This is a genomic window from Pseudomonas sp. FSL R10-1350, assembly GCF_009600525.1.
Lineage (GTDB): Bacteria > Pseudomonadota > Gammaproteobacteria > Pseudomonadales > Pseudomonadaceae > Aquipseudomonas > Aquipseudomonas helleri.
In genome coordinates this window covers 114,320-165,451 of the sequence record NZ_WIVR01000005.1, presented here as the reverse complement: position 1 = coordinate 165,451, position 51,132 = coordinate 114,320, and the positions used below count along the sequence as shown (strand labels likewise).

The window sequence follows — 51,132 nt, the reverse complement described above, 5'->3', positions numbered from 1 at the left end:
AGCATGTGGTGCTGTGGACGCCCGGCGGCATCGCCCGGCCTTATTCGTTGGCCAGCCTGCCTGATGGGGACCGCTTTCTGGAGTTCCATGTCGATTGCGCGCACCCCGGCGAATTTGCCGATGCGGCCCGGCAGTTCAAGGTGGGCGATCCCGTGCGTTTGGGCGAGTTGCGTGGCGGGGCGTTGCGCTACGACCCGGACTGGCAAGAGCAGCCGCTGTGGCTAATGGCGGCGGGTACCGGGCTGGCGCCTCTGTTTGGCGTGCTGCGCGAGGCGCTGCGCCAAGACCATCAAGGGCCGATCCGGCTGGTGCACGTGGCCCGCGATGACAGCGAGTTTTATCTCAGGGTGCAGTTGCAAGCATTGGCGGCCGAACATGCCAACCTGACGCTTGAGTGGGTGCTGCGCAGCGAGTTGGCAGACTATCTGTTGCAGTTGCGTGTGGTTGCGCGGCAGACCCACGCGCTGGTCTGCGGCCATCCGGACACGGTTGAAGCGTTTGCCAAACGGCTGTTTTTGGCCGGGCTTTCGCGCAATCAGCTGTTGGCCGATGCATTTTTGACCCGCAGTTGATGTAGGCGCTGTCGAGGCACGAAGGCTGCGATCTTTTAAGGTCAAAAGATCGCGAGGCAAGCTCGCTCCTACACAGGAACGGTGCGGGTTGTTATAAAAAAGCCCCGCCGGATTGCTCGGGCGGGGCTTTGGGTGTGGGCCGGTTAGGGCTTACACCATTTTGTCGCCGACATGCAGGATCTTCATGCCGTTGGTGCCACCGATGGTGTGGTAGCTGTCGCCCTTGGTCAGGATGACCCAGTCACCTTTCTCTACGACGCCGCGCTTGAGCAGTTCGTCGATAGCGGCCTGGCTGACTTGTTCTGGCGGCAACGAAGCCGGGTCGAACGGTACGGTGTAGACGCCACGGAACATGGCCGCACGGGCCTGGGTTTCGCGGTGCGGGGAGAACGCGTAGATCGGCACCGAGGAACGGATGCGCGACATGATCAACGGCGTGTAACCGCTTTCAGTCAGGGCGATGATCGCTTTAACGCCAGGGAAGTGGTTGGCGGTGTACATGGCCGCCAGCGCGATGCTCTGGTCGCAGCTTTCGAAGGTCTTGCCGATGCGGTGGCTGGAGGTTTTGCTGGTCGGGTGCTTTTCAGCGCCGACGCAAATACGCGCCATGGCCTGCACGGCTTCCAGTGGGTAAGCACCGGCAGCACTTTCGGCCGACAACATCACGGCGTCGGTGTAGTCGAGAACTGCGTTGGCAACGTCGGACACTTCGGCACGCGTTGGCATCGGGTTCTGGATCATCGACTCCATCATCTGGGTCGCAACGATCACCGCCTTGTTGTGGCGACGTGCGTGCAGAATGATTTTTTTCTGGATGCCCACCAGCTCGGCGTCGCCGATTTCAACGCCCAGGTCGCCACGGGCAACCATGACCGCGTCACTGGCTTTGATCAGTGCGTCGAGGGTTTCGTCGTCGGCTACTGCTTCAGCGCGTTCGATTTTTGCTACCAGCCAAGCGGTACCGCCGGCTTCGTCACGCAGTTGACGGGCGTATTCCATGTCAGCGGCGTCACGCGGGAACGACACGGCGAGGTAGTCGACTTCCATTTCGGCAGCCAGCTTGATGTCAGCCTTGTCTTTTTCAGTCAGCGCAGGGGCGGTCAGGCCACCACCACGGCGGTTGATGCCTTTGTGGTCCGACAGCGGGCCGCCGATCAACACCACGCAGTGCAGAGCATCGGCAGTGGCGGTTTCAACGCGCATGACCACGCGACCGTCATCGAGCAGCAGTTCGTCACCGACGCCGCAATCCTTGACCAGATCCGGGTAATCGATGCCAACAACTTCTTGGGTACCTTCGGTCAGCGGGTGGCTGGTGGAGAAGGTGAAACGATCACCGATTTTCAGTTCGATGCGTTTGTTGGCGAATTTGGCGATACGGATTTTCGGGCCTTGCAGGTCACCCAGCAACGCGACGAAACGGCCGTGCTTGGCGGCGATGTCACGCACCAGCTTGGCGCGAGCCTTGTGCTCATCGGGAGTGCCGTGGGAAAAGTTCAGACGGGCGACGTCCAGGCCAGCGAGGATCAGCTGTTCAAGCATCTCCGGGGAATTGCTGGCAGGGCCAAGTGTGGCAACGATTTTAGTTCGACGAACGGACATGCAAAGACTCCTGAGTTCAAGCGCTGCCAAAGGCTACTATGGTCTTTGGCTGTAGTCATTGTTCCTCTGCACTACTTTCGACTTAAGTTGTGGTGCACAGGCTATGAAGAATTTGCCGGCGGGGTCGATACACTGTTGAGAACAGGAGATGCCCATGCGCTTTTTGCTAATTTTAGTGGTGGTCAGCAGTGTTGCTGGCTGTACCCGCTGGTCAATGAACCATCATTTGAACAATGCCTACCGGGCGTATGACCGTGGTAATTGTGAAGCGGTGATGCTGGAGCTGTCAGAGGTAGACCGTGACAGCCGCAGCCGTCCTTATATCTGGCCGCAAACGGCAATGTTGCGCGGGCTGTGTCTTGAGCGTACAAAGTTTTACCTGGATGCCGCCCAGACCTATCAATACATCATCAACGAGTTCCCGAAGAGCGAGTACGCCTATCGGGCCAAGGCTCGGATCGAAACGCTGCGTATCCTCAAGTTCATTCCTGGCCCCAGTCAGGCTCAAGCCCTGCCGGCGAAGATTTGAGGCGTGTTGAGTGTTGAGTGCGCGCCACGGGGCCATAACCCCTGCGTGGCGGGATCTTGGCGGTAATTGATGGCGCATAGCCATCACCCGGTTATTTATTGACTACGCTTTACCTGAATCGGTACGCAACACCGTAAGACTCAGTGCCTGGTCGGCAGCCCTTTGGCGTGCGGCCTTCCGGGCAGTTACCCCGGGCCTTTACAAGTGAATTCAATATGGTTACTGAGCGCCGCATCCAGCGTCACGAATTGACATCTTTTCTCAAAGTCTTCAATCGCTTCGCGGACAAGCCCATGGGGTATTTGGGCAATGCCTCCGAGGGCGGTCTGGTGTTGATCAGCCACTTGCCTCTGCTGGTCGAGGCCGACTTTCAGCTACGCTTCAAGCTCCCCGGCAGTGATGGTCAGGTGCACTTGATCGACCTTGTCGCCCGGTGCCTGTGGTGCCGTGAAGATGTTACGCCCAACGTCTATGACTCCGGTTTTATCCTCTATCAGCCGCCTGAGGAATACCTCGCGCTGATCGACGACCTGCACCACTATTTCAGCTTTTACCCCAGACAAGCCTCTGCCTGACGGGCTGGCGCAGACGAGACCAGCAGCTTGCCCTTAAGGCTTCGGGCTGGTCTTGCCTGGCGTTGAACGCCTAGACTGAGTGGGAATACTGCTCAGGAACACCCCGTGACTTCCATTTTCTGGTACGACTACGAAACCACCGGCATCAATCCGCGCAACGATCGTGCGGTGCAGGTTGCCGGGATCCGCACCGACTTTGCGCTCAACGAGATAGACCAGCCGCTCAATCTGTACTGCCAGCCCAGCGACGATATCCTGCCGCACCCCATGGCTTGCCTGGTTACCGGCATTACCCCGGGCGTTCTGGAAGACAAAGGCCTGGGCGAAGCCGAGTTCATGACCCGCACCCATGCGCAATTGGCGCAGCCGGGCACCTGCGGGGCGGGCTATAACACCTTGCGTTTCGATGACGAAGTCACGCGCTATAGTCTGTACCGCAACTTCTTCGATCCTTACGCGCGCGAATGGCAAGGCGGTAACAGTCGTTGGGATTTGATTGATGTTGTGCGTGCGGCGTATGCGCTACGCCCTGAAGGCATTGTGTGGCCCGAAGAAGACGGGCGGGTGACGCTCAAGCTTGAGCGTTTGACGGCCGCCAACGGCATTGACCATGGTCAGGCACACGATGCGCTGTCTGATGTGCGTGCAACCATTGCATTGGCGCGTCTGATCCGTGAAAAACAACCAAAACTGTATGACTGGTTATTTCAATTGCGAACTAAACAGCGGGTGCTGGATCAAGTTCGATTGTTGCAACCCATGGTGCATATCTCGGGGCGTTTTTCGGCGGCGCGGCATTATATCGGTGTGGTTTTACCCTTGGCCTGGCATCCCAAAAACCGTAATGCATTGATTGTCTATGACCTGCATTTTGATCCGCAGCCTTTAATGGACATGGAGGCTGAATCGCTTCGTGCGCTGCTTTATACGCGGCGCGAAGAATTAGCCGAAGGTCAATTACCCATTGGACTTAAGCTGATTCACGTTAATCGTTGTCCGGTCGTCGCCCCGTTAACTGTTGTGCGTGCGCAGGATCAGCAGCGTTTGCAGTTGGACATGGCGGATTATCAAGCGCGTGTCCAGGTGCTGATAGCGGCCCAGGAAGTTTGGCAGCAAAAGTTAAATGTTATTTATGCCCGCGAAGACTTCACTCCCAGTGAGGACCCGGAGCAGCAACTGTATGACGGTTTTCTTGGTGACCGCGACCGGCGGTTGTGTGAACAAGTACGCTTAAGTGATCCGGAACAGTTGGGTAAAGATACGTGGCCTTTTGATGACGAACGGTTGCCTGAATTATTATTCCGTTACCGCGCGCGAAACTTTCCAGCGACCTTGAGTGAGCAAGAACACGAGCGTTGGCAGCAGTTTTGCCAACAGCGTTTGACCGACCCGGCCTTTGGTGCGCCGTTGACCCTGAGCCAGTTCAACGAGGCTGTAGAAGGCCTGGCGCGCAGCGCAACGCCTGCGCAGTTGAAGCTCTTGGAGCAATGGCAGCGTTACGCTCAGGACGTGAGCCGGCGAGTAGGGCTGGCAACTCCGGGCGCTGAAACGGACTAAATGCCGGGCAATAAAAAAACGCCAGCAAGCTGGCGTTTTTTATGGGTGTTGCTGAACACGCGAGGTGTTCGCAATCACTTAGCCGAGCAAAGTTGCCCAGCCTTCAACCACGTCGCTGCCCCACTTGGCTTTCCACTCTTTCAGAGTTTTGTGGTTGCCACCTTTGGTTTCAATCACTTCGCCGTTGTGCGGGTTTTTGTATTGTTTAACCTTACGGGCACGTTTGGTGCCGGTGGTTTTAACAACACCACGTGGTGCTTTGCTTGCTTTGGCTTCTGGGTCCAGCAGCGCGATGATGTCACGCAGCGACTTTTGGTATTCGCCCATCAGCGTACGCAGTTTGCCTTCAAATTCCAGCTCGGTTTGAAGTTTGTCGTCTTCCGACAGGTTCTTCAGGCGAGCTTGCAGTTCTTTGATGGCTTCTTCTGTTGCGCGGTATTCGTTGATCAAGGACATGAGGCTTACCTTATGCTGAAGTGGTGACAGGGAGACAGTGGCGCAATAATAGTCAGACAGTTTCAGCAAGTAAATATCCAATGTCAGATTAATTTAAATTTTTATTCATTAACTTTTGTCAGTCTGCACTATGTAGCCGGTTTAATAGGTCGATACCCGGGCTTAATCAAAGTCATTAATAAATAGTATCAACGGATCGATAAATTCAATGCAGGCCACGGCGCTGTTGGCGTCGACGCTTTTGCACCGCGACCCCGTGGCACAGGCAATAAGGCTCAACGAATACTGTAGTTTTGCTGCGCACTCGCTAGAATGGCGGCCTTAGTAAAGTTTTGGAGTTTTCCCCTCATGCGCACTTTTCGGTTGGTGATCGCCTGCCCCGACGGCGTCGGCATTGTCGCCAAGGTCAGTAATTTCCTGGCCTCCCACAATGGCTGGATCACTGAAGCGAGCCACCACTCGGACGACCAAAGCGGTTGGTTCTTTATGCGTCACGAAATTCGTGCCGACTCTTTGCCGTTTGGCATTGAGGCGTTTCGCGAGGCATTTGCCCCGATCGCTGAAGAGTTTTCGATGCAGTGGCGTATTACCGATACAGCGCAGAAAAAACGCGTGGTATTGATGGCCAGCCGTGAATCTCACTGCCTGGCAGATTTGCTGCACCGCTGGCACAGCGATGAGCTGGACTGCGATATTTCGTGCGTTATCTCTAACCACAATGATCTGCGCAGCATGGTGGAGTGGCACGGTATTCCGTTCTACCACGTGCCGGTTGACCCGAAAGACAAGCAGCCTGCGTTTGCCGAAGTCTCACGTCTGGTCAAACACCACGAGGCTGAAGTTGTGGTATTGGCGCGTTACATGCAAATTCTGCCGCCCGACCTGTGCAGCGAATACGCCGGTCAAGTCATCAACATCCACCACAGCTTCTTGCCGTCTTTTGTGGGTGCCAAGCCTTATCACCAAGCGTCCATGCGCGGTGTGAAGCTGATCGGCGCGACATGCCATTACGTTACCGAAGAGCTGGACGCCGGTCCGATCATCGAGCAAGACGTGGTTCGCGTTAGTCACAGTGACAGCATTGAAGACATGGTGCGTTTCGGCCGTGACGTCGAGAAGATGGTGCTGGCCCGTGGCCTGCGTTATCACCTCGAAGACCGCGTCCTGGTGCACGGCAACAAAACTGTCGTGTTCTGATGCGAGAAGGTTTTTGTGGGAGCGGGCTTGCTCGCGATAGTGTCTGCCCGGTGCGTCTGACAAACCGAGTCGTTTGCATCGCGAGCAAGCCCGCTCCCACGGATTTTCTACAGATTGGACGCTGGAGGATTCGCCATGACTGATCCACTCGACAAGGCTACCTCCAGCGCCCCGGCCACAGTGGGTGAGGGCTGTTTGAGTCGTTACGACCCGGACGCCCTCAGCCCTGAGGATGGCACCGATTTTCCTGACGCCGCCAGGCTTTGGGAGCAACTACAGCAAGACGCTGAAGCAGATCCCAAGCCGTATGGCTATCTGTAGGAGCGAGCTTGCCTCGCGATCTTTTAAACGATCAAAAGATCGCGAGACAAGCTCGCTCCTACAGAGTGCTTAGAGACGGAAACTGCCCACCAATTGCTTGAGGCGAGCGGCCTGTTGTTCGAGGTCGGTGCAGGCGCGCAAGGTGGATTGCAGGTTTTCAATCCCTTCCTGATTCAGCGTATTGATCTCGGTAATGTCCATATTGATCGACTCAACCACCGAGGTTTGCTCTTCGGTTGCGGTCGCCACGGACTGGTTCATGCCGTCAATCTCACCAATACGCTCCGTAACGCTGACCAGCCGCTCACCGGCCAGGTTGGCGATTTCGACGCTGTCTTCGCTGTGGCGCTGGCTTTCATCCATGGTGCTGACCGAGGCGCGGGCACTGACTTGCAACTCTTCGATCATCGCCTGCACTTGTTGCGCTGACTCTTGAGTGCGGTGTGCCAGGTTGCGCACCTCATCTGCCACCACGGCAAAGCCGCGCCCGGCTTCTCCGGCGCGGGCCGCTTCAATGGCGGCGTTGAGGGCCAGCAGGTTGGTTTGCTGCGAGATGCTGGTGATCACTTCGAGGATCTGCCCAATATTCACGGTCTTGCCGTTGAGCGACTCGATATGGCCACTGGACGTGCCGAGCATTTGCGACAGTTGCTGCATGGAACTGATGCTGCGCTCAACCACTTGCTGGCCTTCGGTCGCCAGGCCGCGGGCGTCGCTGGCCTGTTGTGAGGCCTGGGCGGCGTTGCGGGCGATCTCTTGGGCGGCAGCGCCCAGTTCGTTGATGGCGGCGGCAACACTGTTGGTGCGGCTGGCCTGCTCGTCGGAGTTGAGCATTGACGAGTTGGAGGCGCTGACCACGCGCAGGGCCACTTCGTTAACCTGCGCGGTGGCAGATGACACTTCGCGCATGGAGGTGTGAATGCGCTCTACAAAGTCGTTGAACGCACTGCCCAGGGTGCCGAACTCGTCGTTGGAGGTTACGTCGAGGCGGCGGGTCAAATCACCTTCACCTTCGGCAATGTTCTGCATGGCGCGGGTCATGACGTGCAGGGGCTGCAACAGCAAGCGGATCAACAGGCCGAGAAGGGCGATGATCGAAATTACGGCAATCACCGTGGCAATCACCGCCGATGTCCGGAATGTGTTCAGTGCCGCAAAGGCCTTTTCTTTGTCCACGGACAGACCGATCGACCAGTTGACGTTCCCCAGCCCTTTGACCGGGGTAAAGGTCACGATCCGGGTTTTGCCGTTGGCCTGGATTTCGCTGAACGCGCTGCTGATGGGCGGCGTGTCCTGCGGGTAAATATCCTTCAGGTACTGTGTGACCAGGGTTTTGTCCGGGTGAACCAGGACTTTGCCGTCGCCACTGATCAGAAAGGCATAGCCCAGGCCATTAAAGTTCAAGGCATTGATGGTGTCCGTGATGGTTTGCAGGCTCAGGTCAGCACCGGCCACGCCCAGTGTCTGCCCGGATTTTTTCACGGCGCTGCCAATCGAGATGATCATCTGCCCGGTGACCGCATCAATGTACGGTTCGGTCAGGCTGGCGCTGGCGCTGTTGACGGCGTCCTTGTACCAGGGGCGGGTGCGCGGATCGAAACCGTCGGGCATTTTGCTGTCAGGGCGAATGGTGAATGCGCCCTGGTTGTCACCAAAGTAATCGGCCATGAAGGTGCTGGTCAGCGCCTTCTGCTCCAGCAAGCTGGCGGCTTGGGCGGGCTCGGGGTTGATGGCCAACGATTGTGCGAGGTTTTCGACCAGCAAAATGCGCCCGCCGAGCCATGTTTGAATGGTATTGGCGGTGACACTGCCCATCTCATGCAGGTAGTTGTCGAGGTTGTTGCGGATGGCATTGCGCTGCAAGTAATCGTTGTACAAGGCAAAGAGTGAGAACGCGGCTATGACAATCAGGGACGCAGCCAGCAGGATTTTATGACTGAAACGCAGGTTTTTATTCATGGCTAGAAGGGTCCGCTAAGTTCTATAAATGTGAGGCCTACACGCTGTAAAACGCGCACTCTACAAATCACGGCTAGAACAGAAGCGATTTGAGTATTTATAAGTGGGCTTTCCTACGCTAAATCAGGAATTTTCTGGTCTAGCATTAAGAGGGTATCGACGCGGACCCGTGAAAGATTAATCAAAGGTGGCAAAATGCCTGACTCTTCTGCTCTTGTACTCGGCGCTGACCTTGCGGGTCAGCCCATTGCTCAGTCGTTACGTTTGGCCAATCGCCATGGTTTAGTGGCGGGTGCCACGGGGACCGGTAAAACCGTCACCCTGCAACGTTTGGCTGAGCAATTCAGCGATGCGGGGGTTGCCGTGTTTGCCGCCGACATCAAGGGCGACCTGTGTGGGCTGGGCGCGGCGGGCAATCCCCAAGGCAAAATTGCGGAGCGCATTGCCAGCATGCCGTGGCTGAATTATCAGCCCAAGGCGTACCCGGTCACCCTGTGGGACATCCAGGGCAAAACGGGCCATCCGTTGCGCACAACCCTGAGCGAAATGGGGCCGTTGCTGCTGGGCAGTTTGCTTGAGCTGACCGACAGCCAGCAGTCTGCGTTGTACGCGGCGTTTAAAGTGGCTGATCGCGAAGGCTTGTTGCTGCTGGACCTCAAAGACCTCAAGGCGCTGCTCGGGCATTTGCGTGAGAACCCGGACGTGCTGGGCGAAGACGCAGCGTTGATGACGACGGGGTCCAGCCAGGCGTTATTGCGCCGTTTGGCCACGTTGGAGCAGCAGGGCGCCGAGTCTTTGTTTGGTGAGCCTGCGCTGCAACTCGAAGACCTCTTGCAGCCTGCCAGCGATGGCCGTGGGCGCATCCATTTGCTGGATGCCAGCCGCCTGGTGCACGAAGCGCCCAAAGTGTATGCGACCTTTCTGTTGTGGCTGTTGGCTGAGCTGTTTGAGCAATTGCCGGAGCGTGGCGACGCCGACAAGCCCTTGCTGGCGCTGTTTTTCGACGAGGCGCATTTGTTGTTTGCCGATACGCCCAAGGCGCTGCAAGACCGTTTGGAGCAAGTGGTCCGGTTGATTCGCTCCAAAGGCGTGGGTGTGTACTTTGTCACGCAATCACCGGCGGACTTGCCTGACACGGTGCTGGCGCAATTGGGCTTGCGTATCCAGCATGGATTGCGTGCGTTCACCGCCAAAGAGCAAAAGTCGCTGAGGGCGGTGGCCGACGGGTTTCGCCCGAACCCGGCATTTAGTGCGTTGGCGGTGTTGACCGAACTGGGTACGGGCGAGGCGTTGGTGGGCATGCTCGAAGAAAAGGGCACGCCAGCGATGGTTCAGCGCGTATTGATTGCGCCACCGCAGTCGCGCATCGGGCCGCTGAGTGAGGCCGAACGGGCGGCCTTGATTGCCAGTTCGCCCTTGCAGGGGCGTTATGACAAACCCATAGACCGCGAATCGGCTTACGAAGTGCTGCAGGCGCGCAAGGGCCAGGCGCCAGAAGGGCAAGCACCGGCGGCGCCCCATGAGCCGAGCTTGCTGGATCAGGCGGGTGAGTTTTTGGGGACGAGTACCGGCAAAGCCCTGCAATCGATGGCACGCCAGGCCGCGAGCCAGATGGGCCGTCAATTGGTGCGCGGGTTATTGGGGTCGTTGCTGGGTAATGGCAAGCGTAAATGAAGCGGCGGTCCTGCGGCAGAAGCCGAGTTTTTGCGTAGGAGCCTGCCGCAGGCTGAGATCTTTTAGGCTTGTCATATAGATAGCGTGTGCAGGTTTTACGACTGCTGCGCAGTCGGACGTAGCCTCGCAAAGCTCGTCAACTGCTACAGATGGTGGGCTTATTTTGGTCGGGCGTGGCTGGCCAGGCGTTCAAGGGCTGCGCGCAGGGCCGGGTCGCTGATGCCTTCGGCGGTGGCCTGGATGGTTTGCCCGGCATCCACAGACAGGTCATGGGTGTGCCCGCCGACTTTGGCTTGCACGGTAGGCGGCTGCACTTTAAACAAAATCCGGGTCAGGCTGGCGAACTCGTCAAAGGCTTGCAGTTGACGTTGCAGGCGTTTTTGCTGGTAGCGCAAACGCGTGGCCCAATGGCCATCGGTGACGATTAACAACAAGCTGCCTTCACGCCAGGATGCCACGTGGCAATGTTCGCGGGCGGCAGGCTGGAGTTGGCTTTCAAGCAGGCGTTGCAGGTGCGCAAGGCGCTTGGCATGGCCAAAAATGGCTTTTAGGGGCTTGGCCTCGCGGAGCAGAACGGCGGGTGCACGTGCTGGGTGTGGGCGAAATGCCATGATCAAACACCTGAGAAAACTGAATGGCAATCCTAGCAGAAACCGCCATTTCCCTCGACACAGACCTGAAACGGTTAAGTTTATATGCAAAATCAATAGGTAACTTCTTCACTGCATGGGTTGAAGTTCCGCAAAAAGGCCTTATTTTAGTCAGGCCCCGTCACAACGCTGTACCAGTATCGTGGAATAACGCCACTTTCCTCACCGCCGTTTCCGGGTAGAATGCTCGCTCGCATGCGGCCATCAGGGCTGCTCGGGCGACTCTCGGGGCCGCCCTCCATCCCTATGTGTGGAAGATCCTGCCGATATGTTTGCGCCTTTGTTAAAGAAACTTTTTGGAAGCAAGAACGAGCGCGAAGTTAAACGCATGCTCAAGACGGTACAGGTCGTTAATGCCTTCGAAGAGCAAATGGTTGCTCTGAGTGATGAGCAATTGCGCGCCAAGACCGAAGAGTTCAAGGCCCGCATAGCTAAAGGTGAGACCCTCGATCAATTGTTGCCTGAAGCGTTCGCGGTCTGCCGTGAAGCCGGTAAGCGCATCATGGGCATGCGTCACTTTGACGTACAGCTGATCGGTGGCATGACCTTGCACGAAGGCAAGATCGCAGAAATGCGTACCGGTGAAGGTAAAACCCTGGTAGCTACCTTGGGCGTTTACCTCAATGCATTGTCCGGCAAGGGCGTGCACGTGGTTACCGTGAACGACTACCTGGCACGTCGAGATGCCAACTGGATGCGCCCGCTCTATGAGTTCCTGGGGCTTTCGGTCGGTGTGGTCACACCTTTCCAGCCACCACAGGAAAAGCGTGAAGCCTACGCCGCCGACATCACTTACGGGACCAACAACGAGTTTGGCTTCGATTACCTGCGCGACAACATGGCTTTCAGCATGGAAGAAAAATTCCAGCGCGAGCTTAATTTCGCTGTCATCGACGAAGTCGACTCCATCCTGATCGACGAAGCGCGTACGCCGCTGATCATCTCGGGTCAGGCCGAAGACAGCTCCAAGCTGTACACCGAAATCAACAAGCTGATCCCGCGTCTTGAACAGCACATCGAAGAAGTGGAAGGCGAGGTCACCAAGCCTGGTCACTACACCATCGATGAGAAGACCCGCCAGGTCGAGCTGAACGAATCCGGCCACCAGTTTGTAGAAGACATGCTGACCCAGATCGGTCTGCTGGCCGAAGGCGAAAGCCTGTACTCGGCGCACAACCTGGGCCTGTTGACCCACGTGTACGCTGCTCTGCGCGCTCACAAGCTGTTCCATCGCAACATCGAATACATCGTTGAAGACGGTCAGGTATTGCTGGTCGACGAACACACCGGCCGTACCATGCCGGGTCGTCGTCTGTCCGAAGGCCTGCACCAGGCGATTGAAGCGAAGGAAGGCCTGAACATTCAGGCAGAGAGCCAGACCCTGGCATCGACAACCTTCCAGAACTACTTCCGTCTGTACAACAAGCTGTCCGGCATGACCGGTACGGCAGACACCGAAGCGTTCGAATTCCACCAGATCTACGGTCTGTCGGTGATGGTTATCCCGCCGAACAAGCCGCTGGCGCGTAAAGACTACAACGACCTGGTGTTCCTGACCGCAGACGAGAAGTACGCCGCCATCGTGGCCGACATCAAGGACTGCATGGAAAAAGGCCGCCCGGTACTGGTCGGTACTGCCACCATCGAAACCTCTGAGCACATGTCCAACCTGCTGAAGCAGGAAGGCATCGAGCACAAGGTACTGAACGCCAAGTTCCACGAAAAAGAAGCTGAAATCATTGCACAGGCCGGTCGTCCGGGCGCACTGACCATCGCCACCAACATGGCCGGTCGTGGTACCGACATCCTGTTGGGCGGTAACTGGGAAGTCGAAGTGGCTTCGCTCGAGAACCCGACGCCAGAGCAAATTGCCCAGATCAAAGCCGATTGGCAAAAACGTCACCAGCAAGTGCTGGAGTCGGGTGGTCTGCATGTCATCGCTTCCGAGCGCCATGAATCGCGCCGTATCGACAACCAGTTGCGTGGTCGTGCCGGTCGTCAGGGTGATACCGGTTCCAGCCGCTTCTACCTGTCGCTGGAAGACAGCCTGATGCGTATCTTCGCTTCTGATCGAGTGAAGAACTTCATGAAGGCCCTGGGCATGCAGTCTGGCGAAGCGATTGAGCACCGCATGGTGACCAACGCAATCGAAAAGGCTCAGCGCAAGGTTGAAGGTCGCAACTTCGATATCCGTAAGCAATTGCTGGAGTTCGATGACGTTAACAACGAGCAGCGTAAAGTGATTTATCACATGCGTAACACGTTGCTGGCGGCTGAAAACATCGGCGAAACCATTGCCGACTTCCGCAAGGACGTGCTCGACAGCACGGTCAGCGCGCACATCCCGCCGCAATCGTTGCCTGAGCAGTGGGACATTGCCGGTCTGGAAGCCGCCATCGAAAGCGGCTTTGGGGTGAAACTGCCGATCCAGCAATGGCTCGACGAAGACGATCACCTGTACGAAGAAACCCTGCGCGAGAAGCTGCTGAACGAGCTGCTGGCGTCGTACAACGAGAAAGAAGAACAGGCCAGCGCGCAAGCCCTGCGCACGTTCGAGAAGCAAATTGTGCTGCGTGTTCTGGACGACCTGTGGAAAGACCACCTGTCGACCATGGACCACTTGCGTCACGGTATCCACTTGCGCGGCTATGCGCAGAAGAACCCGAAGCAAGAGTACAAGCGCGAGTCGTACAACCTGTTCTCCGAGCTGCTTGATTCGATCAAGCGTGATTCGATCCGTGTACTGTCCCATGTACAGGTTCGTCGCGAAGACCCGGTTGAAGAAGAAGCCCGTCTGCGTCAAGAAGCTGAAGAGCTGGCTTCGCGCATGCAGTTCCAGCACGCCGAAGCGCCAGGCCTTGATCAGCCTGATGCCATGGCCCAAGTGCTTGAAGGTGCAGACATCGCTGACGTCGACACGTCGTCCGAGCCGGTGCGCAATGACCAGAAGCTGGGCCGCAACGAGCTGTGCTACTGCGGCTCGGGCAAGAAATACAAGCACTGTCACGGGCAAATCAACTAAAGCCCGCTTCATTTGCTGAAACACCTGCGCCGCGACCGGCTTTAGCCGTCGCGGCGTTTTACCATTGAATTCCCGCCCATTGGCGGAACTGTCATCTCTATGTAGGAGCGCGTCATGGCTGTTGGTCTTGGTCCTTTGCCTGTTTTGCACCCGGTGGCCGGTTTTGAGCTGGGTATTTCTAGCGCCGGTATCAAGCGTCCCGGGCGTAAGGATGTCGTGGTCATGCGCTGCGCGGAAGGCTCGAACGTCGCTGGCGTGTTCACCTTGAATGCCTTTTGCGCCGCGCCGGTGATTTTGGCCAAGCAACGTGTTCAGGGGGCAGTGCGCTACCTGCTGACCAACACTGGCAATGCCAACGCCGGTACCGGCGAGCCGGGCCTGATCGCGGCCACACGCACCTGCGCCAAGCTGGCTGAACTGACGGGTGTGGATGCCAGCGCTGTGCTGCCGTACTCCACCGGTGTGATCGGCGAGCCGCTGCCGGTTGAGAAAATCGAAGGTGCTTTGCAAGCCGCGCTGGACGACCTGTCGGAAAACCATTGGGCCGAAGCGGCCACCGGCATCATGACCACAGATACCTTGCCGAAAGGGGCGAGCCGTCAGTTTGAGCATGAAGGCGTGACCATCACCGTCACCGGCATCAGCAAAGGTGCGGGCATGATTCGTCCGAACATGGCCACCATGCTGGGTTACATTGCGACCGACGCCAAAGTGTCCCGCGACGTCCTGCAAAACCTGTTGCTTGACGGTGCCAACAAGTCGTTCAACCGCATCACCATCGATGGCGACACCTCGACCAACGATTGCTGCATGCTGATTGCCACCGGCAAAGCCAACCTGCCAGAAATCACCGAAGCCAGCGGCCCGCTGTTCGCAGCCTTGAAGCAGGCGGTGTTTGAAGTGTGCATGGACGTGGCCCAGGCCATCGTGCGTGACGGCGAAGGCGCGACCAAGTTCGTGACCGTTGAAGTGAATGGCGGCGGCAACCACCAGGAATGCCTGGACGTCGGTTACACCGTGGCTCACTCGCCGTTGATCAAGACTGCGCTGTTTGCCTCTGACCCGAACTGGGGCCGTATTTTGGCGGCCGTTGGGCGTGCCGGTGTGCCGGACCTGGACGTGAGCAAAATCGACGTGTTCCTCGGCGAAGTGTGCATTGCCAGCGGCGGCGCACGTGCGGCCACTTACACCGAAGAGCAGGGCTCGGCGGTGATGGCTCGCGAAGAAATCACCATTCGCATCGAATTGGGTCGCGGCACCGCCAGCGAAACCATCTGGACCACAGACTTGTCCCACGAGTACGTGAAAATCAACGCTGAATACCGTACCTGATCACTGCTCTACGCGAGCATGCAGGCCATGCTCGCGTAGAACGTTGGTGCGGGTAGATACCAAGGTTTGGCGTTTAAAGCCTGGCAACAGGCCGGATTAGAGGAAGCACAAGGGTGAAACGAATTCATGTGGCTGCGGCCGTTATCCGTGGCGAGGGCGGCAAGGTACTGATTGCCCGTCGCGCTGATACTCAGCATCAAGGCGGGCTCTGGGAGTTCCCTGGTGGCAAGGTCGAGGCAGGGGAGTCGGTCGAGGCTGCGTTGAATCGTGAGCTGCAAGAAGAACTGGGGATTACGGTGAGCGCTGCGCGACCGTTGATCAAGGTTCAGCATGATTACCCGGACAAGCAGGTTCTGCTTGATGTTTGGGAAGTTTCGCAATTCACGGGCGAGCCTCATGGTGCAGAAGGTCAGCCATTGGCGTGGGCTTCGGCGCGAGACTTGGCCAGTTATGAGTTCCCGGCGGCGAATCAGCCGATAGTGGCGGCTGCGCGTTTGCCGGATCAATACCTGATCACCCCGGACGGGCTGGAAACGCCGGAGTTGTTGCGCGGTTTGCAGAAGGCCATTGCAGGCGGTATCAAGCTGGTTTCATTGCGTGCGCCCAATGGTTACGACCCCAAGTACCGCGATTTGGCGGTGGATGCGGCCGGGTTGTGTGCCGGCAAGGCGCAACTGATGCTTAAAGGTCCGCTGGAATGGTTGGGGGATTTTCCTTCGGCGGGTTGGCATTTAACCGCGGCGCAATTGCGCAAATACGCCGCCAAGGGCCGGCCGTTGGCAAAAGAGCGCTGGTTGGCAGCTTCGTGCCATAACGCAGAAGAACTGGCGTTGGCTGAGCAGATGGACGTGGATTTTGTGACCCTGTCGCCGGTATTGCCAACCCAGACCCACCCGGATACACAGCCTTTGGGCTGGGAGCAGGCGCAGGCGTTGATCGCCAACTTCAACAAGCCGGTGTTTTTGCTGGGCGGGTTGGGGCCGGACGATTGCCAGCAAGCATGGAACATCGGCGCACAGGGCGTTGCCGGTATACGCGCGTTCTGGCCGCAGGAATAGACCTCAGTGCGGCGTTGAAGCGACGGGGGGCGTGATCTCTGTAGTCGCTGCCGAGGTACGAAGGCTGCGATCGGGTGCGAAGCGGTCGTGAAATGATCGCAGCCTTCGTACCTCGTCAGCTCCTACTAGATAGGTGTAGAAGATCAAAAGATCGCGAGGCAAGCTCGCTCCTACAGAGGGCACGAGATCTCTGTAGCAGTTGACGAGCTTTGCGAGGCTACGTCCGGTTGCGAAGCAGCCGTAAAAAGCTCGCAGCCTTCGTACCTCGTCAGCTCCTACCAGATAGGTGTAGAAGGTCAAAAGATCGCGAGACAAGCTCGCTCCTACAGGGGGCGAGCGACTACACCATTAGGGGAATACGGTTTATTCGGCGGGCTTGGCTGCCGCCTGCCACAAGATCTCGGCTATCCCCTGGCGTTTGGCAATCAAACGCGCGGCCACGAACAGCAGGTCTGACAGCCTGTTGATGTAGGCCAGACCCACCCCCGCCAATGGTTCCAGAGCATTGAGTTGCTGGCAGCGGCGTTCGGCGCTGCGGGCCAGGCTGCGGCAGATGTGGGCTTGGGCGATCAAGGTGGAGCCGCCGGGCAAAATGAAGTTTTCCAGCGGGCCCAACTCTTCGTTCCAGCGGTCAATCGCCGCCTCTAAACGTTCGACTTCAGCGCTGTTGAGCGCCTGATACACCGGCATGGCCAGTTCGCCACCCAGGTCGAACAGTCGATGCTGACAAGGTTCAAGCACTTCAATCAACTCATTTAGCCCCGAACACTCGACGCTGTGGGCGCTGAGCCCGGCCAGCAGTAGACCCAATTGGCTGTTGAGCGTGTCGACTTCGCCGATGGCTTCTACCCGCGGGTGATCCTTGGGCACACGCCGGCCGTCGCCAAGGCCTGTTTCACCTTTGTCGCCGGTGCGGGTGTAGATCTTTGATAAGCGAAAACCCATGTTTACAGTTCCATGGTGGTTGATTCGTGAGAAGGCAGCAGGTTGCCCGCCAATGGCAGGCGCAGGGTGAAGCAGGTGCCTTGGCCTAATGTGGAGTGCACTTCCATCTGCCCTTTGTGGTTGTTGGTGACAATAAAGTACGACACAGACAGGCCAAGCCCGGTGCCTTGGCCGACTTCCTTGGTGGTGAAAAACGGCTCGAAGATGCGTTTGCGCACCTGTTCGGGCATGCCGACGCCGTTGTCTTCCACCTGGATCTCCGCCCAGGGCGGGTTGAGTTTGGTGCGCAAAATGATGCGCCCGGGCTCGGTATTGGCGGGACGCTGATGAATGGCCTGGGCTGCGTTTTTCAGCAGGTTGAGCAGCACTTGCTCCAGTTCGTTGGGGATACCGGGCACGGGGCCCAGCTCGGGGTCGAACTGGCGAACAATGTCGTGGCCCCTGAAATCAAAACCCAGGGCCAGGTCAAAGTCATTGCTGGCAATGTCTATGGCCTGATCAATCAACGCCGATAAATCGCACGGGCTCATTTGCCGGTTGCTGCGGCGGCTGAAGCTGAGCATGTGGGTGACGATTTTTGCTGCGCGAGCGCCAGCCTGCTGGATGCCGTCGAGTAACTGCGGCACTTCGCGGGCCTGCAAGTAGTGGCTGATTGCATCCAGGGTAATGCCGGTCTGCTCGGCGACTTCCAGGTTTTTCGGCAGGTCGCTGGACAGGCGTCGGCGAATGTTTTGCACGTTGTGCAGAATCGCCCCCAAGGGGTTGTTGATTTCGTGGGCCATGCCGGCCGCGAGTCCGCCCACCGAAAGCATTTTTTCCGACTGCACCATCATGTCTTCCAGTGACAGGCGCTGGGTAATGTCGTCGATACGGATCACCACGCCGCGCCCGCTGCTGCCGGTCAGCGGGTAAAAGGTCAGGGCATAGTGGCGGACTTCGTCGTTCTGGGTCCAGGTCACCCGTTCGATCTTGGCCACGCGATGGGTTTCGATGGTGTCTTTAAGCTGCGGCAAAAAGGGTTTGAGCGGTTCGAAGGCCAGGTAGATCGGCTGGTTCATGGCCTCATCGAGTTTCGTCCCGGACAGGGCGCTGGCTTCCTGGTTCCACTGGGTGACGTAGAGTTGGTCGTCCAGCGCAATCAGGGCGGAGGGCATTGAGTCGATGATGTTGTTGAGGTAGTTCTGGAACCCCGTCAGTTTTTTCTCGATTTTGCTGCGAACTTGTACTTCAAGCTCCAGCTTGCGGTTGGTGTGGCGGGTTTCTTCGGCCAGGGTCTGGGCTTGGTCGTAAGCTGCCTGCGCCTCATCACGGGCGCGTTTGAGCTCTTGTTCGCGTGCTTCGATACGCGACAGCATGGTGTTGAATGCTTCCGCCAGGCTGCCGATTTCATCGTGATTACCCGGTGCTGCGCGCAAGGCGTAGTTTTCTTCGCGGGTGACCTGGCGCGAGAGTTCTTCAAGGCGATGGATGGGGTGGGTAATCAGCCGTTTGATCTGCCGTGAAACCACCAGCCACAGCAAAATGCTGAAGATCAAAATCCCCAGGCTCGCGGTGAGTGTGCCGGTGTAAAACGCGGCGGGTAATTCGCTGCTGGCGATCAGTAGCAAGTGCCCTGAAGGTTTATCGCCGTTGTGCAAGCGCGTGATCAGGTGGCTGCGCAGCTCGGTCAGGCTCCAGGCTTCAAGCTGGCGGTAGTGCTCGGGCAGTGGCAGGTGCTCGCCATGTTGCAGTTGAGCCAGCAAATGCCCTGAGCCGTCGTAAATGGCCGCCGCGCGCAGAGGTGCGTAGCTGCCTATTTCGTCGAGCAACGCTTCAGCCTGTGACGCAGAGTCCAGCGACTCAACAATCAGTTTAGGGTTGGACGCCAGCCGCCCCAGGGTTTGCAAGGCTTGCGGGGCGGTGCTTTCGTGTGAAATCCAGTACGCGGCGGTGATGAAGGTTAAGTTGGCCACCACCAGCACAGTCGCCAGCAGGACGAGGAGGGCGGCCAGCAACTTCTGGCCGACCGGAAGGTTTTCGAGGCGCTGGCGCAAGGGCATCGCAATGACCGCATAAAGAAGAACGAAGTCGCAGGGTAGCGCGGGCCTCAGTTGCAGGGCAATCCGCGCTGCTTCAGGTGGTCGATCAGTCGCTGATGCAGGGCGTGTAAATGCGGCGCGGCGAACTGCCGCTGGCGTGCCGCTTCGCAGGCGTAACCCAGCAAGTAGCTGATTTCGGTGCGCCGGCCTTGGGCGACATCCTGATGCATTGAAGAATAGTTGTTGGCCGTGGCCTGGATCACACGATGCATTTCGGTATTCAAGTTGTCTGCCGCCTCGGCTTGGTCGCAGCGCTCAAGCAAGGCAGCCAACTCGTCACACAGGGTGTCGACCTCGGCGCGGTGCGCCTGCAAGCCGCCATTTCGGCAGTTGTACAGTACCGTCAGCGGATTGATCGCACAGTTCAGCGCCAGCTTTCGCCACAAGCGGCTGAGAATCGTCGGGCTCCATTCGTGGGCGATGTGGCTGCGTTGCAGGTCTTCGAGCCAGTGCGGTGCTTCGCCCTGACGGGTATCGCCCAGCCAGGTGTGGCCCGCTCCAGCAAAGACTACGCGCCAGTCGCTCTCACGAAATGCGCCTTCTGTGCTGGAGGCAAAAATGCAGCGTACCTGGGGCACCCTGGCCGCCACCGCCTGTTGGCTGCCAAGGCCATTTTGCAACAGCACCACATCGGCACCGGGTTGAAGCCGGTGGGCAATCTGCGCGATGGCGTGTTCGGCGTCATACGCCTTGCAGGTGACCAGCAAACGCTCGATCGGCTCGTCAGCCTCAGGCAACTGAGCGGTGACGGGCAGCAGGTGGGTTTGCTCGCCTTCAACTAGAGTTAAGCCGTGGGCAGCCTTATAGGCGTGCAGGCGCGCTGCGTTGCGCACGATCAATGTAACCGGCAACCCCGCTCTCGCCAGCCGGGCGGCCCACAGTGTGCCCATGCTGCCGGCGCCCAGAATGTGCCAGCGAGTAGGGGCAGATCTGCAGTTAAAAGGTGGCATGTGTGCTCGCAAGTGAATGACGTGGAAGAACCGCTATAATGCCCGCGCATTTTAACTGTCAGGTCAGGCGCGCTCCATCTGTGTTGTGCGCGCCCTTTAAAGAGTGGAGAAATTACATGCCGTCGTTCGACGTGGTATCCGAACTGGACAAACACGAAGTCACCAACGCAGTCGAGAACGCCGTCAAGGAGCTGGACCGTCGTTATGACCTCAAAGGCAAAGGCAGCTTTGAGTTCAAAGAAAAAGACCTTACGGTGAATCTGACCGCCGAGGCGGATTTTCAGCTCGAAGCCATGATTGAGATCCTCAAGCTGGCATTGGTCAAGCGCAAAATCGACGTGCAGTGCCTTGAAGTCAAGGATGCTTACGCATCGGGCAAGCTGATGAAGCAAGAGGCGGTGCTTAAGGAAGGCATTGATAAAGAGCTGGCGAAAAAGATCGTTGCTCACGTCAAAGACGCCAAGTTGAAGGTGCAGGCAGCCATTCAGGGTGAGCAGGTTCGTATCACCGGCAAGAAGCGTGATGACCTGCAAGAAGCCATTGCAGCCCTGCGTGCCAAGACGTTTGACATGCCGCTGCAGTTCAATAACTTCCGCGACTGATCACGGCCAGGGAACCTGTGGCGATCATCGACGTCCGATTTTCCTGGGCGCGGCTTAAACGATTGAGCGTGAGCGTTCAATCGTTTGGGTCTGTACGACATGTCTTCGAGTGAAGCTTAGGTGCGGCGACGGCCTGAAGCATCACTGAGCATGGACATATCGGGTACAGAGCCTGAACAACGTCACCGGATATCGGTATTAGGAGAGATAAATGGATCTGAACGCGGAAATTGATCACCTGGTCAAGACCTCGCAGGCCTGGCTTCCAATGATTATGGAATACGGTAGTCGTGTGTTGCTGGCGCTTATCACGCTGGGTGTTGGCTGGTGGTTGGTTAATCGGCTAACTGGCAAGTTGAGGCAGTTGCTGGCAGTGCGCAAGGCTGATCTGGCGCTGCAAGGCTTTATCAGTACCCTGGTTAATATCATTCTCAAGGTGTTGCTGGTGGTCAGCGTCGCCTCGATGATTGGCATCCAGACAACCTCATTTGTGGCTGCAATCGGTGCTGCTAGCTTGGCCGTTGGCCTGGCGTTGAAGGGCAGTCTTGCCAACTTTGCGGGTGGGGTGCTGATTTTGCTGTTCCGCCCGTTCAAAATCGGTGACTGGATCGAAGCGCAAAGCGTGAGCGGAACTGTAGATAGCATTCAAATCTTCCACACAGTGCTGCGCACCAGTGACAACAAAACCGTTATCGTGCCCAACGGCAACCTGTCCAACGGCGTCATCACCAATTACAGCCGTCAGCCGACGCGCAAGGTGGTGTTTGATGTGGGTGTCGATTACGAGGCAGATTTGCAGAAGGTGCGTGAGGTCTTGCTGGCCCTGGCTGACGACCCTCGGGTGCTGAAAGAGCCAGCGCCAGCCGTGGTTGTGACCGCCTTGGGCGACAGTGCAATCACCATGTCGCTGCGTGTGTGGGTTGATACGCCCAACTACTGGGATGTCTTGTTCATGTTTAACGAACATGCCCGCGACCGCTTAAAAGCGCAGGGTGTTGATATTCCGTTTCCGCAACGGGTCGTTCGCGTTGTGCAGGAAGTGTCTGCGGGCTAATTGTTAATTCGATAGTCAGCTATTTAATAGGCACAAAAACAATTAAAGGGACTTCGGTCCCTTTAATTGTTTCTGGGGTGTGTAAGACATATCTGAAGATGGACTCGGAAGTCAGCTTTGAGTGAGTGATAATTGCTTGCATTTATGCTTGTTAGTTAGCTTCCTATATATAAGCGTAATCCGCAGGCAATAAAAAACCCCGCACCTGAATAGATGCGGGGTTTTACTGAACAATGCGGGTAATGACTGCCCGAAGGCGGTTATTACAAGATGTTCAGTGGGTATTCAACGATGATACGAACATCGTTGTTGTCAGTGTTGCCGCTGTCTGCGTGGTAGTTACCGTTGTTGCGGTAAACAGCGCTACGCAGGCGGAAGGACAGGTCTTTGGCCGGGCCTTCTTGCATCACGTATTTGCTCTCGAAGTTGAACTCGTGTTCTTTACCTTCGCCCGTGTCGGTGTTGATGTTGTCGCCTTTAACGTAGCGAGCCATGAAGCTCAGGCCTGGCACGCCATAGGTGGCCATGTTCAGGTCGTAGCGAGCCTGCCATGAACGCTCGTCTCTGCCGTTAAAGTCGGAGTATTGCACGGAGTTGGCGAGGAAAATGGTGCCGCCGCCGTCTACGCCGTAGTAGTAACCGCTGTCACCGGTAGAGCGCTGGTGAGCCAGGGTGAACTTGTGAGCGCCGATGCTGTAGGCCGCTGCCAAGCTCCAGATTTTGTTGTCAACGTTGCCTGCCAGTTCCTGGCCTTGGCTCGAGGTTCTGTAGCCGTTGAAGTCGAAGTTCAGGGCTTGAGAATCGTCGATCGGGAAGGTGTAGTTCAGGTTGATGTACTGCTTCTTGAAGTAGTCATCAACGTCCGACGCTGCCAGGCCGCCGACGAAGTTGTCGGTGAACTGATAGGTCGCGCCGGCGATGTTGGCTGCTGGCAGGTGCAGGCTGTCATGGTACATGCCGGTCTGCGAGCTGATGGCGGTGAAGCGACCTGCGCTCAGTTCCAGGCCTTTGATTTCGTGGGAAGTAATCAAAGTACCGGTCGCCACTTCAGGCAGCAAACGGCTGTCATCGGTAGAGAAAACCGGGCTTGCAACGAACTGGTTGCCGTACTTCAGGACGGTGTCGGACAGGCGGAATTTGATAGCGCCGCCGGCCTTGGATTGAGTGTCTTCTGGCGAACCATCGCTCTTGGAAGCGAACAGGCCGTTGCCTTGACGACCGGCACCGCCGTCCAGGCGCAGGGTGCCCATGGCGAATGCATCAACACCGACACCGATGGTGCCTTGGGTGAAGCCCGAAGAGTAGTTGAGCAGTTCGCTCAGACCCCAATCTTCACGGTAACCGCTTTTGTAGCCGCCACCTGGCTTGGCAATGTTGCCAGCGCCGTTTTTGAAGTCACGGTTCATGTACAACATGCGAGTTTTGGAAGTCAGCGTGCTGTCTTCAATAAAACCTTTGGAATCGTCCTGGGACGAAGCCATTGCGAACTGTGTAGTTCCGGCTGAAACAGCCAGGGCGATCATGCTCCACTTCATCACGCGCATCGTGATTTGCTCCTTTGGTTTTAGGAAGAGTACTGCCGTCCCACCTGAATTATTATCTGGGCGGCTCTTTCTTTTTGTGTCGGCGCAAACTTATATCACGCCGACCCTATTGGCTATAGTTGCCTTCAAAAGCTTTCAGCTTCTTTACAGCTAAGTCACGAAATACACTCTACATGTCGCTCTTTGGCAGCTATGTGTCGTGCCTCGCATGTTGCTCAAGCTGTTTTTCTGAACGAGACAGCCAAATAGCCTGCTGACCCCTTATTAAAGCTCCCCTTTTTGACGGCTCAACTTTTTTGTTATTTATCGTCGGGTCGCAGCTCCCCTGCCGCGCCCCAGTCGACCTGTACCGTGTATATGCAACAAGCATGCTCAAGTCAGGTTTTGAGCATGAAAAAAAATTATCTGGCTTTTGGCGGGCTGACAGGCCCGGTTTAGCGAGGTTGAGGTGATCGCTGGCCTGCTTTGAAGGGCGCGTTGCATGCACCCGGAGGCGGCGTTGCAGCCCCAAAGATGTGCAAAATGTTACCGCTTCACCCCGGTGTGGGTAGCAGGTGACGTTTAGGTGCACTAAAACCACTCGGTCTGTGCCGTTTTGGTGCAGGAGTGTCTGGCGAATGCTTGGAGCAGGTACGACGCCCGTTGGCCATCGGCTTGCGTCCAGGGGCGAGCGCGGTGTGATGCTGAAGGCAATCAAGGGTATCCTGCACATCTGACGCTCGCAGGGCAGGCGGGTCTGGCCCGGCCTTGAGTCGAGCTTAAATTATTTGTTAAACAGGAGAGCACCCCGTGTTCATTTTGGATACACGCCTTCAAGAGGATACCTGGCTGATTGGGGATTTCCCTTTGTGCCGCTTGTTGCTTTCCAACGACTCGAATTACCCCTGGTTCATTTTGGTGCCGCGCCGCGAGGGTATCAGTGAGCTGTTTCAATTGGATGACGCTGATCAGCAATTGATGTGGGCTGAAACCACAGCGCTGGCTGGCGTGCTTAAAGAGCTTTTCACGGCTGACAAAATGAACGTGGCCACATTGGGTAACGTGGTCAGCCAGTTACACATGCATGTGATTGCCCGGTACGCGTCGGATGCGGCCTGGCCAGGTCCGGTATGGGGTAAGCATCCTGCCAAACCTTACAGTGAGGCTGATGTGCAAGTGATCCGGGACAAGCTTAAAGCGGGCCTGGGCGCTGGTTTCACGTTTGTGGAGGGTAAGCAGTGAGCCTTGAAGAGCGAGTGATGGATCTGGAGAGCCGCCTGGCGTTTCAGGACGACACCATTCAGGCATTGAACGATGTGCTGGTGTCGCAGCAAAACGCAGTTGATCGACTGCAACTGCAGATAGCGGCCTTGCTCAAGCGCCAGGAAGAAATGGGCGGGCAATTCGAGTCGTTTGAGGACGAGGCGCCGCCACCGCACTACTGAGTTTTCAGCAGGCATAAAAAAAACCGCGAAACAGCCAGGCTGCTCGCGGTTTTTTTCAGGCTGAAATCAGCGGCGCGGTAACGCTGCGATCACATCTTCAGCTTGCAGGCCTTTGTCACGGTTCATCACCGAGAACTCAACACGTTGTCCCTCCACCAATACACGGTGGCCTTCGCCACGGATGGCGCGGAAGTGGACAAAAATATCATCGCCGGAATCTCGGGAAATAAAGCCGAAACCTTTGGAGGTGTTGAACCACTTTACAGTGCCTGTATCGCGGTTGGTCATGTCGTAGGTTTGTGCGGTGGACGAAGGTGACGACTTGTAGAAACTCACGATCAAGTGCAGGGCTACAGCAATCACGGCAGGTACCAGGCTGATCAGGATCGCTGGTTGGTCGCCGATCGGCAGCAGCAGGCCGAACAGGGTGAGGGTTTGCAGGACAACAGAGAGCACCAGCAAGGCGCTGACCAGGTTTTGCAGTTGATGGCGTGGGCCTTTATTCCAGTAAGGAATGACTGGCGCCAGTGCCAGGTTAAGCAGGCCAAGAAAAGCCAGGTAAAGAGCATCAGCGTGTTGGAGGTAAGGGACAGCGTCGGATTGCAGGCTGGGAATGAAGGACAGCAGCAAAGCAGCTGCGCCCGTTAGTAGGTGAACGATTTTCAACATTTCAATTAACTCACGTTTAGACGGATCGCAAGGAAGAGCTGATAGCGCGCGGTTCGCTTCTGAAAAAAATGGAGGCGCTGGACACGCACGTGGTATCAGCCTATGCACCGTCGCCAGAGACTTGGCGAAGGCGACACGCTGCCTATTTAACAGCAAAGCTTGGGCCTTCTCAAATTAAGCGTATTGAGATGTCGAGCGCAGTGTTTGCGCGAGAAGGCCCGGAAAATGCGTACTTATGGCGAAGGCCTTGCTCTAGAGCCCTGTAGTCCACTTCTTTGTGTCGTATTGGAACGTGTCCAAATTAAAATGGGAGGCAAATATCCGAGAGCCAACGACCGTTGGTCGATTTTTTTTGTTGAGCGATAAGTATTGAGTGTGGCTTATAACGTGTAGGTTATCTGTAATAAAGGTGTGCGCAGTTAATGGGTTGTTATTAAGGGGCGGGTTAAGTTCCTATAAAGGATTACGTATAGGTATCTGGTTGTAGTGTTTAAATATCGCTGAGTAGAAGTGGTAGTTGGTATGAGTCGTTGTTGTTCAGTCTTTTTTTTGTCGTGAAGGCAAGGTGTCTCTTAATGTGTGGGATGCAGGATTTCAATGGTTCTGGCTGTGTGCGTGCGGCTGGGTCCGGCAGTGCAGGGGCTTGATTTCAGTGCCGTGCAGGAAGGGAGGGGCGGATTCAGGATGGTTGCCGAGAGTGCTCCTACAGAGATGCGGGTTAAGTCTGCTGGATAAGAAGTTTTGCATAATGTTTTATGAGGGTGTGTTCATGTTGAATCGCTATTAATTATATCTTAGGCGTTGTGATGGAGACTTTTATATATGGGGCGTTTAATACGGCAAGCAGGTGGTGGTGGGCGCTTATTGCAGAGGGCTAGAATTGATCCGGTGATTCTGGACTTTGGTATGGGGTCGGCTCAGCCACTGTCGAAGTCTGTCAGGTTAAATGGTTTTGCGACCTGCTTGCGGCTAGAAGAGATTTATTGGGAGGTGCTGTCAGATATTTCCCAGTGTAACCATTGCTCAATTAATGCATTACTGTCGTATATCGATAGAGAGATTCATTTGCGTCACGGTGGTGTGAAGAATTTCAGCGGTCTGATTCGAGTGGTCTGTGTGATGCACCTGATGAAGGGCGGTCGCTCTGCCCGGGGCGTGCTGCCAGAACAGATGTGGGTAGGGTGATGTGCGGTGTTGGGCGTCATTAAGTGTTCAGTGGCTTGCAATCTTTCAATATTCAGGCTTTCTTTGAGGTGTTAAGGCTGCTCATGCGGCTGCATTGGCTCGATTTACCAGATATAATCTCGCGCTTTGCTGTGTGGCCCCTGACGGGTTGCCGCTAACGGATTGTCGAGACACGCCAATGCCCATGTACGATTACCAATGTGCTTCCTGTGGTCATCAGCTGGAAGCCATCCAAAAGATCAGTGACTCGCCACTGGTTGATTGTCCTGCCTGCCAGGCGCCTGAGCTGAAGAAACTGCTGTCCATGCCAGGCTTTCGCCTAAGCGGAACAGGCTGGTATGAAACAGACTTCAAGACGGGCGCGAAAAAGAATCTGGCAGGCGGCGACAAGTCCGACTGAGGTTGAGCGAAAGCCCTCTGAACACAAGCGGGATCTTGCAGTCACACCAGCACCGACGGTGCGCAAGACCTCCACCGAATTACGAATTACGAGAAGTGAAACCACTACCATGATGCGCAGCCATTATTGCGGCCAACTGAACGAAAGCCTGGAAGGCCAGGAAATTACCCTTTGCGGATGGGTTCATCGTCGCCGTGACCACGGTGGGGTGATTTTCCTCGATATCCGTGATCGTGATGGTCTGGCGCAGGTTGTGTTCGATCCGGATCGTGCTGAGACCTTCGCTGCTGCCGACCGCGTGCGCAGCGAGTACGTTGTCAAGGTGACCGGTAAGGTTCGCCTGCGTCCGGCCGGTGCTGTGAACGCCAACATGGCCTCGGGCATGATCGAAGTGCTGGGTTACGAGCTGGAAGTCCTGAACGAAGCTGAGACTCCGCCGTTCCCATTGAACGAATTCTCTGACGTTGGCGAAGAAACCCGCCTGCGTTATCGCTTTATCGACCTGCGTCGCCCAGAGATGCTCGACAAGCTGCGTCTGCGTTCGCGCATGACCACCAGCATTCGTCGCTACCTGGACGAAAACGGCTTCCTGGACGTTGAAACACCGATCCTGACCCGTGCCACCCCTGAAGGTGCGCGTGACTACCTGGTGCCAAGCCGTACCCACGCCGGTTCTTTCTTCGCCTTGCCGCAGTCGCCGCAACTGTTCAAACAGCTGCTGATGGTGGCCGGTTTCGACCGTTACTATCAGATCGCCAAGTGCTTCCGTGACGAAGACCTGCGTGCCGACCGTCAGCCTGAGTTCACTCAGATCGACATCGAGACCAGCTTCCTCGACGAAAAAGACATCATGGGCCTGACCGAAGGCATGATCCGCAACCTGTTCAAGGAAGTGCTGGATCTGGAGTTCGGTGAATTCCCGCACATGACCTTCGAAGAAGCCATGCGTCGCTACGGTTCCGACAAGCCAGACCTACGTAACCCGCTGGAACTGGTTGACGTTGCCGACCAGCTTAAAGAAGTGGATTTCAAGGTGTTCAGCGGCCCGGCCAACGACCCTAAATGCCGTATTGCCGCCCTGCGTGTGCCGGGTGCTGCGAGCATGCCGCGCAAGCAGATCGACGACTACACCAAGTTCGTTGGCATCTACGGTGCCAAAGGCCTGGCGTACATCAAGGTCAACGAGCGGGCTAAAGGTGTTGAAGGTCTGCAATCGCCGATCGTTAAAAACATCCCTGAAGCTAACCTCAATGTGATCCTGGATCGCGTTGGCGCAGTCGATGGCGACATCGTGTTCTTCGGTGCCGACAAGGCCAAGATCGTCAGCGAAGCGCTGGGCGCACTGCGGATCAAGGTGGGTAACGACCTGAACCTGCTGACTTGCGAGTGGGCGCCAATGTGGGTTGTCGACTTCCCGATGTTCGAAGAGAACGACGACGGCAGCTTCAGCGCCTTGCACCACCCGTTCACCGCACCAAAATGCTCGCCAGAAGAGCTGGAAGCCAACCCGGCTACCGCTCTGTCCCGCGCATACGACATGGTGTTGAACGGTACTGAGCTGGGTGGCGGTTCGATCCGTATCCATCGTAAAGAAATGCAGCAAGCGGTGTTCCGCCTGTTGGGCATTGATGAAGCAGAGCAAGAAGAGAAGTTCGGCTTCCTGCTCGACGCCCTGAAGTACGGCGCACCGCCGCACGGTGGCTTGGCATTCGGTCTTGACCGTCTGGTGATGCTGATGACTGGTGCTCAGTCGATTCGTGAAGTGATTGCCTTCCCGAAAACCCAGAGCGCTGCCTGTGTTATGACTCAGGCGCCAGGTCTGGTAGATGCCAAAGCGTTGCGCGAGCTGCACATTCGTTTGCGCGAACAGCCTAAGGCGGAGTAAGTCTGACCTTCAAAGGCGCATCTTCGGATGCGCCTTTGTCATTGGGTCGAGCATTTTTATTGCGGGGCCATGGCATGTGCTGAGGCCGGCAAGGTTTCATCAAGGATTCGGAGTGGGTTATGGCAGGTCATTCTAAGTGGGCGAACATCAAGCACCGCAAAGAGCGTCAGGATGCCAAAAAAGGCAAGATTTTCACCAAGTGGATTCGTGAACTGACCGTTGCTGCCCGTCAGGGCGGTGGCGATCCTGCTACGAACCCGCGTCTGCGACTGGCGCTGGACAAGGCGCTGGGCGCGAACATGAGCCGCGACATCATTGATCGGGCGATCGCGCGGGGTGCTGGCGCGGCTGAAACCGACGATATGGTCGAGCTGAGCTACGAAGGTTACGGCCCGGGCGGCGTGGCGGTGATGGTCGAATGCATGACCGACAACCGTAACCGTACGGCGGCTGCGGTGCGTCATGCGTTCAGCAAGTGCGGTGGCAACCTGGGCACGGATGGCTCGGTGGCCTATCTGTTCGAGCGCAAGGGGCAGATTTCCTTTGCAGCGGGCGTTGATGAAGATGCCTTGATGGAAGCTGCGATGGAAGCCGATGCCGATGACGTGGTGACCAACAGCGATGGCTCCATCGATGTCTTCACCTCGTTTTCGGGCTTTTACGCGGTTCGCAACGCCCTTGAGGCGGCGGGTTTTGCCCCGGCTGATGCAGAAATCGTGATGTTGCCCACCACCAGTGCCGAGCTGGATCTGGAGGGCGCTGAAAAAGTGCTTAAGCTGATCGACATGCTCGAAGACCTGGATGACGTGCAAAACGTCTACTCCAACGCTGAAATCCCGGATGCGGTGCTGGAACAGCTCGCCTGACCTGAACCCGTCTAACAGAGGCCGGAGGTGCAACGCCGCGATGATCGCGGCGCTGTGCACCTCCGGCTTCTGCCTTTAAGCTGTCCGGGTATGTGCCGGTGGGCGTCACTTCATAAGCTGCAGGCGTTATGACTCTTATTCTTGGTATTGACCCGGGTTCGCGAATCACCGGCTATGGCGTAGTGCAAGACACTGGGCGTGGCTGTGTGTACGTGGCCTCGGGGTGTATTCGTACAGGCGGCGGCGAACTGCATGAGCGTTTGCAGATTGTCTATCGTGGGGTGCGTGAGGTTATTCAGACCTACGGCCCGGTCACCATGGGCATTGAAAAAGTCTTTATGGCCCGCAATGCCGACTCGGCCTTGAAGCTGGGTCAGGCCAGAGGGGCTGCAATTGTCGCGGGTGCCGAAGAAAGCCTGGAGATTGCCGAATATTCTGCAACACAAATCAAGCAGGCTGTAGCGGGGACGGGCGGAGCGAATAAAGAGCAGGTGATGATGATGGTCATGCACTTGCTCAAGCTCACCACCAAACCACAGGTCGATGCTTCTGATGCGCTGGCGATTGCTTTGTGCCATGCGCACACCCGTTCCAGCCTGTTGCCTCATGGTTTGGGGGCGGCGCGCCGCCGTGGCGGGCGTTTGCGTCTCTGAAAAGGGCCTTCTAGCCTGATTAAACTTGCTAACAGGGCTGCACCTGCAATGATGCGGCTCTGTTGTTCTACTTGTCAGCCATTGATCTGGCCAGAGAAAAGGATCTGAACGTGATTGGACGCTTGCGTGGCACTCTGGCTGAAAAACAGCCGCCGCACTTGATTCTCGATGTAAACGGCTTGGGCTATGAGGTCGAAGTGCCCATGATCACGCTGTATCGTTTGCCTTCAATTGGTGAGCCGCTGACCCTGCACACGCACTTGGTGGTTCGCGAAGATGCGCAGTTGCTCTATGGTTTCAGTGGTAAGCGTGAGCGTGACTTCTTTCGTGAGCTGATCCGCCTGAATGGCGTCGGTCCCAAGCTCGCGCTGGCCTTGATGTCCAGTTTGGAGGTTGATGAGCTGGTGCGTTGCGTGCAGGCTCAGGACACCTCGGCCTTGACCAAGGTGCCGGGAGTCGGCAAAAAAACAGCCGAACGGTTACTGGTTGAACTCAAGGATCGCTTTAAGGCCTGGGAGCAAGTGCCGAGCATGTTTGCGTTGGTACCTAACCAGCCGGATGCACCGGTACCGGTGGCCAGTGCCGAGAGTGATGCAGTCAGCGCCTTGATCTCGCTGGGGTATAAACCTCAGGAGGCGAGCAAGGCGGTGTCAGCCATCAAAGACAAAACGTTGAGCAGTGAAGACATGATTCGCCGTGCCCTTAAGGGAATGATTTAAGTGATTGAAGCTGATCGTTTGATAACCGCCTCGAGTGGGCGCGACCGGGAAGACGTGCAGGATCGTGCGATTCGCCCTTTGAGCCTGGGGGATTACATTGGTCAGCCAGCTGTGCGTGAGCAGATGGAGCTGTTTATTCAAGCGGCTCGCGGGCGCGCAGAATCGCTGGACCACACGCTGATCTTTGGCCCGCCCGGTTTGGGCAAAACCACGTTGGCCAACATCATTGCCCAGGAAATGGGCGTGTCGATCAAGAGCACCTCGGGCCCTGTGCTTGAACGGCCCGGTGATCTTGCTGCGTTGCTGACCAATCTTGAGCCCCACGACGTGCTGTTTATCGATGAAATTCATCGACTGTCGCCGATTGTGGAAGAGGTCTTGTACCCGGCCATGGAAGACTTTCAGCTCGACATCATGATCGGTGAAGGGCCGGCTGCGCGCTCGATCAAACTTGATTTGCCGCCCTTTACCCTGGTGGGCGCGACGACCCGTGCCGGGATGCTGACCAACCCATTGCGCGATCGTTTCGGGATTGTTCAGCGGCTAGAGTTCTATAGTACGGATGACCTGGCAACGATCGTCAGCCGTTCGGCCAGCATTTTTGGTTTGCCGCTTGATCCGGAAGGCGCTTTTGAAATTGCTCGTCGGGCGCGGGGTACGCCGCGTATCGCCAATCGTCTGCTGCGCCGGGTGCGTGATTTCGCCGAAGTGCGCGCCAAGGGGCACATCACCAAGGCGGTAGCAGACCTGGCGCTCAATCTGCTGGACGTAGATGAGCATGGTTTCGATCATCAGGACCGGCGTTTGCTGCTGACCATGATCGAGAAGTTCGATGGTGGGCCGGTGGGTATCGATAACCTTGCCGCCGCCATCAGCGAAGAGCGTCACACCATTGAGGATGTGCTGGAGCCGTACCTGATTCAGCAGGGCTACATCATGCGTACGCCTCGGGGTCGAGTGGTGACGCGACATGCTTATTTACACTTTGGTCTGAACATTCCGTCACGACTGGGCGAAACCCCCGCTGTGGATGGTTTTTTGAACGCTGTGGATGATTAATTAAGCGATCCGCAGCTGATTTTTTTGCGCTTTTTGCTGTCTCAAGGGCTGGCGCTAAAAAACTTGGGTATTAAAGTCTAAGAAGCGTAAAAAACAGTGGTTTGGCGGATTGGCAACCTGAGGAGTAAGCACTAGAGTATGCGCGCGCAAAACAGGCTTGAGCCGTTCGCACATCGCTGTCGCGTTTATTACGAAGACACCGATGCGGGTGGCGTCGTGTATTACGTAAATTATCTTAAGTTTATGGAGCGGGCTCGAACCGAAAGGCTGCGGGAGCTGGGCTTTGCCCAATCCGCGCTGGCAGGCGAGAACCTGTTATTTGTCGTGCATTCCAGCGAGGCGCGTTACCACGCACCGGCGCGACTGGACGACGAACTGTTGATCAGCGCACAAGTAACAGAACTCAACCGTGCGAGCCTGCGTTTCAAGCAGCAGGTCTGGCGGGCTGCGGATACAACCTTGCTCTGTGAAGGGCAGTTTTTGGTGGCCTGTGTGCGCGCCGATAGTTTTAAACCCCGGGCCATTCCCGAAGCTTTACGTACGGCCTTTGCCGACGTAAGCGGCGCGGGTAAACATTTAGAGCAGGAGATAAAGCGTGGAAGCTAACGTCGTCGACCATTCCTCCATGTGGAGTTTGGTCAGCAATGCCAGCATTGTGGTGCAGTTGGTAATGTTGACCTTGCTGGCTGCATCGGTTACCTCGTGGATTATGATTTTTCAGCGCAGCACCATGCTGCGTGCCGGTCGACGTGCCCTGGACAGCTTTGAGGAGCGTTTCTGGTCGGGCATCGATTTGTCAAAACTGTATCGTCAGGCGGGCAGCAACCCGGACCCTGATTCTGGCGTTGAACAAATCTTCCGCGCCGGTTTCAAAGAGTTCTCGCGTTTGCGTCAACAGCCGGGCGTTGACCCGGAAGCCGTCATGGAAGGCGTTGCGCGTGCCATGCGTGTAGCGATTTCGCGCGAAGAAGAAAAACTGGAGCAAAGCCTGCCATTTCTGGCAACCGTTGGTTCGGTCAGCCCGTACATCGGTCTGTTCGGTACCGTGTGGGGCATCATGAACTCCTTCCGTGGTCTGGCGACTGCCCAGCAAGCGACCCTGGCGACCGTTGCACCGGGTATTGCTGAAGCATTGGTTGCAACCGCGATTGGTCTGTTTGCTGCCATCCCGGCTGTTATTGCTTACAACCGCTTTGCTGCACGTAGCGAAACGCTGATCAGCCGCTACTACACCTTCGCCGATGAATTCCAGGCGATCCTGCACCGTAAAGTGCACACCAGCGAAGAATAAGCAGGTAATTCCCAATGGCTTTAATCGCTCGAGCTCGCAAGAAGCGCAAGCCGGTTGCCGAAATGAACGTAGTGCCATACATCGACGTGATGCTGGTGCTGCTGGTGATTTTCATGGTGACCGCACCGATGCTCAACCAGGGTGTGAAAGTTGATTTGCCTAAGGTCTCCAGCGAGGCCTTGCCGCAAGACAACAACACTCAGGTTCTGACAATTTCGATCAAGGCTGACAAGACCTATTACTGGAACCTTGGCAGTGAAGTTGACACCGATAAACAAATGGACAAGGCGATGACCTTGCCTCAGATGACTGACGCGGTGACCAAGATCATTCGCGCGGGCAACGAGGGCGGCAAGCAGACCCAAGTCTTTATTCGCGGTGACAAAACCGTGGATTACGGCGCTGTAATGGGTGCCATGGGTGGCCTGCAAAAAGCTGGGGTCGGTAACGTTGGCTTGATTACCGAGGCTCCCTGATGCGCGACCAGCGGGAGCCGTCCGCCTCTGAAAATTATTTTTGGCCTACCGTCTGGGCTGTAGGGCTGCACGTCCTGATTTTCGGCATGCTGTTCGCCAGCTTTGCCATGACGCCAGAATTGCCGCCCGCAAAACCCATTGTTCAAGCTACTTTGTATCAACTGAAGTCAAAAAGTCAGGCGACGACTCAAACCAATCAGAAGATTGCGGGTGAGGCAAAAAAATCGGCTGCGCGTCAGACTGAAGTCGAACAGATGGAGCAGAAGAAGGTTGAACAGGAAGCTGTAAAAGCCGCGGAACAAAAGAAACAAGAGGTTGCCGAGAAGGCAGCTGAAGCGAAGAAAGCAGACGAAGCCAAAAAAGCGGACGAAGCGAAGAAGGCGGACGAGGCTAAAAAAGCCGACGAAGCCAAGAAGGCCGATGACGCGAAGAAAGCCGACGATGCCAAAAAGGCAGCGGACGCTAAAAAGGCTGAAGAGAAAAAGCTGGCTGATATCGCTAAAAAGAAAGCAGACGACGAGGCTAAAAAAGCCGCTGAAGAAGAGGCCAAGAAACAGGCCGCTGAAGACGCGAAGAAGAAAGCCGCTGAGGATGCCAAGAAAAAAGCGGCTGAGGACGCCAAGAAAAAGGCTGCCGCAGACGACGCGAAGAAGAAAGCTGCTGAAGATGCCAAGAAGAAAGCCACTGCTGAAGCGGCCAAGAAAAAGGCTGTAGAAGCAGCGCGTAAATCTGCCGAAGAGAAAAAGGCCCAGGCCTTGGCGGATTTGCTTTCTGATACGCCGCAACGCCAGCAGGCGTTGGCAGACGAGCAGGGTGATGAGGTCGCCGGTAACTTTGATGACCTGATTCGCTCTCGCGCTGCAGAAGGTTGGGCGCGTCCACCTTCGGCCCGTAAGAACATGAAGGTTGTGCTGCAAATTGGCATGTTGCCAGATGGCACGGTAACGTCGGTGACGGTTGCCAAGTCCAGTGGTGATGGTCCGTTTGACAGTTCGGCTGTGGCAGCGGTCAAAAACATTGGCCGTTTAACGGAAATGCAAGGCTTGAAGCCTAGCGATTTTAATCCTTACCGATCATTCAAGATGACATTCACACCTGAGGATCTAGCCTTGTGATTAAATTTTTTCGAGGACTGCTCGTCATCGTCTGCTGCATGGCAGGGATGGCTGTAGCTGAAGAAAAGAACATCCTGGTTACCAGCGGTAGCGACCGGGCAACACCTATTGCAGTCGTGCCGTTCGGCTGGCAGGGCGGTACCGTCCTGCCTGACGACATCGCTGAAATTGTGGGTAACGACCTGCGTAACTCGGGTTACTACTCACCGATTCCAAAGCAGAACATGATCAGCCAGCCGACCCAGGCCAGCGAAGTCATCTTCCGTGACTGGAAGGCGCTGGGCGCACAGTACGTGATGGTCGGTAATATCGTGCCAGCGGGCGGTCGCCTGCAGGTGCAATATGCCTTGTTCAACGTGTCGACCGAGCAACCGGTGTTGACCGGCAGCGTGTCGGGCACCACTGAGCAACTGCGCGACATGGCGCACTACATTTCTGACCAGTCGTTTGAAAAACTGACCGGCATCAGAGGTGCATTTTCGACCCGTCTGCTCTACGTGACGGCCGAGCGCGCCAGTGTCAACAACACCCGCTACACCCTGCAGCGCTCCGACTACGATGGCGCGCGTGCGGTGACCCTGCTGCAATCGCGCGAGCCGATCCTGTCGCCACGCTTTGCACCGGATGGCAAGCGCATCGCTTATGTATCGTTCGAGCAGAAGCGTCCGCGCATCTTCGTTCAGAACATCGATACCGGCCATCGTGAGCAAGTCACCAACTTTGAAGGCCTGAACGGTGCGCCAGCCTGGTCGCCGGATGGTTCGAAGCTGGCGTTTGTACTGTCTAAAGACGGCAACCCGGACATCTACGTGATGAACATGGCCTCGCGCCAGATCACCCGCGTGACCAACGGTCCTGGTATCAACACCGAGCCGTTCTGGGGCAAGGATGGTTCGACCATCTACTTCACGTCTGACCGTGGTGGTAAGCCACAAGTCTACAAAACCACGATCGGTAGTGGTGCAGCGCAGCGCGTGACCTTTATCGGTAACTACAACGCCAACCCTAAGCTGTCGGCGGATGAAAAGACCTTGGTCATGATTCATCGTCAGGACGGATTTACTAATTTCCGTGTTGCGGCTCAAGATTTGGAAAGAGGAAGTGTAAAAATCCTCACAGATACTAACCTTGATGAGTCAGCTACTGTTGCGCCCAACGGCACCATGGTAATCTACGCCACCCGCCAGCAGGGCCGGGGAGTCTTGATGCTCGTGTCCATCAATGGACGCGTAAGGCTCCCTCTTCCTACCGCTCAAGGCGAAGTCAGAGAACCTTCCTGGTCCCCTTACCTGAACTGACGTGGTGATAGATTCAAGTTGCACATAACACTTGGGGTTCATTAGGAGTTTTACGATGGAAATGCTGAAGTTTGGTAAATTCGCTGCGCTGGCACTGGCCATGGCTGTAGCTGTAGGTTGCTCGTCCAAAGGCGGCGACAATGCCGGTGAAGGCGCTGCTGTTGATCCAAACGCTGGTTACGGCGCAAACACAGGCGCTGTTGATGGCTCCCTGAGCGAAGAAGCTGCTCTGCGTGCCATTACTGTTTTCTACTTCGAATATGATTCTTCGGACCTGAAACCAGAAGCAATGCGCGCTCTGGACGTTCACGCTAAAGACCTGAAAGCTAGCGGCGCTCGCGTCGTTCTGGAAGGTAACACTGACGCCCGTGGTACTCGTGAGTACAACATGGCACTGGGCGAGCGTCGTGCGAAAGCCGTTCAACGCTACCTGGTACTGCAAGGTGTTTCTCCAGCACAACTGGAGCTGGTGTCCTACGGTAAAGAGCGTCCAGTTGCTACTGGCAACGACGAACAGTCGTGGGCTCAGAACCGTCGCGTCGAACTGCGTAAGTAATTCGTCATGCGAACGTGCCGCCGTGCTGTAACTATTCTGACTCTCAGCCTCATGCCGCTAGCGGCATGGGCTGCGGTTCCTGTGGTCGATGACAACTCTGGCAATAGCGGGGGGAGTTATCCATCACCGGGTTATGGTGCGAGCGGCGCCTATGCCGGGGGAGGGGTTTCGACCCCTGTCTCGGCACAGGGCGAGCTGTTCAACCAACTGCAACAAATGCAGGATCAGATCTCACGCCAACAGGGTGTGATCGAAGTTTTGCAAAATGATATTTCACGCATGAAGCAAGAAAGCCTGGAGCGATACCAGGAACTTGATCGGCGTATTGGTACGGGCGCTCCTGCAGCTGCCGCACCTGATAATTCTGCTGCCGGTGGTGCTGCTGCCGCCGGTAATACTGCAGCGCCTGCACCTCAGGCTGCTGCCAGCTCGGAACCGGGTGATCCAGCGAAAGAAAAGCTCTACTACGATGCTGCTTTCGACTTGATCAAAGCCAAGGATTTCGACAAAGCCAGTCAGGCCTTTGCGGCCTTTCTGCGCAAATACCCAAACAGCCAATACGCGGGCAATGCTCAGTACTGGTTGGGTGAAGTGAGCTTGGCCAAAGGCGACCTGCAAGGTGCTGGTCAGGCCTTCGCCAAAGTGAGCCAGCTATATCCCAAGCACGCCAAAGTGCCGGATTCGCTCTACAAGCTGGCTGACGTAGAGCGCCGTCTGGGCCATACCGACAAAGTAAAAGGCATCTTGCAACAGGTTGTTGCACAGTATCCTGGCACGTCGGCGGCACAGTTGGCCCAGCGCGATTTGCAGCGCATGTAAGCCATACGAAGCTTTCATCGAGAAACCCGCGCTTGTCGCGGGTTTTTTCGTTAGAATCCACGCCCTTTTATGAAATACGCTCTTCTGAGTCCTGCGAGTGCAGATTCTTTAGAGTGCCTGACGGAGGCGGACAGCCTGTTTAGCTGTTACGCCCGTGGCGGATATGCAAGACACATTGAGAATTACCGAAGTTTTTTACTCTTTGCAGGGTGAAACGCGAACGGCTGGCCTGCCCACCGTTTTTGTACGTCTAACGGGCTGCCCATTGCGCTGCCAGTATTGCGACAGTGCCTACGCCTTCAGTGGCGGCACCGTGCGCTCCCTCGACAGCATTCTTGAGCAAGTGGCCGATTTTCGTCCGCGCTACGTGTGTGTGACGGGTGGCGAGCCCTTGGCGCAGCCTAATGCCATTCCATTGCTTAAGCAGCTTTGCGACGCGGGTTACGACGTCTCGATCGAGACCAGTGGTGCGCTGGATATTTCGGCTGTCGACCCACGCGTCAGTCGTGTGCTCGACCTGAAAACCCCTGGCTCCAAAGAGTCCCATCGCAACCTCTACGAAAACATTGCGTTGTTGACGCCGCACGATCAGGTCAAGTTCGTGATCTGCTCGCGCGAGGACTACGACTGGGCAGTGTCCAAGCTGATTGAATACGGTTTGGAGCGACGCGCCGGTGAAGTGCTGTTTTCGCCGAGCCATCACGATCTGGCGGCCCGTGACCTGGCCGACTGGATTGTCGCGGACAACTTGCCTGTACGTTTGCAAATGCAACTGCACAAATATCTTTGGAATGACGAGCCGGGGCGCTGAAATGACTGAACACACTGCTGTCACTGAAAAAAGAGCGGTAATTTTGCTGTCCGGCGGCCTCGACTCGGCCACCGTGGTGGCCATGGCTCGCGCTGAAGGTTATCGCTGCTACACCATGAGCTTTGATTACGGCCAGCGCCATCGCGCCGAGCTCGACGCTGCAGCACGTGTTGCTCGCGACCTGGGCGCGGTTGAGCACAAAGTCATTGGCTTGAACCTGGACGGTATTGGCGGCTCAGCCCTGACCGACAGCTCCATTGATGTACCCGAAGCACCCAGCGAAGGCATCCCGGTAACCTACGTGCCGGCTCGTAACACCGTATTCCTGTCATTGGCCTTGGGTTGGGCAGAAGTGCTGCAAGCGCGGGACATCTTCATTGGCGTCAATGCCGTGGACTATTCCGGCTACCCGGACTGCCGTCCGGAGTTCGTAGAAGCCTTCGAAGCCATGGCCAACCTGGCGACCAAAGCCGGTGTTGAGGGGCAGGGCTTTCGCATCAAAGCGCCCCTGCAAAACATGAGCAAGGCGCAGATCGTCCAGGCGGGAATCAAGCTCGGCGTGGATTATTCACTCACCGTATCCTGCTACCAGGCCGACGCCCAAGGCCAAGCCTGCGGTAAATGCGACAGCTGCCGCCTGCGTGCAGAAGGCTTTCAAGCGGCCGGCGTTTCGGACCCAACACGTTACTTTTGATTTATTTCACATTTATTTTTAACAAGGTGTTGAATTCTCGTTAAAAATCAGTATTATACGCACCACAACGAAGCGGGTCGTTAGCTCAGTTGGTAGAGCAGTTGGCTTTTAACCAATTGGTCGTAGGTTCGAATCCCACACGACCCACCATATGCAACATCAAAACAGCCGGTACGCACCTCAGGGTCTACCGGCTTTTTTGTGCCTGAAATTCGGTGGGACGCGCAGACTGAAAGGCAAGAAGTTCACCATGCACTTGCTGACATGCAGCCGTCTTAGGGCGAACAGTAGTTTCGCGCCGGGGTGATGTCAATCTGCAGTAGCCCACTGGCGGTGCCATTTGATCAAAATACGAAGTGTCTGTCGGACGACGTTCCTTGCTAGGTAGGAATGTTCGTATATCAATAGTGTTGCTGTCAGTTGAACGTATTTGAAAAAGGCTCCGCATCGATCAGCCACTGACATGAACCTTGTACGCGTTAGCCCCAATCATAATTTTTTATACAGCCACGCGTGATCATGAGGGCGAAGAGGGTTGAGGGTTCTGAACCATCGTCTCTATTGGAGGGTGGTGGCAAGTTCAGGTCTTGCCACCAGGTCCCAGGGCCATCCCACGACAGTTCGTGGCTCAGCCCTGTGCCGACGGGAAGGATTGCTTGGTCCAGCGAATAGCGTTCTGACGGTAAGCGTTCAACCTGTGTCAGCAGCTTTGAGCCTGTAGCCGGTTGATGCTGCAACTGACACGTCTCGACCACAATGCATTCAACGTCTTTGTCGTCGGATAGCTCTGGCGTTTGCTCTATCAAAAGAGCGGGTGGCTGCGCCTCAGGCGTAGGGGGGGAGATAACAGCAGGAGCAGGCGGCATTTGCTCATCGACACGCCGTTCAAAGGTAATCGCACCTTGCGACACGCTCCGCTCGTGCAGTACAGCTCTCATCAACTCGTAATCAGTTTCGATGTAGCCCAGCGTCGTGGCGATATTGGAGTGATTGAGCAGGCTCTTGGTTATGTGGATGTTGCGCTCAGGGTGACGCATCAAGTCTGTAGCAATGGTGTGTCTGAACCGGTGGGGAGTCATGCGGACCCCGAACTTGGCTATCAACTTGCGATACATGCCCTCGACTTGATCGGTGTTCATGACCACTGCGCGGTAGTGGATCGAAAAGCGGTTAACGTTAAACAGTTGATCCTTGGGTTTCATGCCGATGCTGTTGGCTGAATCCAGCAGCCGCCTCAAGTGGGGGGCAAGACCAGGACAGATCGGTATGGAGAACTCACGGTGAGTTTTCTCGGTGTCTGCCTGCACCCGGATCAAGCCTTTGGCCCAATCGATATCTTGATAGCGCAAGCTAAGCAGCGCATTCAGGCGGATGCCTGTGTAATAAAACATCTCGAAAACTGCGAGCCAGAACCAGGCAGGCGTAATTTGGCTGCGCTTATGGGTGCTGTGTTCTTCGGCAACCATAGACTTGAGCCATTCACGGGCGCGTTGTATGGCTTCGCGATCGACCGTTTTGCTGGGCCGTCTTGGCGGAATGACGGCAGTTTTTCTGAATGGGTTGGTCGAGGTGCACGTCAGGGTTCCCTGCTCGAGAGCAAAGCCCCAGACCGTGCGCAGGTGGTTTGAGTAGGTGTTCCAGCTCTGTTTCGACAGGCCTCGGTCCAGTAACTTTTTACGCCATGCCAGTACGGAGCGGTTATCAATTGAGTCAACCGTGACCGTTTGGCCGAAGTGTCGGAGCAAGGCCCGGGTGGCCGATAAATACATCACCCCTGTTGCAGCTCTCAGGTCGTGAGTTAAAAGGTAATCCTGTGTCAGCTCTTGTGGCGTATTCATGCAGCCCCCTCTGCAGAGTCGTTAACAAGGCTGAGGCTCACATTGTCGAAAGGGATTTCACTGAACAGTAGGGAAGGGTTGTTTAGCAGATAACCGCGAAGCTTTTTACTGCTGCGCGGACCCACGACATTAACCGTCCAGATGTTGAGACTGTTTTGTGTTTTGCGATGCAGCTTGAGCTTCTCAAAGCCGCGCTGAACCAGTTGCCAGGCATTCAGCTCCTGCGCTTTTGCCTGAGCCTCCAGAGCCGGGAACTCCTGCACAAACCGTTTGAAAATCCCCGGCGTAACCAGCATTGCCGTGCCCGATACGGTATGCACCAGTGCCTTGGCATCATTGATGATCAGCTTTCTGGAATGCACACCCTCTTTGAGCCAATCAATAAAGGCCTGGCCAAGCTGAGTCTTCTGGATGGCGGCCGCGTCTGCGACTTCAGTCGTTTGTGCATCCGGAGCGAGAGCAACAGAGTCGTTTTCTGCTTCAGACGTAACAGGATCTGATGTTGGCGGTAGAGCTTGTGCGTCGCCTCCCAGCAGTGCCATGAGAGCGTCTAAATCGTCAGGGGGCGCAGCAGTAGGGCTGCAGAAATCGGGCAGCGGCACTGCAGAGGCGGGCGGGTTGGGTTCTGTCTTGCTGAGTGCCAAAGCCGGCAGGTTGTGTTTGACGCTGCTTTCGTTGCTCGCAACCTCTTCGATCGACGTGTCGGTCTCAACCTCCAGCGTGCCGAAGTAGACCGGTGGCCGGTCACCTGGATCGCTCCATATCAGCGTCGGTGAGAGCTTGAGCAAGGTGAAGGTGTTGCGCCAACCCTTGCTGTTGTCGATCGTGGCCTTCCAGATGGCTTTGTCTTGCGCGTTGGTCTGGATGACCCCTTGGTCCTGAAGCATGTTGAAAAACGGCGCGTTTGAGGTGGGTACGCCTTCAATGCCTTGAGTCAGCAGATAGGCTCGAAGCTGGTCTGAAACAGGTTTGCTGACCAGCCATAAGGCGTCTTGAGTCAACCAGCCATCCGATGGCCCGTCAGGCTGATTGAGCTTGTAGGTCTCGCGTACCAGGTAACGCAGTCCATCAGCCAGTTGCCGTTGCAACGACTGCTTGGGAGCATCCAGTGCGCGCGCAGGATTGCCTCCCAGCTCTTGCGCGACTGAAGCTTGATCGGCCTTGACCACGATCTCACCCAAAATACCGGCGTGTTCGTACTGCCCCGACAGGATAAAAATCAATTGCGACCACGCTTCAGGAAAACCGCTGAGCCAGTCCAGGATGTTTGGGGTGAGAATCTGCGCGTAGATCAATGCCGCGGCTGCGCCGTGCAAGTGATAGTTACGCCCCTTCACATGGCGAAATCGGTAGGGCTGGGTAATTGGCCCGTGCCAAGGGTACCAGGTTGCTCCGTCCTCGAGCTCGACATGCAGGTCGACCGCAATTTTGCCGAGGTCGTGAATGAGTGCCCCGTAGGCAGCCGCGGCTGTCCAGGCTTCGGCTTGCGCGGATTGCGACTCCGGTGGTGCGCCAATGGGCAGCAAGTAGGTCTGTCGAATCTTCAAGGCATAGGCGACGATCTCCAACCCGTGATCGAGCATGCCGCCAGGATAAGCATGGTGATGGTTTTGCGATGCAGGGAGTTGCTGGACCAGCTCGGCGTAACGCTCCAGTGGTTGCCGGTAGAGTTCGACAAACTGTTGGCGGGACAGCGAAGCGCGTTGCCAGATGTTCTCCAGCAGCTTTTGCCGGCGCGCTGGTGCAAGCAGTGCTTGGCTGGACGCGGGTTGCCATAAACCATTCTGGGGAGTGGTCTGTTCGTGTGGGATTTTTCTGCATCGAAAGAAAGAAAGCATGGCCAACTCCACTATTAATCATGGGCGGGCTTTTCCTCTATCTGATGGACGTTGCTCAATTAGAAATCAATATTGGCAGCCGATCACATTTCGAGGGGCAACATGCCATTACGTCCCATGCTGAACAGATATTGGTGTGCCTAAATATTTCCAGATAGAGGCTGCTTCTCGGTTTGGCGTCGGGAGGTTCAGTTTCAGCTGTGGGGGATTTAAATCCCCGTGGTAGATGCGTTGGAGGCAGAGTGCCTTTTCGCACTTCAAGCCCTTTCGGGTAGGGCTTTTACCCTTGGGAACCTTTCCATTGGCTTTGAACAGCCATTTAACCTTTTGGGCCATTTGGGCCGGGCTTGCAAAAGCATCTCTCCCGGCGGATAGGTAATTTCAAATACCTCCAGAAGAAGTGTCATCGGAGAAGCTTTAATGGCTACATATTCCTCCAAAAGCTTTGCAGGTCGCTTAGGCTATGGCTTAGGGCGGGGTGTGCACTTTTTACTGGTTGATGAGAATTTGGTGCTTCGATGGATCAAAAGAACTGCTTTGGCTGCGTTACTTATCATTTTCATTGCTTATGCGGCCAATGTAATTATGGGCGCAGCGATCACCGTCGGATTATTGTTTTTGGGTGTCTCGCTGCTGGCTAAGTTGGGTGATTCAGGGCTGCCCGATGATTATGAAAATTCTCAGCCTTCAGAATCTAAAATTCTTTGGGGTACGAATGGTTCAGACGGTCAATGGCATGGTGAAGAGTTAGATAATGATCCACACTCTCAAGCAAATATTCATAACTCACTTTTTCACGAATCCGACTTCAATATGAATGAAAAAGATTGAAAGTTGCTAGTAGTCGACTTGTTTTTTTACTCTTTACCCGACGCAATTGATTTAATTCCTTTTTGGGTAAGTCCTCCTGCAGCTCCACCCGCTTGTTGAATGGATCTACTGCCATCAGTCAAGCCTGAGAGAGCGTTACCTGCGCTAATACCTGCCCAGCCCAAAGCTCCCATCCAAAACATCGGCAAGATGATAAACATCGCCCCCATTACAAAATTCAAAATAGCATCTTGAGTAGCAGTATTTAACCCCATCACCGGGTTAAAGCTTAGCTGTGGTGATCCAGAGCCATAGAGTGCATCCATAATTGTGCTGTCTACCCAGCGTGCTAACTGGAACCAGAAGTCGACGAAGATTAGCGCGAAGAAAATCACGGACGTCGTCATCGCAACTTTGAGTTGATAAGCACCGACAATAAGAACCAACGGAATGCATATCACCATGGCCATCTTCAAGAACGCCATGACCATTGGCAAAGCCTGGCGAACCATATCCATCGCCGGGAAGTACCCCAGAGAACCTATTGCAACTCCGAACGTACCTGCGGACCTGGCCATGCCGTTCCAAATAGTCCCATCAATCTGTCCACCGTAATCCGAGTACACACTGCCCTGAACTTGATTTGAAGGGGAGACCAATTGACGCACGAAAGACTCGTTGATTTGTTCAGGCGACATCCACTTCGCCCACCCGATTAGTTGCGTCAGAGTATCTGGGCCTATTTGATCCACCAGTCGGGCTTTCAAACCAGTCCCGCCGTCACTCCACCACTGATTACAGGTTGGGTAGCCACCACCTCCCGTAACCTGCGGCAACCCCGCATCTCGCGTGGGGTTGTAGGGCCAGGATGTTCTAGGGGTTTTGGAGTAGTCGGTGTCGTAGTACCCGGGGGTGTTTAGAAAGTAACGTGACCCAATCCAACTCAAGTCCGAGAAGGCCCCCATTTTGTCTTGCTCGGCTACCACTTCCGGGTTGCGCATAAACAGCCGAGCGCGAGAAGGGCCATAACAATCGTGAGTAAAATCGGCAACTTCCTGAGCCAGCAAGGGGTTGTTAATACGCGTGCGATCTACGTCCATCCGTAGTTGCCGTAGGTCTGTACCACAAGGAATAGCTGCGATAGCACCACTCGTCAAAGCCTTGGACAAGGCATGCATAAAGGCCCACCACAGAGGTATCTGAGCGGTTTTCCCGGCTAAAGAACTGAATGTTTTATTCCAGCCAGTCTCTGTCGGTGAAGGCAGGTTGTATTGGCATTGCTGGGACCTGCTTTGATCGAATGCCAACGAGTCGAAACTCACATTGACCGCTGGCACTCCGCACAGCGCTACAACGAAATAGCCGACGTAAATGTTAGTCTCGATCCGGGCTAAAGAGAGCACGCCTTTGTTACCCTCGTCAGCACCTTCCCCGCGTACCTTTAACCATTCTCGGATCACGATGATGCAGAAGGGCAGGGCAAACAACCCAGTGTCCGCGATCATTGCCCAGATGCCGTTGTTGATGATCCAGCCGACCAGCGTGAGGTAATACTCCAGGTAGTCATTGGTGTAGAGGGTCATAGTACATTCCCCGTCTTGAACACAAACTTGCTGACCTCAACCAGCAGAATCAACACCACTACCAGAAGCTCGATCTTGGAAAAGCGTTTGCGGTTTTTCAAACGCTCAGATTTCGGCTGATGAGCCTTGAGTTTGAGCCAGGCCACTATCATTACGGTGTAAATCATCATCCGCCATGTGAGGAGAGCCCAGTAGTGCTCTGTACGCCATTCTTCCCACTCGTGGGCGTCTTCAAACATACCCAATAAGGCCTGATTCAACAGTACCGCCAGTGCGGACACTGCCACCAAGAAGATCACGCCCAGGAGAAGCCCCCGAACTATGCGGCGGATTTTTGATGTTTTAGGCATAGCGACAGGGTTCTGAGCGTCATTCATTATCAATGCCTCACTGGATTCTGGACGGTGACTGCAATTGATTCAGCCGATCCGTTTCCGGATCACCCTCGAACACGCCCCGTGAGTTTTCGGTGCGTGCTTTGCTCCTGGCAATAATCGTCATCGGTGAGTTGTTGGCGAGCTGCTGACGCAGTTCGAGTTCGGTGCGCAGGTTGTCGATCTCTTCTTGCAAAGACGATTTCTGCTGATTGACGGCGTTCAGCGCCAGATCATTGATTGCGACGTTGGGTTCGCGGCTTCCGGCTAAAAGCGTTCGCTGCAGTACCAGCGCTTTTTCGAGTACTTCCGAGAAGGCGACCTCAGAGGCCAGTCGGCGAGCCAGCACGTCCTGGTCGCGCTCATCACGCAGCGCCACAATGACCCCGCGAGTGATGGGTATTGAATTGCTACTGGCGGCGTTGAGGTTCTCCACCGTCATACTTTTGGTGTTCGTGAGCAAGTCTTGAAGGGCTTTGAGCTTGGTGTCGTAGGTTTCTTGAATCAGCGGTGTCAGGCCTACACCTGCAGAGGTCACGGTTTTAGGGCAACTGTCACAGGTCTGTTGTTGCTGTTCCCCGAGAACACGAATGGCAAATGCGCTGGTTTCCTGAGGGGAAGACCAGACATTGCAGACCATGCCGTTGTTGCAGCTTTCTTTGCTGATTGAAGACGTGTCGTCGGCGGCGCGTTTGTTCAGCAGGTTGTACCCAGCCTTGGTTACATCCCCGACGATCTGAATCGGTTTCTGGCCGGAGCCGCCAGCTCGATTGCCTCCCACCCATGTCACACCGTCGTTGCCGCTTTTCTTCTCGACTTGCTCGACGGCCGAGACCGCATCGGTGTTGGACGTCATGGTCTGGGCCATCGCTTGACCCTCTGCAAGCTTGCCCCAGCCCATTTGATTGCCTGCGATGTCAGCCATCTTCTCGCCAATGGCGCGGCAGGTAGATTTGGATCGATCAAAGTCCAAGCGGGCCTGCAAGATGCCATTGGTGATCAAGTTGTACAGCGCCGGATTTGCCCGCTGAAGGATCAACGCCGGCAGCGAGGCCACCGCCCCTGTAGCGTTCTGCACCACTGTCGACATGATGTTTTGAAAACCGGCGGTAGCCCCGTTCAACTGGTTTTCGAGGGTGTTGGTCATGCTCATGTTTCCGCAGACCAGATTGTTGTTCCAGCCGCCACCCACCTGAATGCTCTGCATGTTGCCAGCACTGCCCATAGCGACCGCGCTGCCGCCTCCGATGCTGTAAAGCACCTCATCCCCGATCACGCTGCCTGAAGACGAAGCATTGATAGGGTCAGCACACCAGGCTGTCGCGCTGCAGAGGCTGTAAAGGGTTCCGGTCAACCAGGGAGTGATTTTCATGACATGCTCCGATCGCTGTTGGTCTGGATGCTCATTAAAAGTCCGTGCTCCCCAGGAAGGTCTGGCCGCGACGTTGGCAGCAGGCGTATGGACGCCAGAGCGCCCAGGCGTACCCACCGGCCTCGGCTTGAACCTGTGGTGTTGAATTCGGGAATACGGCACACGATTGACTGAGCGTCGGCGTCAACTCCTGCCACTTGCCGGTAGTGGCATCGCCCTCTATAAGCTCACCTGCAGGCCAATAGCCGTCGCGCGCAGAAGCTTGCATCGGCAGATAGACATGGACTTGCCCGGTACGCGTAGTGATGTCACCGGCGCGCTGTGCGATGACTGCCCCGGTCTTGTAATCATTGGTTTGCTGCAGAAACCCACTGCGGGGGTAAACGTTGCCCCACAGATTCGTGGCGGCCATGCTGCCGACTTCACGTCGACCGGGTATCAGCGCTTCTGGATAAACCGCCTCAGGGATCCCGTACCGCCAGGCAATAGGATCAAGCGTGCTCAAGAAATAGGGCACCCACGGCGCCGTCGCGCCTTGGCAGGCATACCCTGAAGCACTGGCAAACTCACTGAACACAGCACCGCCCGGGTGCCCGATCACATCCGCCTCTTTGAACTTGAGCGCCGCGTTCTCAGCAACATGATTGGTCGTCGCGTCATTGCCCGCCTGAGACAACGGAGTCGGCGTCCCCAAAGGCGACATCTCAATCCACGGGTTAGCCCCGGTATTGGAATACGCCGACACCACCGCATCTGGCACGTAATGCCGCACCTTAGTTGACGTCTTCACCTTGCAGCCAAACGCCGTGCACAGCAGCCAATAGCAAATGCCAACTATCTTGTACTCAAGGCACTGAGGCGACAGCGACGAGGCAATGATCGTTGCTGAAGTGATCGATGCCGAGGCGCTCAAGGGCAGGCTACAGATCAGAGCCAGCGATAGCGGGCGGAGCAGGTGGCGGTTCATCGCGGTTGGCCTTTGGCGTTGTTGATGAGGACCAAGGCTTTGGCTACATCCGGCTCGCCATAGACGACGTAGCGGCGGTCAACAACGACCGCAGGGATCTTGGTGATGCCTAGGCTCCAGGCATCGGCTAGGTCTTGTTGGGCTTTAGCGAGATCGATTTGTAAGCGTTTGCCGGAAGGGTTGTTGAGGCGGCTTTGCATTATTGCGGCGGCTTGGTATGGGTCTGAGGGGAGGGCCCGGGACAGCTCGGACTCGAGGTGTTGTTGCTGGTCTAAAAGAATGATTCGGGCTGGGCCGGGGGAGGTGATGGGGTGTGATTGGTCGGTGATGACCCAGGTTTGGGCTTGTGTGAATGTGGTTATGTAGAGAAAGGCGAGCGGCAGCACCACTTTAAGCGGTATGAGGGTGAGGGCTGGTTGGGTGGGCATGGTGCTGTACCTGAGATGGGCTCAGGTACATGGGACTTGAAGCAGTGAGTATGTGCAGTAGGAAAACGGTTTTTGGTTGGGATAGTTTTTTGCTTGAGGTGAGAGGGGGCCAATTTTTATGTGTGTTGTAGGTGATTTTTGGTTGGAAACAACTCTTGTGTGTTAATGGCTGATTTCGGCGAGATAGCGCACTTTGTATGAATCCAAGTGCCAACAGGATCTCTCAGACTTTCCTAGACCACATGGAAGCTCTCACTGCGAAGGCACCAGAATCGCCACACATCGATTCTCTCTGCGCCCTTTTGCGGTAGTGTTACTGGCGACAGGTCTAGTAGTGCTAAACCCCTACCCGATAATGTCACTGCGCTGCATCCCTTCTCCCACCAGCACATTAATGACGCCCTCTTGCTTGCGAATCCAATCAATAGGTAATAAGCATGTGATTCGCTAATAGATGGCCGTTGGATGCCTTTCGGCCAGGAAATCATGCTCCAGCCCTTGCATGTACTTTTTCAAAAATGACCAAGTTATTCGACTGACTTGGATAGACCTGCGGATGGCCACTTGCTACTGTTGGTCATACATCTGCCCGAAATCAAGGAATGAATCATGCCGAGCAAGCGTCCGAGCACTCAATCCCCCAAGCCAACATTAAAGCTCACCCGCTCAAGGGGCGATGCAAAGGCCAAGTTAGAAGAGCGAATCGAAAAAGGGTTAGAACTCAAACAACGGCAGGTTGACACTCGGGAATCTTATGAGACGCTGAGAACTGACTACAGTAAATGGGATTCGTTTAACGTAGAAATGCTAAAGCAAAGTTTTAATACTGACGAAATCGCAAAAAAAATATAGTTATAGGGGAATCGCAGCTCTTGCTTTAAGAGAGCCTTCACTGGGCGAAAAAATTGCTGATACAAATAAGGATATTGACAAAAAAATCCATCGCCTAGACTCGATTTCGGAGCGACTCGAGCTAATCCCTTTGGATGAAACCCTAAAAGATATAGGTCAACACTCGAAAGAATCATTTGATTTGAAAATATCCAAATCAAACAAGGTATTCGTAGTGCATGGCAGGGATGAAATATCGAAAACCAACCTAGAGGTTTTCTTACACGAAATAGGTCTCGAACCAATTGTATTACACCGACAGGCTGATGAAGGAATGACAGTCATTGAAAAGTTTGAAAAACATAGCGATGTTGGTTATGCCTTTATCCTACTCACCCCCGATGAAGTCGCCTATCTCGCTTCCGAAGACACACTGTCTGACGACGACCAAAACAAAGAATACCGTGCGCGCCCTAATGTGATATTTGAGTTTGGGTATTTTATAGGGAAACTTGGTAGATCCCGCGTATGTTGTCTTCACACAGGCCACACGACATTACCCAGCGACGTAAGCGGAATGGTGTATAAGCGCTTCGAAAAAAGCGTTGAAGAAATTGCATACAGTATAATAAAAGACCTGAAAGCTTCGGGCTATACCTTGTCGTGAGCATGTTAGAGGGTGAAGATATCATGGATGAGCCAGTATTAAAAATAACTCGAAACCTCAAAGTCGGTGCATTGGACGCTGAGGCTGATACAGAACTTCTTAATAAGTGCTTCATCGATAATGGCTACCTCAGCCAGATAATGGATGTTGATTCGCCAGCCTCAATCATTTTAGGGCGAACCGGCTCAGGCAAAAGCGCTCTGCTTTATAAGGTTGCAAAAACGGCACAGAAATTTGTAAAGCTTGATCCAAATGATATATCAGTCCGATTCTTAGAAAGCTCAGACATCATCCAGTTTTTTGATAGTCTTGGTGTCAGTCTTGATTTGTTCTATAGACTACTCTGGCGCCACGTGCTTACGGTGGAGTTCTTGAAGCTGCGGTACGATATCAAATCGGAAAGCGACAGCCGGAGCTTCATTGACGGTCTATTCAATACGTTCAGCCGTGATGTAACAAAAAAGAAGGCTGTTGAATACTTCAACGAATGGGGCAATAAATTTTGGTTAGACACTGACGAACATCTTAAAGAAATAACAAGGAAGTTAGAGTCCGATACAAAAAGCTCCATCGGGGTTAAATACTCCGGAATAGGTTTGAACTCGGCAAGCGTTTCCAGGCTGTCCGACCAAGAACGAATCGAGGTTTCTCAGCGTGCAAGCCAAGTAGTTAGTGGCCTTCAGATCAGAAAGCTAAATGAAGTCTTAGACCTGCTCGCTGAGCACTCATTTTCAGATCCTCAGAAAAAATTCTTTATCCTAATAGATCAGCTTGATGAGGAGTGGGCCGCAACCGAGACACGTGTACGATTTATACGGGCTCTAATT

Annotated in this window: 49 protein-coding genes, 1 tRNA gene and 2 pseudogenes (1 of these 52 running past the window's edge); 35 read left to right on the top strand and 17 right to left on the bottom strand. The window is 55.5% G+C overall.

The window, feature by feature from the left end; all coding sequences use genetic code 11:
* Positions 1–572, top strand: a pseudogene (locus tag GHO25_RS04475) (iron-sulfur-binding ferredoxin reductase); the annotation flags it as partial.
* 150 nt (positions 573–722) lie between these two features.
* Here GHO25_RS04475 and pyk read toward each other — a convergent pair.
* Positions 723–2,174: a pyruvate kinase gene (gene pyk / locus GHO25_RS04470; RefSeq protein WP_048370609.1), complete on the bottom strand. Its 1,452-nt coding sequence runs from the start codon at positions 2,172–2,174 to the stop codon at positions 723–725.
* Positions 2,175–2,328: 154 nt separating this feature from the next.
* On the opposite strand from pyk, the gene GHO25_RS04465 reads away from it, so the two are divergent.
* The 3 genes from GHO25_RS04465 (at position 2,329) to sbcB (ending at position 4,835) form a co-directional block, all read left to right on the top strand.
* Complete coding sequence (locus GHO25_RS04465; protein WP_048390709.1) at positions 2,329–2,703, top strand: tol-pal system YbgF family protein; 375 nt, start codon at positions 2,329–2,331, stop codon at positions 2,701–2,703.
* Between the two features lie 215 nt (positions 2,704–2,918).
* Positions 2,919–3,278 (top strand): PilZ domain-containing protein, encoded by a 360-nt coding sequence (locus tag GHO25_RS04460; protein WP_153390013.1) that lies wholly within the window; start codon positions 2,919–2,921, stop codon positions 3,276–3,278.
* Between the two features lie 105 nt (positions 3,279–3,383).
* Positions 3,384–4,835, top strand: coding sequence for an exodeoxyribonuclease I (gene sbcB, locus GHO25_RS04455; RefSeq protein ID WP_178109981.1), 1,452 nt, complete (start codon positions 3,384–3,386; stop codon positions 4,833–4,835).
* A gap of 78 nt (positions 4,836–4,913) precedes the next feature.
* On the opposite strand, the gene mvaT is transcribed toward sbcB, so the two are convergent.
* On the bottom strand, positions 4,914–5,291 hold the full coding sequence (gene mvaT / locus GHO25_RS04450) for a histone-like nucleoid-structuring protein MvaT (protein ID WP_048370601.1): 378 nt from the start codon (positions 5,289–5,291) through the stop codon (positions 4,914–4,916).
* A gap of 348 nt (positions 5,292–5,639) precedes the next feature.
* Between mvaT and purU the strand changes: the two genes are divergently transcribed.
* Positions 5,640–6,488, top strand: a complete 849-nt coding sequence (gene purU / locus GHO25_RS04445) for a formyltetrahydrofolate deformylase (RefSeq protein ID WP_048370599.1) — start codon at positions 5,640–5,642, stop codon at positions 6,486–6,488.
* 135 nt (positions 6,489–6,623) lie between these two features.
* Entirely contained in the window at positions 6,624–6,809 is a 186-nt protein-coding gene (locus tag GHO25_RS04440) for a hypothetical protein (RefSeq protein WP_153390011.1), read from the top strand.
* Positions 6,810–6,878: 69 nt separating this feature from the next.
* Here GHO25_RS04440 and GHO25_RS26825 read toward each other — a convergent pair whose 3' ends face one another.
* Both GHO25_RS26825 and GHO25_RS26820 read right to left on the bottom strand, forming a co-directional pair.
* Complete coding sequence (locus GHO25_RS26825) at positions 6,879–7,643, bottom strand: methyl-accepting chemotaxis protein (protein WP_371928888.1); 765 nt, start codon at positions 7,641–7,643, stop codon at positions 6,879–6,881.
* Positions 7,644–7,736: 93 nt separating this feature from the next.
* Positions 7,737–8,768, bottom strand: a pseudogene (locus GHO25_RS26820) (cache domain-containing protein); the annotation flags it as partial.
* Positions 8,769–8,963: 195 nt separating this feature from the next.
* Between GHO25_RS26820 and GHO25_RS04430 the strand changes: the two are divergent.
* On the top strand, positions 8,964–10,442 hold the full coding sequence (locus GHO25_RS04430; RefSeq protein WP_153390009.1) for a helicase HerA-like domain-containing protein: 1,479 nt from the start codon (positions 8,964–8,966) through the stop codon (positions 10,440–10,442).
* Positions 10,443–10,600: 158 nt separating this feature from the next.
* On the opposite strand, the gene GHO25_RS04425 is transcribed toward GHO25_RS04430, so the two are convergent.
* The gene (locus GHO25_RS04425) at positions 10,601–11,053 is read right to left on the bottom strand and encodes a DUF721 domain-containing protein (protein ID WP_048370590.1); all 453 of its coding nucleotides are present in this window, start codon (positions 11,051–11,053) and stop codon (positions 10,601–10,603) included.
* A gap of 307 nt (positions 11,054–11,360) precedes the next feature.
* Between GHO25_RS04425 and secA the strand changes: the two genes are divergently transcribed.
* From secA to GHO25_RS04410, 3 genes are all read left to right on the top strand, one after another.
* Positions 11,361–14,114, top strand: a complete 2,754-nt coding sequence (secA, locus tag GHO25_RS04420) for a preprotein translocase subunit SecA (RefSeq protein WP_048370589.1) — start codon at positions 11,361–11,363, stop codon at positions 14,112–14,114.
* Between the two features lie 114 nt (positions 14,115–14,228).
* Positions 14,229–15,446 carry a bifunctional glutamate N-acetyltransferase/amino-acid acetyltransferase ArgJ gene (argJ, locus tag GHO25_RS04415; protein ID WP_153390008.1) on the top strand — a complete coding sequence of 406 codons (1,218 nt, stop codon included), beginning with the start codon at positions 14,229–14,231 and terminating at the stop codon, positions 15,444–15,446.
* A gap of 113 nt (positions 15,447–15,559) precedes the next feature.
* A complete protein-coding gene (locus GHO25_RS04410; protein WP_178109980.1) occupies positions 15,560–16,504 on the top strand; it encodes a Nudix family hydrolase in 945 nt (314 codons plus the stop codon).
* A gap of 363 nt (positions 16,505–16,867) precedes the next feature.
* On the opposite strand, the gene GHO25_RS04405 is transcribed toward GHO25_RS04410, so the two are convergent.
* The 3 genes from GHO25_RS04405 to GHO25_RS04395 are packed head-to-tail and all read right to left on the bottom strand — an operon-like array spanning position 16,868 to position 20,417.
* Positions 16,868–17,449 (bottom strand): cob(I)yrinic acid a,c-diamide adenosyltransferase, encoded by a 582-nt coding sequence (locus GHO25_RS04405; RefSeq protein ID WP_153390006.1) that lies wholly within the window; start codon positions 17,447–17,449, stop codon positions 16,868–16,870.
* Between the two features lie 2 nt (positions 17,450–17,451).
* A complete protein-coding gene (locus GHO25_RS04400) occupies positions 17,452–19,488 on the bottom strand; it encodes an ATP-binding protein (protein WP_048370581.1) in 2,037 nt (678 codons plus the stop codon).
* Between the two features lie 47 nt (positions 19,489–19,535).
* Complete coding sequence (locus tag GHO25_RS04395) at positions 19,536–20,417, bottom strand: putative 2-dehydropantoate 2-reductase (RefSeq protein ID WP_256677158.1); 882 nt, start codon at positions 20,415–20,417, stop codon at positions 19,536–19,538.
* 176 nt (positions 20,418–20,593) lie between these two features.
* On the opposite strand from GHO25_RS04395, the gene GHO25_RS04390 reads away from it, so the two are divergent.
* Both GHO25_RS04390 and GHO25_RS04385 read left to right on the top strand, forming a co-directional pair.
* Positions 20,594–21,079 (top strand): YajQ family cyclic di-GMP-binding protein, encoded by a 486-nt coding sequence (locus GHO25_RS04390; RefSeq protein WP_018926510.1) that lies wholly within the window; start codon positions 20,594–20,596, stop codon positions 21,077–21,079.
* Positions 21,080–21,290: 211 nt separating this feature from the next.
* Positions 21,291–22,133 (top strand): mechanosensitive ion channel family protein, encoded by an 843-nt coding sequence (locus GHO25_RS04385; RefSeq protein WP_153329542.1) that lies wholly within the window; start codon positions 21,291–21,293, stop codon positions 22,131–22,133.
* Between the two features lie 263 nt (positions 22,134–22,396).
* On the opposite strand, the gene GHO25_RS04380 is transcribed toward GHO25_RS04385, so the two are convergent.
* The gene (locus GHO25_RS04380) at positions 22,397–23,677 is read right to left on the bottom strand and encodes an OprD family porin (RefSeq protein WP_048370573.1); all 1,281 of its coding nucleotides are present in this window, start codon (positions 23,675–23,677) and stop codon (positions 22,397–22,399) included.
* Positions 23,678–24,466: 789 nt separating this feature from the next.
* On the opposite strand from GHO25_RS04380, the gene GHO25_RS04375 reads away from it, so the two are divergent.
* A complete protein-coding gene (locus tag GHO25_RS04375; protein ID WP_048370571.1) occupies positions 24,467–24,898 on the top strand; it encodes an HIT domain-containing protein in 432 nt (143 codons plus the stop codon).
* A complete protein-coding gene (locus tag GHO25_RS04370) occupies positions 24,895–25,101 on the top strand; it encodes a SlyX family protein (RefSeq protein ID WP_048370570.1) in 207 nt (68 codons plus the stop codon). The genes GHO25_RS04375 and GHO25_RS04370 overlap by 4 nt, the downstream gene beginning before the upstream one ends.
* Positions 25,102–25,167: 66 nt before the next feature.
* Here the strand turns inward: GHO25_RS04370 and GHO25_RS26720 are convergent, their stop codons facing one another.
* Positions 25,168–25,770, bottom strand: coding sequence for a cold-shock protein (locus tag GHO25_RS26720; protein WP_048370568.1), 603 nt, complete (start codon positions 25,768–25,770; stop codon positions 25,168–25,170).
* A gap of 822 nt (positions 25,771–26,592) precedes the next feature.
* Between GHO25_RS26720 and GHO25_RS04360 the strand changes: the two genes are divergently transcribed.
* The 17 genes from GHO25_RS04360 to GHO25_RS04280 all read left to right on the top strand — a co-directional run bounded on the left by GHO25_RS04360 (position 26,593) and on the right by GHO25_RS04280 (position 39,747).
* On the top strand, positions 26,593–26,955 hold the full coding sequence (locus GHO25_RS04360) for a ribbon-helix-helix domain-containing protein (protein WP_048370565.1): 363 nt from the start codon (positions 26,593–26,595) through the stop codon (positions 26,953–26,955).
* 178 nt (positions 26,956–27,133) lie between these two features.
* Entirely contained in the window at positions 27,134–27,355 is a 222-nt protein-coding gene (locus tag GHO25_RS04355; RefSeq protein WP_048370564.1) for an FmdB family zinc ribbon protein, read from the top strand.
* Positions 27,356–27,464: 109 nt separating this feature from the next.
* Positions 27,465–29,240 carry an aspartate--tRNA ligase gene (gene aspS / locus GHO25_RS04350; RefSeq protein ID WP_048370563.1) on the top strand — a complete coding sequence of 592 codons (1,776 nt, stop codon included), beginning with the start codon at positions 27,465–27,467 and terminating at the stop codon, positions 29,238–29,240.
* 119 nt (positions 29,241–29,359) lie between these two features.
* On the top strand, positions 29,360–30,106 hold the full coding sequence (locus tag GHO25_RS04345) for a YebC/PmpR family DNA-binding transcriptional regulator (protein WP_153330745.1): 747 nt from the start codon (positions 29,360–29,362) through the stop codon (positions 30,104–30,106).
* A gap of 128 nt (positions 30,107–30,234) precedes the next feature.
* On the top strand, positions 30,235–30,759 hold the full coding sequence (gene ruvC / locus GHO25_RS04340; RefSeq protein ID WP_048370560.1) for a crossover junction endodeoxyribonuclease RuvC: 525 nt from the start codon (positions 30,235–30,237) through the stop codon (positions 30,757–30,759).
* Between the two features lie 110 nt (positions 30,760–30,869).
* The gene (ruvA, locus tag GHO25_RS04335) at positions 30,870–31,478 is read left to right on the top strand and encodes a Holliday junction branch migration protein RuvA (RefSeq protein ID WP_178109979.1); all 609 of its coding nucleotides are present in this window, start codon (positions 30,870–30,872) and stop codon (positions 31,476–31,478) included.
* Positions 31,479–32,537, top strand: a complete 1,059-nt coding sequence (ruvB, locus tag GHO25_RS04330) for a Holliday junction branch migration DNA helicase RuvB (RefSeq protein WP_178109978.1) — start codon at positions 31,479–31,481, stop codon at positions 32,535–32,537.
* Positions 32,538–32,675: 138 nt separating this feature from the next.
* Complete coding sequence (gene ybgC / locus GHO25_RS04325) at positions 32,676–33,143, top strand: tol-pal system-associated acyl-CoA thioesterase (protein ID WP_048370554.1); 468 nt, start codon at positions 32,676–32,678, stop codon at positions 33,141–33,143.
* Positions 33,133–33,828, top strand: a complete 696-nt coding sequence (gene tolQ / locus GHO25_RS04320; RefSeq protein WP_048370552.1) for a protein TolQ — start codon at positions 33,133–33,135, stop codon at positions 33,826–33,828. Before ybgC ends, tolQ begins: the two co-directional genes overlap by 11 nt.
* 23 nt (positions 33,829–33,851) lie before the next feature.
* On the top strand, positions 33,852–34,304 hold the full coding sequence (tolR, locus tag GHO25_RS04315) for a protein TolR (protein ID WP_162207691.1): 453 nt from the start codon (positions 33,852–33,854) through the stop codon (positions 34,302–34,304).
* Positions 34,304–35,419: a cell envelope integrity protein TolA gene (gene tolA, locus GHO25_RS04310; protein WP_048390755.1), complete on the top strand. Its 1,116-nt coding sequence runs from the start codon at positions 34,304–34,306 to the stop codon at positions 35,417–35,419. The genes tolR and tolA overlap by 1 nt, the downstream gene beginning before the upstream one ends.
* A 38-nt stretch (positions 35,420–35,457) precedes the next feature.
* Positions 35,458–36,717: a Tol-Pal system beta propeller repeat protein TolB gene (gene tolB / locus GHO25_RS04305; protein WP_194286902.1), complete on the top strand. Its 1,260-nt coding sequence runs from the start codon at positions 35,458–35,460 to the stop codon at positions 36,715–36,717.
* Between the two features lie 55 nt (positions 36,718–36,772).
* Positions 36,773–37,273 carry a peptidoglycan-associated lipoprotein Pal gene (pal, locus tag GHO25_RS04300; protein ID WP_048370547.1) on the top strand — a complete coding sequence of 167 codons (501 nt, stop codon included), beginning with the start codon at positions 36,773–36,775 and terminating at the stop codon, positions 37,271–37,273.
* Positions 37,274–37,279: 6 nt separating this feature from the next.
* On the top strand, positions 37,280–38,092 hold the full coding sequence (gene ybgF, locus GHO25_RS04295; protein WP_048370545.1) for a tol-pal system protein YbgF: 813 nt from the start codon (positions 37,280–37,282) through the stop codon (positions 38,090–38,092).
* 163 nt (positions 38,093–38,255) lie between these two features.
* The gene (queE, locus tag GHO25_RS04290; protein WP_048370543.1) at positions 38,256–38,903 is read left to right on the top strand and encodes a 7-carboxy-7-deazaguanine synthase QueE; all 648 of its coding nucleotides are present in this window, start codon (positions 38,256–38,258) and stop codon (positions 38,901–38,903) included.
* 1 nt (position 38,904) lies between these two features.
* On the top strand, positions 38,905–39,597 hold the full coding sequence (gene queC, locus GHO25_RS04285; RefSeq protein ID WP_178109977.1) for a 7-cyano-7-deazaguanine synthase QueC: 693 nt from the start codon (positions 38,905–38,907) through the stop codon (positions 39,595–39,597).
* Positions 39,598–39,671: 74 nt separating this feature from the next.
* A tRNA-Lys gene (locus tag GHO25_RS04280) sits at positions 39,672–39,747 on the top strand.
* Between the two features lie 329 nt (positions 39,748–40,076).
* On the opposite strand, the gene xerC is transcribed toward GHO25_RS04280, so the two are convergent.
* Positions 40,077–41,435 carry a tyrosine recombinase XerC gene (gene xerC / locus GHO25_RS04275; RefSeq protein WP_153390004.1) on the bottom strand — a complete coding sequence of 453 codons (1,359 nt, stop codon included), beginning with the start codon at positions 41,433–41,435 and terminating at the stop codon, positions 40,077–40,079.
* Positions 41,432–43,273 carry a MobH family relaxase gene (gene mobH / locus GHO25_RS04270; protein ID WP_153390003.1) on the bottom strand — a complete coding sequence of 614 codons (1,842 nt, stop codon included), beginning with the start codon at positions 43,271–43,273 and terminating at the stop codon, positions 41,432–41,434. Before mobH ends, xerC begins: the two co-directional genes overlap by 4 nt.
* Before the next feature lie 420 nt (positions 43,274–43,693).
* Between mobH and GHO25_RS04265 the strand changes: the two genes are divergently transcribed.
* Positions 43,694–44,104, top strand: coding sequence for a hypothetical protein (locus tag GHO25_RS04265; RefSeq protein ID WP_153390002.1), 411 nt, complete (start codon positions 43,694–43,696; stop codon positions 44,102–44,104).
* 26 nt (positions 44,105–44,130) lie between these two features.
* Here the strand turns inward: GHO25_RS04265 and GHO25_RS04260 are convergent, their stop codons facing one another.
* The 5 genes from GHO25_RS04260 to GHO25_RS04240 are packed head-to-tail and all read right to left on the bottom strand — an operon-like array spanning position 44,131 to position 48,807.
* Entirely contained in the window at positions 44,131–45,666 is a 1,536-nt protein-coding gene (locus tag GHO25_RS04260; protein WP_153390001.1) for a conjugal transfer protein TraG N-terminal domain-containing protein, read from the bottom strand.
* The gene (locus tag GHO25_RS04255) at positions 45,663–46,043 is read right to left on the bottom strand and encodes a DUF4153 domain-containing protein (RefSeq protein ID WP_123749936.1); all 381 of its coding nucleotides are present in this window, start codon (positions 46,041–46,043) and stop codon (positions 45,663–45,665) included. The genes GHO25_RS04260 and GHO25_RS04255 overlap by 4 nt, the downstream gene beginning before the upstream one ends.
* Positions 46,044–46,053: 10 nt before the next feature.
* Positions 46,054–47,412 carry an integrating conjugative element protein gene (locus tag GHO25_RS04250; RefSeq protein ID WP_153390000.1) on the bottom strand — a complete coding sequence of 453 codons (1,359 nt, stop codon included), beginning with the start codon at positions 47,410–47,412 and terminating at the stop codon, positions 46,054–46,056.
* Positions 47,413–47,446: 34 nt separating this feature from the next.
* On the bottom strand, positions 47,447–48,379 hold the full coding sequence (locus tag GHO25_RS04245) for a TIGR03756 family integrating conjugative element protein (protein WP_153389999.1): 933 nt from the start codon (positions 48,377–48,379) through the stop codon (positions 47,447–47,449).
* Positions 48,376–48,807, bottom strand: coding sequence for a TIGR03757 family integrating conjugative element protein (locus GHO25_RS04240; RefSeq protein ID WP_153389998.1), 432 nt, complete (start codon positions 48,805–48,807; stop codon positions 48,376–48,378). The genes GHO25_RS04245 and GHO25_RS04240 overlap by 4 nt, the downstream gene beginning before the upstream one ends.
* Before the next feature lie 609 nt (positions 48,808–49,416).
* Here GHO25_RS04240 and GHO25_RS04235 point away from each other — a divergent pair.
* The 3 genes from GHO25_RS04235 to GHO25_RS04225 all read left to right on the top strand — a co-directional run.
* Complete coding sequence (locus GHO25_RS04235; protein ID WP_153389997.1) at positions 49,417–49,659, top strand: hypothetical protein; 243 nt, start codon at positions 49,417–49,419, stop codon at positions 49,657–49,659.
* A gap of 130 nt (positions 49,660–49,789) precedes the next feature.
* A complete protein-coding gene (locus GHO25_RS04230) occupies positions 49,790–50,305 on the top strand; it encodes a TIR domain-containing protein (protein ID WP_218581064.1) in 516 nt (171 codons plus the stop codon).
* 23 nt (positions 50,306–50,328) lie between these two features.
* Positions 50,329–51,132 carry the 5' end (the start) of a P-loop ATPase, Sll1717 family gene (locus tag GHO25_RS04225; protein ID WP_153389995.1) on the top strand. The gene runs 858 nt beyond the window's last position, so 804 of the gene's 1,662 nt are visible here — the first part of the coding sequence; it begins with the start codon at positions 50,329–50,331; the stop codon falls past the right edge of the window.

Bases quoted from the DNA above. Each gene is read 5' to 3' on its own strand.
- GHO25_RS26825 (WP_371928888.1), bottom strand. From the start codon at position 7,643: ATGCTCAACTCCGACGAGCAGGCCAGCCGCACCAACAGTGTTGCCGCC.
- GHO25_RS04355 (WP_048370564.1), top strand. From the start codon at position 27,134: ATGCCCATGTACGATTACCAATGTGCTTCCTGTGGTCATCAGCTGGAA.
- tolB (WP_194286902.1), top strand. From the start codon at position 35,458: ATGGCAGGGATGGCTGTAGCTGAAGAAAAGAACATCCTGGTTACCAGC.
- GHO25_RS04260 (WP_153390001.1), bottom strand. From the start codon at position 45,666: ATGACCCTCTACACCAATGACTACCTGGAGTATTACCTCACGCTGGTC.
- aspS (WP_048370563.1), top strand. From the start codon at position 27,465: ATGATGCGCAGCCATTATTGCGGCCAACTGAACGAAAGCCTGGAAGGC.
- pal (WP_048370547.1), top strand. From the start codon at position 36,773: ATGGAAATGCTGAAGTTTGGTAAATTCGCTGCGCTGGCACTGGCCATG.
- argJ (WP_153390008.1), top strand. From the start codon at position 14,229: ATGGCTGTTGGTCTTGGTCCTTTGCCTGTTTTGCACCCGGTGGCCGGT.
- tolA (WP_048390755.1), top strand. From the start codon at position 34,304: ATGCGCGACCAGCGGGAGCCGTCCGCCTCTGAAAATTATTTTTGGCCT.
- ybgC (WP_048370554.1), top strand. From the start codon at position 32,676: ATGCGCGCGCAAAACAGGCTTGAGCCGTTCGCACATCGCTGTCGCGTT.
- GHO25_RS04265 (WP_153390002.1), top strand. From the start codon at position 43,694: ATGGCTACATATTCCTCCAAAAGCTTTGCAGGTCGCTTAGGCTATGGC.
- GHO25_RS04245 (WP_153389999.1), bottom strand. From the start codon at position 48,379: ATGAACCGCCACCTGCTCCGCCCGCTATCGCTGGCTCTGATCTGTAGC.
- queC (WP_178109977.1), top strand. From the start codon at position 38,905: ATGACTGAACACACTGCTGTCACTGAAAAAAGAGCGGTAATTTTGCTG.
- GHO25_RS04395 (WP_256677158.1), bottom strand. From the start codon at position 20,417: ATGGGCACACTGTGGGCCGCCCGGCTGGCGAGAGCGGGGTTGCCGGTT.
- GHO25_RS04405 (WP_153390006.1), bottom strand. From the start codon at position 17,449: ATGGGTTTTCGCTTATCAAAGATCTACACCCGCACCGGCGACAAAGGT.
- GHO25_RS04465 (WP_048390709.1), top strand. From the start codon at position 2,329: ATGCGCTTTTTGCTAATTTTAGTGGTGGTCAGCAGTGTTGCTGGCTGT.
- GHO25_RS26720 (WP_048370568.1), bottom strand. From the start codon at position 25,770: ATGTTGAAAATCGTTCACCTACTAACGGGCGCAGCTGCTTTGCTGCTG.
- GHO25_RS04400 (WP_048370581.1), bottom strand. From the start codon at position 19,488: ATGCCCTTGCGCCAGCGCCTCGAAAACCTTCCGGTCGGCCAGAAGTTG.
- GHO25_RS04385 (WP_153329542.1), top strand. From the start codon at position 21,291: ATGGATCTGAACGCGGAAATTGATCACCTGGTCAAGACCTCGCAGGCC.
- GHO25_RS04360 (WP_048370565.1), top strand. From the start codon at position 26,593: ATGGGGCGTTTAATACGGCAAGCAGGTGGTGGTGGGCGCTTATTGCAG.
- GHO25_RS04345 (WP_153330745.1), top strand. From the start codon at position 29,360: ATGGCAGGTCATTCTAAGTGGGCGAACATCAAGCACCGCAAAGAGCGT.
- purU (WP_048370599.1), top strand. From the start codon at position 5,640: ATGCGCACTTTTCGGTTGGTGATCGCCTGCCCCGACGGCGTCGGCATT.
- GHO25_RS04240 (WP_153389998.1), bottom strand. From the start codon at position 48,807: ATGCCCACCCAACCAGCCCTCACCCTCATACCGCTTAAAGTGGTGCTG.
- mobH (WP_153390003.1), bottom strand. From the start codon at position 43,273: ATGCTTTCTTTCTTTCGATGCAGAAAAATCCCACACGAACAGACCACT.
- GHO25_RS04380 (WP_048370573.1), bottom strand. From the start codon at position 23,677: ATGCGCGTGATGAAGTGGAGCATGATCGCCCTGGCTGTTTCAGCCGGA.
- GHO25_RS04235 (WP_153389997.1), top strand. From the start codon at position 49,417: ATGCCGAGCAAGCGTCCGAGCACTCAATCCCCCAAGCCAACATTAAAG.
- mvaT (WP_048370601.1), bottom strand. From the start codon at position 5,291: ATGTCCTTGATCAACGAATACCGCGCAACAGAAGAAGCCATCAAAGAA.
- pyk (WP_048370609.1), bottom strand. From the start codon at position 2,174: ATGTCCGTTCGTCGAACTAAAATCGTTGCCACACTTGGCCCTGCCAGC.
- GHO25_RS04430 (WP_153390009.1), top strand. From the start codon at position 8,964: ATGCCTGACTCTTCTGCTCTTGTACTCGGCGCTGACCTTGCGGGTCAG.
- GHO25_RS04425 (WP_048370590.1), bottom strand. From the start codon at position 11,053: ATGGCATTTCGCCCACACCCAGCACGTGCACCCGCCGTTCTGCTCCGC.
- ybgF (WP_048370545.1), top strand. From the start codon at position 37,280: ATGCGAACGTGCCGCCGTGCTGTAACTATTCTGACTCTCAGCCTCATG.
- GHO25_RS04255 (WP_123749936.1), bottom strand. From the start codon at position 46,043: ATGAATGACGCTCAGAACCCTGTCGCTATGCCTAAAACATCAAAAATC.
- ruvC (WP_048370560.1), top strand. From the start codon at position 30,235: ATGACTCTTATTCTTGGTATTGACCCGGGTTCGCGAATCACCGGCTAT.
- GHO25_RS04440 (WP_153390011.1), top strand. From the start codon at position 6,624: ATGACTGATCCACTCGACAAGGCTACCTCCAGCGCCCCGGCCACAGTG.
- GHO25_RS04250 (WP_153390000.1), bottom strand. From the start codon at position 47,412: ATGAAAATCACTCCCTGGTTGACCGGAACCCTTTACAGCCTCTGCAGC.
- GHO25_RS04460 (WP_153390013.1), top strand. From the start codon at position 2,919: ATGGTTACTGAGCGCCGCATCCAGCGTCACGAATTGACATCTTTTCTC.
- xerC (WP_153390004.1), bottom strand. From the start codon at position 41,435: ATGAATACGCCACAAGAGCTGACACAGGATTACCTTTTAACTCACGAC.
- queE (WP_048370543.1), top strand. From the start codon at position 38,256: ATGCAAGACACATTGAGAATTACCGAAGTTTTTTACTCTTTGCAGGGT.
- GHO25_RS04390 (WP_018926510.1), top strand. From the start codon at position 20,594: ATGCCGTCGTTCGACGTGGTATCCGAACTGGACAAACACGAAGTCACC.
- secA (WP_048370589.1), top strand. From the start codon at position 11,361: ATGTTTGCGCCTTTGTTAAAGAAACTTTTTGGAAGCAAGAACGAGCGC.